The sequence below is a fragment of the Arthrobacter sp. TmT3-37 genome, from assembly GCF_054510835.1.
Genome location: NZ_JBTNDU010000007.1, coordinates 112,584 through 154,586 on the forward strand (window position 1 = coordinate 112,584; position 42,003 = coordinate 154,586).

Sequence of the window (42,003 nt, forward strand, 5' to 3'; positions counted from 1 at the left end):
CACGGCCGCCCGCGGTGGCCGTGCCGCTATTCTGGATGACCATGCGCCGCAAACTGCTTGCCGGAACCGCCGCGGCGTCCGCCGCCGTCGCGTCCCTCCAGACGTACTGGTCCGTCCGGCGGCTGCAGCAGACCCGCACCCCCACCGCCTCCGTCCACGAGCCGACGCCGGTGGCGGCGGGCCCGCAGCGCGTCGCACTCGTGCTGAATCCCTCGAAGCTCCAGGCCGACGCGACGCGTGCCCTCGTGGAGCAGGCGTGCTCGGACGCCGGCTGGGAATCCCCGCTCGTCCTCGAGACCACCATCGAGGATCCGGGCACGGGGCAGGCCGCGCAGGCACTTGCGGCCGGGGCCGACGTCGTCATCGCGGCCGGCGGCGACGGCACGGTGCGTGCCGTGGCGCAGGCACTCGCGCACCAGCCCGCCGCGCTCGGCCTGCTGCCCCTCGGGACCGGGAACCTCCTCGTCCGGAACCTCGGCCTGCCGTACAACGACATCGCGGGCTGCCTCCGGCTCGCCCTGCACGGCTCCGAGCGGCGCATCGACATGGCCCGGATCAGGCTGCGCAACGACCGCAGCGAGGTGGTGTCCGAGCACCCGTTCCTCGTCATGGGCGGCGTGGGCTTCGACGCGAGCGTGGTGGCCGACGCGAAGCAGGACCTGAAGGAGAAATTCGGCTGGCTCGCCTACAGCGAGGCCGGAGTGCGCCACCTGCCCGGCAGGCGCCGGCGCATCTCGATCAGCCTCGACGGACAGCCGCCGCAGAGCAGGAAGGTCCGCAGCCTCCTCGTCGCGAACTGCGGCAAGCTGCCGGCGGGGGTGGATTTCGTGCCAGACGCCGTGATCGACGACGGCTACCTCGACGTCGTGGTGCTGAGCCCCCGCAGCCTGCTCGGCTGGACCTGGATGGCCGCGAAGATCCTCTCGCGGCACCGCGGCGTCATCCCGGTCATCAGCTACTACCGCGCCCGGGAGGTGACCGTCTGGTCAGCCGATCCGATCGCCACCCAGCTCGACGGCGATCCCTCCGGTTCCATCACCTCGCTGACCGCCCGGGTGGACCCGGACGCACTGATGGTCCGGGTGCCGGTGACGGCTCCCGGACCATCAGGGTCCTCGGTGCTGCCGCTGCCCGACTGGCACCGGCGGTGGCCCAGGACGTGGCAGCAGGGCTGGCAGCGGGGCCGGCAGAAGGTCCTGCGCCGCCCCTAGGGCCGGTCGTCCGTCCTAGCGGTCGCGGTCCGTGTACTCGCCCTGGCCCTCGGGCTCGTCGATGAGGGGCTTGTCCTTGTCGGTGTACTCGCCCTCCTCGGCCGGGTCCTGCGACGAGGTGTAGCCACCGGAGGCTCCGGCGGGATCCGAGCTGGTGTAGTGGCCCTCCTGCTCGGAGGCGTCGACGGCCTCCGACGGGTCGCGGTCGGCGCGGCCGGCCTGCTCGTTGATCAGGGCCTGCTCCTCGGCGAAGCGGACGTCGTTCCCCTGGTCGCCCATATCGCCCTGCCAGTTGGGGTCCGACGTCGAGCCGTCGCCCTCGTTGGGGTTCACGATGTGTCCTCCATGAGCGTTCTCGGTCATGATGCTTCCTTTCGTCGAAGGATGCGCTCCTCGTTGGGCGCCCGCTGCCAGCGTACTGACCGGCGGGATGGTTGGAAATGTGCTGTTCAGTCGCGCAGGAGTTCCTGCACGGCCTTCTCCGAGGCGGAGTAGGTGGTGATGGGGATGACCTCGCCGCTCATGAACCGGTCCACGAGCCTCGGGTCGACGTACGAGCTCCTGGCGACGGTCGGCGTGTTGCCGAGGTGGTCGGCCACGGCCTTCATGGTCGCCGTCACGGCCTTCTGGCGGGCCGTGCGGCTCGTCGCCTTCAGGTCCTCCTTGGCCAGCGCCATGGCCGCGACGACGGTGGCCTGCCAGGTCCGGAAGTCCTTCGCCGTGAACGGACCGCCGGTCACCTGCCGGAGGAACTCGTTGAGCAGGGAGCCGTCCACGTGGTGCCACTTGCCGTCCTCCGTCTGGTAGGCGAGCACCGTGTCGGCGTCCTCGCGCTCCATCATGGGCCGCAGGGCACCGGCGAGGTCCTCGTCCTCGAGCCGCGTCTCCCAGTGCTGCCCGCTTTTCCCGGGGAAGTCGAAGGTGATGATGGAGCCCTCGATCGTGCAGTGCTCCACGAGGAGGGTCGTGACGCCGAAGGAACCGTTCGCCTCGGCGTACTGGGCCGACCCGATCCTCAGCGCCCCGGCGTCGACGATCCGCAGCGCCGCAGCGAATGCGCGTTCCCTCGTCACGCCATCACTGCGCAGGTGCTGTGTGATGGCCCGGCGGGCGCTCGGCAGCTTCGCTCCGAAGTCCAGGGCGCGGTCGAACTTCTCGCGGTCCTTCTGCTCGCGCCATGCAGGGTGGTACATGTACTGGCGCCGGCCGGCGTCGTCCGTGCCGATCGCCTGGACGTGCCCGTTCGGATAGGGCGCGATCCATACGTCCTTCCACGCCGGCGGGATCACGAGGTCCCGGATGCGCTCGATCTCGTCGCGGTCCTGCAGCAGCTCGCCGTTCGGGGCGCGGTAGCTGAACCCCTTGCCGTGGCGGCGGCGGGTGATACCGGGCCTGCGCGTGTTGCTGCGGCGCAATCGAGCCATCGTGGAACCAGCCTTTTGTGGGAGGAGGACCTTCGATAGTAAGCCTACTGTGCTTTCGGTCCTCCCGGTGCCCCCCGCTATCGCCCTCCGGTGATCCCGCCCAGCCAGGCATCGGCGGCACCGAAGGCGTCGTCGGACGTGTGGCGTTCGACGGCGGGGGTGCGGCGGTCGGCGCGGGCGTAGGACCCGAGGAAGCGCAGTCCCGGACTGATCCGGTGCAGCCCCTTGAGGGCGTCGGCCACACGGGCGTCCTCGACATGGCCGTCGGCGTCGACGCTGAAGAAGTAGTCCCCGAGGAAGTGGCCCGTGGGCCTGGATTCGATGCGGCTCAGGTTGACGCCGCGCGCCGCGAACTGGTCGAGGATCTGCATCAGCGCACCCGGGTGGTCGTCGGGCAGGGGGATCACGAGGGTGGTCTTGTCGGCCCCTGTGCGTGGCGGCAGGGCGTCCGGCCTGCCCACCAGCACGAAGCGCGTGACGGCGTCGGTGACGTCCCCGATGTCGGCCGCGAGGACCGCGAGTCCGAGGCGCCCGGCGACGAGGGGGGAGCAGATGGCGGCGTCGTAGCCCGCATCCGTGTCGGCCAGCCCGTACGCGGCGGCGGCGGTCGACGAGGCCGGGAAGTATTCCGCTTCGCGTATATGAGCGTCGACCCAGTTGCGGCACTGCGCCCAGGCGTGACCGTGCGTGGCGATGCGGCGGACAGCGTCGAGCGGCGTGCCCGGACGGGCAGCCAGCACGAACGTGATCGGCACGAGCTCCTCGCGCAGGATCCGGAGCGGTTCACCCACGGCGATGGCGTCGAGGGTGGCGCTCACCCCGCCCTCCACGGAGTTCTCGATGGGCACCATCGCCGCATCCACGGTTCCGGAGCGGACGGCGTCGAGCGCCGCGCCGACCGTCGACGCCGGGACACGGCGTGCGTCCTCCGCCCCCGGCACCTGGAGCAGTGCGGCTTCCGTGAAGGTCCCCTCAGGACCCAGGTAGGCGTAGGAATCGGACCGAGTCACAGGACGGTCGGCTCGCTGCCCGTCTCGGACACCATCGGCTTGCCGGCCTCGAGCCAGGCACCCATGCCGCCGCTGACGTTGACCGCCGTATAGCCGTTGCCCTCGAGCCACTGGGCTGCGCGCTGCGAGCGGCCACCGCTGCGGCAGATGACGTGCAGGTCCTCGTCCGGATCCAGTTCGCCCAGCCGGGCGGGAAGCTGGTCGAGCGGGATGTGCAGCGCGCCGTCGACGTGGCCCGCCTCCCACTCGTAGTCCTCGCGCACGTCGAGGATCCTCGCGTCGTCGGGCACGGCCGTCACCGGTACGTTCTGGGGTTCGCTCATGCGCCTACCTTTTCACGGCCCGGTGGGGTGCCGCCATTGCTACGGCCGCACCGGGCGGGGGAACGGCTCCTATAGTTGTCCTTGTCGTTTCTTCACGGGCCCATGGCGCGGCGGGTCCCGGAACCGCCCGCCTCCGATTGGGAACCCATGAGCGAACTCCACGAACTCTCCGCACTCACACTCCGCGACGCGCTGGTGCGCGGCGCGGTCAGCGCCCGCGAGGTCACCGAGCACTTCCTCCGGCGCATCGACACCCTCGACCCCGACCTCGGCTCCTTCGTCACCGTGACCCACGACGACGCCCTGCGGGCCGCCGACCACGCCGACCGGCTGCGTGCGTCCGGAGTGGCCCTCGGCCCGCTCCACGGCGTGCCCCTGGCACACAAGGACCTCACCGACGTCGCCGGCGTGAGGACCACCCTGGGCACGGCGGCCCTCGACCACGCCGTCGCCGAGCAGGACGCCCCGCTGGCCTCGGTGCTGCGCCGGGCCGGCGCCATCAGCCTGGGCAAGACCCAGGTCCCCGAGTTCGGACTGAGCTGCTACAGCGAGAACCGGATCGCCCCACCGGCCCGCAACCCCCTGGACCGTCGCCTCAGCCCGGCCGGATCGTCGGGCGGCAGCGCCGCCGCCGTCGCCGCCGGGATGGTCCCCTTCGCGCCCGGCACCGACGGCGGGGGTTCCATCCGCATCCCGGCGGCGGCGACCGGGCTGGTGGGCCTCAAGCCGAACCGCGGCCGCGTGCCGTCGGGCTCGGGACAGGCGGACCTCGGCCAGTTCGTCGTCGCCGGCCCGCTCGCCCGCTCGGCCGTGGACGCCGGGCTGATGCTCGACGCCCTCGTGCGGGAGCCGAACTACCGGCCCACGAGTGCGGCGTCCCGCTACCCCGGGTCCTTCACCGAGGCCGCGCTGCGGGCCGAGGGCCGCTTCCGCATCGGCGTCAGCACGGCCTCCCCCTTCTCCGGCGCGATGGACATCAGCCTGGACAGCGCCGCCACCGATGCCTTCTCCGCCGGGATCCGCCGGCTGCAGCAGGCCGGCCACGACGTCGTCGACGCGGACCTCACCTACGACCGCCGCTACCACGACGCGTTCCAGCTCGTCTGGACGGCCGGCCTCGCCACCGCGCCGATCCCCGACGAGCGCGAGGACCGGCTGACGGACATCACGCGCGTGCTGCGCCGTCGCGCCCTGGGCCGCAGCGCGGCGGATCTCGCGGCCGCCGTCGAGGTCCTGCGGCAGTTCGAGCAGGACACCATCAGGCAGTACTCCGGCTTCGACATGGTGCTCACCCCCGCCGTCGCCATGACGCCCCGCCCCCTCGGCTGGTACACCGACGCCGACGGCGACACCGACTACCTCCGGCAGTGCCGCTACTCGCCCTTCACGTCGATGGTGAACGTCTGCGGCCTGCCCGCCGTGACCGTCCCCACGCTGCGCCTGCCGGACGGCCTGTCGATGAGCGTGCAGCTCATCGGACGGCCCGGCGAGGAGGCCCAGCTACTCGCCGTGACCGCCCAGATCGAGGCCCTGCGCCAGGAAGATCGCGAATTTACTCCCCTTGCGCCCGGTGGCACCATGGAGTGAATGAGCACAACCCAGCGGACCGCCGCCACCGGCGGGAAAACGTTCCTCGGCCACCCGCGCATGCTGGCGAACCTCTTCAGCGTGGAGCTGTGGGAACGCTTCTCCTTCTACGGCATGCAGGCACTGCTCCTGTACTACATGACCTACTCCCTCGCCGAGGGAGGGCTCGGCTTCGATTCCGCCACGGCCGCGGGCCTCGTCGGGGCCTACGGCGGCGGCGTCTACCTCTCCACCATCCTCGGAGCGTGGCTCGCGGACCGCGTGCTCGGCTCCGAGCGGGTGCTGTTCTACTCGGCCATCATCATCATGTGCGGCCACATCGCCCTCGCCCTGCTGCCCGGCGTCGTCGGACTGGCGATCGGCCTCGTGCTCGTGGGCGTCGGCTCGGGCGGGCTGAAGGCCAACGCCTCGTCGCTCGTCGGCACGCTCTACGCCCCCGGGGACGACCGCCGCGATGCCGGCTTCTCCATCTTCTACATGGGCATCAACATCGGCGCCCTCGTGGGACCACTGCTGACGAACCTCGCATGGGACGCCTACGGGTTCCACGTCGGGTTCGGACTGGCGGCGATCGGCATGGCCGCGGGGCTCCTCCAGTACGCCGCGACCCGGAAGAACCTCCCGGACGCCGCGCACCTCGTGGAGAACCCGCTCCCCCGCACGGCGTACCCGCGCTGGATCGTCATCGCCGCCGCCGTCGTCGTCCTCCTCGGCGTGGTGCTGGCCACCGGGCTCCTCAATGCCGGCAACCTGGCCAACGTCATGGCCTACACCGCCATCGCGGCGACGATCGCCTACTTCGCGGTCATCCTCTCGAGCAGCAAGGTCAGCGGGGTGGAACGGCGCAGGGTCTACTCCTTCATGCCGCTCTTCCTCGCCAGTGCCGCCTTCTGGTCCCTGTTCCAGCAGCAGTTCACCGTGGTGGCGCTGTACTCGGAGAGCCGGCTGGATCGGAACCTGTTCGGCTGGGAGATGCCGCCGGGCATGGTGCAGTCCATCAACCCGGTCTTCATCATCGTGTTCGCCGGGATCTTCGCGGCCCTCTGGACCCGCCTCGGCAGCCGCCAGCCGTCCTCCCCGCTGAAGTTCTCCTTCGGCCTGATCATCATGGGTGTCGCGTTCCTCGCCTTCATCCCCTTCGCGGGCGGCGGCCCCAACAGCACGCCGCTGGTCGGCCTTGCCGGGATCCTGCTGCTCTTCACCTGGGCCGAGCTCTTCATCTCCCCGATCGGGCTGTCGGTGACCACGAAGCTGGCGCCGGAGGCCTTCCGCACCCAGATGCTGGCCCTGTTCTTCCTGTCGATCTCCCTGGGCACCACGGTGTCCGGCCTGCTCGCGGGGTTCTACTCCGAGGCGAACGAGGTGCCCTACTTCGCCTTCAGCGGCATCACGGCGATCATCCTCGGCGGAGCGCTCATCGCCGGCGCCCCCGCGATCCGGAGGGCCATGAGCGGGGTCCGCTAGGTCCGCGGCACTGCCCGGGGCCGGTGCGGCCTCCGGCATGAACAGGACCCGCCCGGCACCTCCGGGCGGGTCCTGTTGCATGCGACGCGCCCATCGCCCAGACTTCTACCGACCGGTAACTCCCGTACCGTCCGTTGCAGCATCGTGCTGGAGATCAAAGGAGATCGCGTGCCGAACCTCGCCAACAACCTCGTGGCCACTGCGACGAGGAGCCCCTCGGCCGTGGCCATCAAGCTCGACGACGTCGAGGTCACCTTCGGGGCGCTCGAGGTACTCAGCCAGAAGGTGGCGACGCTGCTCGCCGAGCACGGCGTGCAGCGCGGGGACCGCGTGGCGCTCATCATGCCCAATATTCCCCAGATGGCATTCGTCTACTACGGGGTCCTGCGGGCGGGCGCCGTGGTCGTGCCCCTCAATCCGCTCCTCAAGGGCCGCGAGGTCGCCTATCACCTGACGAACTCCGGCGCCCGGCTCGTCTTCGCCTGGGAGGGCATCCTCGCCGAGGCGAAGGCCGGCGCCGAGGCGTCCGGCACCGAGACCGGCGATCCCGTGAGCGTGATCCCCGTGGACAGCACCACGTTCATGCAGCAGGTGTCCGCCGCCGAGCCCACCCCCGGCGTCGTCGACCTGGACGGCGAGGAGACCGCCGTGGTCCTCTACACCTCCGGCACCACCGGCCGCCCCAAGGGAGCCACCCTCTCCCACCCCAACCTCTCCCGCAACACCGAGATCTCCCGCGATCTCATGGGCACCGCCGAGGGCGAGGTGCTCTTCGGCGGACTGCCGTTCTTCCACATCTTCGGGCAGACCTGCGCCCTCAACGCCGCCGTCCTCACCGGGGCCACGGTCACGCTCCTGCCGCGCTTCGAGCCCGGGAAGGCGCTCGAGATCATCGCCCGCGACCGGGTGACGATCTTCGAGGGCGTCCCCACCATGTACATCGCGATGCTGCGCCACCCGGGTGTCACGGACACCGACCTCTCCTCGGTCCGCGTGGCCGTCTCCGGCGGATCGGCGCTGCCGGTGGAGGTGCTGCACGAGTTCGAGCGTGTCTTCGGTGCGGACCTCCTGGAGGGCTACGGACTGTCGGAGACCTCCCCGATCGTCAGCTTCAACCGGGTGGGGCACCTGCGCAAACCCGGCTCCATCGGCACGCCCGTGGAGGGCGTCGAGGTGCGGATGCTCGACCCCATGGGCGACGAGGTGGCGCAGGGCGACGTCGGCGAGCTCGCCGTGCGCGGCCACTGCGTCATGAAGGGCTACTGGGAGAACCCGGCCGCCACCGAGGCGGCCATCCCGGACGGCTGGTTCCGCACCGGCGACCTGGCCCGCGTGGACGAGGACGGCCTTCTCTTCATCGTGGACCGCAAGAAGGACGTGATCCTCCGCGGGGGCTACAACATCTACCCGCGCGAGGTGGAGGAGGTGCTGTACGAGCACCCCGCCGTGGCGGAAGCCGCCGTGATCGGCGTGCCGGACGACCTGCACGGCGAGGAGATCGTGGCGGTCGTCGGCATCAAGGCCGAACACGCCCCGGCCGACGACGGCGCCCGCGAGGCGCTCGCGGCCGAGATCGTCGACTTCGCGAAGGACCGGGTCGCCGCCTACAAGTACCCGCGCCGCGTGGTGCTGGTCGACGCCCTGCCGAAGGGACCCACCGGCAAGATCCTCAAGCGCGAGATCAGGGTCTAGCCCCGACCGGCCGCGAAGACGCCGTAGACCTGCGCGGCCGCGTCCTCCATCAGCATCCCGGCATCCCGGATCAGCTCGTCGAGCACCATGGGACCGGTCGCGATGGAGAACGCCCCCGCCAGCCCGGCGTCCTGCACCTGGGCCGCCGTGAGCTGCACGCGCCCCGCGACGGCGACGACGGCGCAGCTCGCCGGGGCGTTCTCCACCACGGCCTGCACCACCTTGCCGCCCAGTGACTGGGAGTCGAAGGACCCCTCACCCGTCAGGACCAGATCGGCGTCCGCGAGCGCGCCGGCCAGACCGACGGCGTCGGCCACCAGGGCGGACCCGGGGACGATCTCCGCGCCCAGCAACGGGACGAGCACCGCGGGCAGGCCGCCGGCCGCTCCCGCACCGGGGACCTCGAGCATGTCGACACCGGACACCGCGCCCACGACGGCGGCCAGGTGCGCCAGGCCATGGTCGAGGACGGCGACGTCGTCCGGCGTCGCGCCCTTCTGCGGACCGAAGACGGCTGCGGCACCGCGGGGTCCGCACAGGGGATTGTCGACGTCGACCGCGATGCGCCAGCGGACCTTGCGGGACCGCGGATGGAGGTGGGCGGTGTCGATGGTCGCCAGGGCCGCGAGCGCTCCTCCGCCCGGCGGCAGGGGATCACCGTCGGCGTCGAGGAAGCGGGCACCGAGGGCGGAGAGCAGACCCGTCCCGCCGTCCGTCGTCGCGGAGCCGCCGATGCAGAGCAGGATCTCCTCCGCGCCGTCGTCGAGCAGTTGCGCCGCGATCTCCCCGACGCCGAAACTGGTGGCGGTGAGCGCATCGAGGGGGAGATCGGCGACGAGGGGCAGGCCGTTGGCCTCCGCAGCCTCCAGGACGCCCCGCACCGGCGCGTCCCCCGGGCCTCCTGCCCCCGAGATGCCGTAGCGTGCCGTGCGCGTCCGGCCGGCCGCGTCGTGGCAGGCGGCGGTCCGCGCCTCGGCGGACCAGGCCGTGAGGAGCGCGTCGAGGGTCCCTTCGCCGCCGTCGGCGAGCGGCGCCAGGACCACGTGGGGTACGGGATGGCCGAGCCGGGACGCCGCCGCCCGGACCCCCGCGGACATGGCGAGGGCAGCCTCCGCTGCGGGAAGGCTGCCCTTGAGGGAATCGGGTGCGAGGACGATCTTGAGCGGGCGCTGCTGCGCTGGCGTGGTCACCCGTCCACCCTAGCGGGCGGTCGAGCCCCGCTCCGGGGCCGACCGACGGGTGTCAGTCGCCGGAGCCGCCGTCGTTGTCCGCCTCGAAGTCCGGAGCGATCTCATCCTCGGTGCCGGGCCCGCCGTAGCCGCCCGCGGTCTGCTCCTCGAGCGTGCCGGCCTCCTCCGCGCCCTGCTCCTCGGGGTCGGCGGCTGGGATGTCACTGGAATTCTCGCTCATGGTGATACCTTCCGGAATGCGTCTGCCCCCTGGCTGGGTGCTGATACTCAGCTTACTGATGATCGGCATGCGGGCAACCCGTGGGCCCCGTCCGCCATTGAACCCGTCACGCACCCGCCGACGGGTGTAATCGGACGAGTTCTTTGGCATGCTGGGGCCATGGCTAACCGAGCGGGCACTGTTGCCCTTCCCAGCGACCTCGTCGACGTGACCAAGCTCCTCGACGCGTACTTCGACGTCGAACCCGACCTCCAGGACCCTGCGCAGCGGGTGGCCTTCGGCACCTCGGGCCACCGCGGTTCGTCCCTGAAGTCGTCCTTCAACGAGGTTCACATCGCGGCGATCACCCAGGCGATCGTCGAGTACCGCGCCGGTCAGGGCATCACCGGGCCCCTCTTCATGGGCAAGGACACGCACGCGCTCTCGGAGCCGGCGCAGAACACCGCCCTCGAGGTCCTCGCGGCCAACGGGGTCACGGTCCTCGTCGATGCCCGCGGCGCCTACACACCCACCCCCGCCGTGTCCCACGCCATCCTTACCTACAACGCGGCCAAGGTCGAGCAGGCGGACGGCATCGTCATCACGCCCTCGCACAACCCCCCGGGCGACGGCGGCTTCAAGTACAACCCGCCGCACGGCGGTCCCGCGGACTCCGATGCCACGACCTGGATCGCGAACCGCGCCAACGACCTGCTCGAGGGTGGACTGCGGGACGTCCGGCGCATGCCGATCGCACAGGCCCGCACCGCCGAGGGCATCGGCAGCTACGACTTCCTGCAGCAGTACATCGACGACCTCCCCTCGGTCCTGAACCTCGATGCCATCCGGTCCGCGAACGTCCACATCGGCGCGGACCCGATGGGCGGCGCGTCCGTCGACTACTGGGGTGCCATCGGCGAGCGGCACAACCTCAACCTCACGGTGGTCAACCCGACCGTCGATCCGCAGTGGGCGTTCATGACCCTGGACTGGGACGAGAAGATCCGCATGGACTGCTCGTCGCCGTCGGCCATGGCGTCGCTCATCGGACGGGCCGCCGAATTCGACATCGCCACGGGCAACGACGCCGACGCGGACCGCCACGGCATCGTCACTCCGGACGCCGGCCTCATGAACCCGAACCACTACCTCGCGGTCGCCATCCAGTACCTCTACGCCAACCGTCCCAACTGGCGCGCCGACGCCGTGATCGGCAAGACCCTCGTGTCGTCGTCGATCATCGACCGCGTCGCCCTCGACCTCGGTCGCGTGCTGCAGGAGGTCCCCGTGGGCTTCAAATGGTTCGTGCCCGGACTGCTGACCGGCGACCTCGCCTTCGGTGGCGAGGAGTCCGCCGGCGCGTCCTTCCTGCGCCACGACGGGACACCCTGGAGCACCGACAAGGACGGCATCCTGCTGGCCCTCCTGGCCTCGGAGATCACCGCCGTCACCGGGAAGACCCCGTCGCAGCACTACACCGGGCTGACCGAGCGGTTCGGCGCGCCCGTCTACGCGCGGATCGACGCCGCAGCGACCCGCGAGCAGAAGGCGGCCCTGGGCAGGCTCTCGCCCTCGGACGTCACCGCCACGACCCTCGCCGGTGAGGAGATCACCGCCCGCCTGACGGAGGCACCGGGCAACGGCGCCCCCGTGGGCGGCCTGAAGGTCACCACCGAGAACGCGTGGTTCGCCGCGCGCCCGTCGGGCACCGAGGACGTCTACAAGATCTACGCGGAGTCCTTCCGGGGCGAGGAGCACCTGAAGCAGGTGCAGGCCGAGGCGAAGGCCCTGGTGGACGGCGTCATCAGCTGACGGAGATCAGAGGAGCCTGCGCAGCAGCCTCCTCTTGACCGGCCCGAAGGGTGGATACGCGAGGCGCAGCGTGTCCATGCGGGTGGGCTTGGAGAACACCGGCTGCACATGGCTGAAGGTCAGGAACGACTGACGTCCGTGGTAGCTGCCGGTGCCGCTCGCGCCCACTCCCCCGAACGGCAGGCCCGGCACCGCGAGCTGGATGGTGCAGGCGTTGTGGGCCAGGCCGCCCGCCTGCACCCGGTCCGTGAACTCGCGCAGGTGTTCCTCGCGGTCGCTGAACAGGTAGGCGGCCAGGGGGTGGGGGCGTGCGCCGATGAACCGGATCGCCTCGTCCAGGTCCCCGACTTCGAGGATCGGCAGCAGCGGACCGAAGATCTCCTCCTGCATGAGCGCGGAGCCCGGATCGACATCGCGCAGGACGGTCGGCTCGATGTACCGCTCCGCGCGCTCGTGGCGACCGCCGGAGACCACGGTGCCCCCGTCCAGCAGGCCCACGAGACGGTCGAAGTGGTGCTCGTTGATGATCCGGCCGTAGTCGCCCGAGGTGCTCGGATCGCTGCCGTAGAAGTCCCGGACGGCTGTCGCGAGCGCATCGGCGAGGATCGGCGCGGCGGCCGGTGTGGTCAGGACGTAGTCGGGCGCCACACACGTCTGGGCGGCGTTGAGGAACTTCCCGTGGGCGATGCGGCGGGCGGCGGTGCGCAGGTCCCCGCCCACGACGACGGCCGGCGACTTGCCGCCCAGCTCGAGCGTCACCGGCGTGAGGTGCTCGGCCGCGGCCTTCATCACGATCTTCCCCACGCGCTCTCCGCCCGTGTAGAACACGTGGTCGAACGGCTGGGCGAGCAGGTCGGTGCTCACCTCGGCTCCCCCCTGGACGACGGCGACGGCCTCCCGGTCCAGGTACTCCGGCACGAGGCGCGCGAGCACCCGGGAGGTCGCGGGCGAGAGCTCGCTGGGTTTGAGCACCGCCGTGTTGCCGGCCGCGAGCGCCCCGACGAGCGGCGCCAGCACGAGATTCAGCGGATAGTTCCAGGGCCCGATGATCAGGACGACGCCGAGCGGGCGGGCCTGCGACCAGGCGCGGCCCGGCTGCAGCCCGCCCGGGACGGCGATCCGCTCCGGCGCCATCCAGCGGTCCAGGTGCCGGAGGGCGTAGCGCGCTTCCGCCCGGACCACGACGACCTCTGAGAGGAAGCCTTCCGTCCGGCTCTTGCCGAGATCCTCCTCCAGGGCGCCCGTCAGCTCGTCCTCGCGTTCGGCCAGCAGCCGGAGGAGCGCGCGCAACTGCTCGCGCCGCCACCCGGCGGCACGGGTCACCCCCGTCCCGAAGTACCGGCGCTGGTCGGCGAGGAGCCCTGCGGCGTTCATGCGTCGCCTTCCTTCTGGTCGGCGGGAGCACCGGGGCGTCCCGTGAAGTGCTCCATCGAGCTGTACACCCGGAAGACGCGCCCCGCGACGACGTCCCACACCGGCTGCGGCAGGACGTTGCGAAGGGCGCCGGCGAGCTGCACGGTCCACGGCAGCTGGACGCGCGCCCTGCCGGCGAGCATCCCCCGCCAGGCCCTGTCCACCACGTGGTCCGGTTCCATCAGCGGAGTCATCAGGGGGCCGCGGGCTCCCTCGAACATGCCGGTCCTGATGTAGCTGGGGATGAGCGTGGTGACGGTGATCGGGGAACCGGTCGATGCCAGTTCGAGGCGCAGGGAATCGCTCCAGCCGATCACGGCCCATTTCGACGCCGCATACACGCTCATGCGGGGCACGGCGAGGGTCCCGGAGGCCGAGGCCACGTTGAGGATCCTCGCGGGCGTGCCGCGCTGCATCATCGCCGGGAGGAACGCGCGCGTGACATGCATGGGCCCCGCGGTGTTCACCCGCAGCGTGAGGTCGATGTCCGCGGCGTGGTCGTGTTCCCAGAAGTACTTCCCGCGGACGATCCCGGCGTTGTTCACGAGGACGTCCGGCACGCCGACGTCGCCGAGGACGGCATCGGCCGCCGAACGGATCGACTCCACCGACGCGACGTCGACCACGTAGCTGTGCACGGTCGCCGTGGTCGATGCCAGGCCGGCGACCACCTCCTCGAGTGCTCGCCCGTCGACGTCCCAGAGGACGACGGCGGCCGCTCCCTCCCTGGCCGCCCGTTCGGCGTAGAGCCTGCCCATGCCCCTGCCTGCGCCCGTGACCAGTACGGTGCGTCCCCGGATCGGCGATACCATCGCTCTGCCCTTCCCTCGATTCCAAGCAACGTAACATCCCGGTCACGTGCTGCGGATAGGATTTCCCGGAACCCCTCGACCATCCCCGGAAGGCATACCCATGAGCGCACGAGGAATCGGCTGGACCCTCCACGGGGACGGCAGGAACGTGACCGCGGGCGGGTTCGTCGCGCCCGAGGAACGCCTCAGCTGGCCCAGGACCATCGGCATCGGGGCGCAGCACGTCGTGGCGATGTTCGGCGCGACCTTCCTCGTCCCGCTCATCACCGGATTCCCGCCGTCGACCACACTGCTGTTCTCGGGGATCGGGACGATCCTGTTCCTGATCATCACGGCCGGGAAGGTGCCGAGCTACCTCGGGTCGAGCTTCGCCTTCATCGCACCGATCGCCGCCGCGCAGACGCAGCACGGCGCGGCGGGCGCCCTCGGCGGCATCATCATGGCCGGTGCGGCCCTGGCGATCATCGGGTTCATCGTCCACACCGCCGGCGCACGCTGGATCCAGGTGGCCATGCCCCCGATCGTGACGGGTGCCATCGTGGCCCTGATCGGCCTCAACCTCGCGCCGACGGCCAAGTCGAGCTTCGAGCAGGCTCCGATCACCGCCCTCGTGACGGTGATCGCGATCCTGCTGGTCACGGTGCTCTTCAGGGGCATCCTCGGCCGGCTCTCCATCCTCGTCGGCGTCCTCGCCGGCTACGTCGTCGCCATGATCCGGGGCGAGGTCGACTTCGCGGCGATCCGGGGCGCGGCCTGGGTCGGCCTGCCGGACTTCGCGGCCCCGGAGTTCCACCTGTCCGTCGTCGGCCTCTTCGTGCCCGTGGTGCTCGTGCTCGTGGCCGAGAACATCGGCCATGTGAAATCCGTGGCCGCGATGACGGACCGGGACTTGGATCCCCTGACCGGGCGGGCCCTGATGGCGGACGGCCTGGCCACCATGATCGCCGGTGCCGGCGGCGGTTCGGGCACCACCACGTACGCCGAGAACATCGGCGTCATGGCAGCGTCGCGTGTCTATTCGACGGCCGCCTACTGGGTGGCCGGCATCGTCGCGATCCTCCTGAGCCTGTTCCCGAAGTTCGGCGCCCTGATCGCCACGGTCCCCGCCGGCGTGCTCGGCGGTGCGGGCGTGGTGCTCTACGGCATGATCGGCATCCTCGGCGTCCGGATCTGGGTGCAGAACCAGGTCAACTTCTCCAACCCGATCAACCTGTCCACGGCAGGGGTCGCCCTGGTCATCGGCATCGCGGACTTCACCTGGACGATCGGTGATCTCACCTTCGCCGGGATCGCCCTCGGGACCGCCGCGGCGCTCCTCATCTTCCACGGCATGACGGCGATCGCCCGCGCCCGCGGCAGCGAGCACGTCGCGGGTCCGGACGACCTCGAATCCAGCGACCACGGCAGCAGGCCCTCCAAGCTCGGCTGACTCCCGGGCGATGCGAGAATGAGGTCCATGCTCCGCTCCTCCATCATCCGCAGCGTCCGATGACGTCTCCCCGCGAGGTCTGGGCCTCCCCCGAGTGGCGGCAGCAGGCCGAACAGTGGATCGACCTCGTGCTCGAGAACTTCGGTGTCACGCGGCTGGGACCGACGGAGCAGCCGCGCATCCGCTTCTGGTCGACCCAGCTGACCGTACCCACGGACCACGGGACACTGTGGTTCAAGGAGAACAACCTCGGGCAGCTCGCAGAGGCGTCCGTCCTGTCGCTGCTGGGTGAGCTCGCCCCGGACCACGTCGCGGCGCCCCTGGCCATCGAACCGTCCAGGGGCTGGATGCTCACCGCCGACCACGGCGCGACCCTGGACACCCTGGGCTCCGAGGAACCTTCCGTCTGGGCCCGCATCACGGGTGACTTCGCCGACCTGCAACAGCTCCTCGCGCCGCACGGCGAGCGGCTCTCGCAGGCCGGCCTGGTCCTCATGAACCCGGAAGTCGCCGCCAACTTCGTCGAGAACCAGCTCCTGCTCCACACGGGCCTGCCGGCCGGACATCCGCTGTACCTGTCCGCGGAGGAGGCGGACGACGTCGTCGGGCGCCTGCCGGCCATCCACCAGGCGGTCGAGGTCCTGCGCAGCGTCGCCGTCCCCCTGTCCCTCGACCACAACGACCTGCATCCGCGGAACTGCTTCCTGCCCGGGACCAGCACCGAGCCGCTGCGGTTCTTCGACTTCGCGGACTCCTACTGGGCGCATCCCTTCAGCGCGTTGCTCGTGCCGCTCACCCGGATGCGCGAACAATGGCGCACGACGCCGGACGATCCTCGTCTCCAGGCAGTGGTCACCGCCTACCTCGAGCGATGGACCGGCTACGCTCCCCTGCCGGAGCTGCGGGCCGCCGTCGAGCCCGCCCTGGCCCTGGCCGGAGTGCACCGGTACGGTTCATGGCTGCGCCTGCTGGTGTACGCCGACGACGACTCGATGCGCACCTACGCACCCGCCGCCCTGCACTACCTGCGGACCCTGACCGATCCTGTGCTGGCCGCCGGTACGGCATCCTAGGGCTCGCCTCCTTGACGGCCACCGCGGAGCCGTGGGAGTGTTCTACAACGATGTAAAAAGCGTTTTCAACGGGCAGCGGCTAGCTGCCCGCACCCACCAGACTCGGTGGACCGGCAGGGGGCGCGATACCCCGGCCGGCGCGCCGATACCGAAGGAGCCCGGTTGCGGGTGTGGCCGCGACCGGGCTCCTGCACGTCAGGCCGGACGGCCCTGGGGCCAGGCGGACCGAGCGGCCATGCACGCGGCGAGGACATCGGCGGCGTCGGACACGAGGCCGTCGGCGCCGAGATCCAGCAGCCGGTCCATCTCCCTGCGCTCGTTGACGGTCCACACGTGGACCTGCAGCCCGCCCGCCCGGCAGGCGCGGAGGAAGCGGCCCGTCACGACGCGCACGCCGCGGTACGTCTCGGGGACCTGCAGCGCCTGCACCCGCGCGATGCGCGCGACCGCACCGGCCAGCCCGAGCGGCGCGAGCAGCTTCACCAGGGTGTTGACCGCCATGCCGGCGGAGGACGCCGTCGGCCTCCCGAGCAGGCGCAGCACCGCGAGCCGCCGACGGTCGGAGAAGGACGCCACCAGCACGCGGTCATGGACCCCCAGACGGTTGACGAGCTCGGCGAAGGGTCGCACGCAGTCGTCGCTCTTCACGTCGATGTTCAGGCGCAGCCGGGGCCACCGGACCAGGACGGCCTCGAGGGTCGGGATGCCGCCGTGTCCCCCGATGGACAACGCCCCCAGGTCCAGCGCCGTGCGCGCCGCGATCGGTCCGCCGACGCCGGCCACCCGGTCGAGGTCCCCGTCGTGGAAGACCATCACCACGCCGTCGCTCGAGGCGCGGACGTCGATCTCGAGATAGCCGAAGCCGAGGTCCACGGCGCGTTCGAAGGCGGCCATCGTGTTCTCCCCGCCGTCGGGCGCGAAACCGCGGTGGGACAGCGCGAGCGGGAGGCCGCCCGGTCGCAGGCCGGACCGGTTGTCGAGATAGGGGAAGCGGCCCGCGTCAGGCCGTACGGAGCGCCGCAAGCCGTTCCTCCAGCACCTGTGCCACGCCGTCCTCGTCGAACGGAGGCGCCACGAGGTTCGCGGCGGCGAGGGCGTCGGGGTGCCCGGAGGCCATGGCGTACCCCTGCCCCGCCCAGCCGAGCATCTGGACGTCGTTGGGCATGTCGCCGAACGCCACGACGTCGGCGGCATCGATGCCCCGCGCCGCGGCGTAGCCGGCGAGCGTCACGGACTTGTCGATGTGCGGCACCGCCATCTCGAGCAGCGCGATGGTGGGAGCGGAGTGCGTCGTCGAGACGAGGTGGGCGACGGCGGGGCGGACGGCCGCCAGGAAGTCGTCGGGTGAGACGTCCCGCTCCCGGGAGAGGAACTTGACGACGTCCTCGCCCGGCAGGGACTCCTCGAACGGCTGGGCGGTGATCCCGCCGAGCAGCTCGGAGGTGGCGGCGTCGCCGAAACCCGGCTCGAGGTGGAAGCCGGACACCGTCTCGGCCGCGAAGGTCGCCGCCGGGAAGAGCCCCCGGATGATGTCGCGTGCGGCGAAGACGTCCTCGGGCTTCAGGAGCTTCGCGTCGAGGACGCGCTCCGCCTCGAGGTCGTACGTCAGGGCGCCGTTCGAGCAGATGACCGTCCCGGTGTGGCCGAGCTGGTCCCGGAGCGGCTGCAGCCAGCGCGGCGGGCGGCCCGTGACGAACACGACGTCGACCCCGGCCTCGACGCACGCGCGGAACGCACGGACCGTCCGTTCGCTCATCCTGCCGTCGTGACCGATGATGGTCCCGTCCATGTCGCTCGCCACGAGGCGCATCGCTGACTCCTTCGTTTCCTGGACTCCCACCCTACCGGCGGCGCGGGGGCCACCTGCCGGATGGCCACGGCTACTGCTCGAACGTGCCGATCAGCCGGGCGCGGCCGAGAGTGTGCGAGAACAGGGCGAACCCGAGCGAGGCGGGCGTGGCGTCCGCGGGGACGCCCAGCGACTCGGCGTCCACGGCGTGCACCACGACGTGGTAGTGGTGCGGGCCATGGCCCTCGGGCGGGGCGGCGCCGATGAAGCCGGCGAATCCGGCGTCGTTCCGGAGCTGCACCGCACCGTCCGGGAGCAGTCCGGAGCCCTCCGTGCCGGCCCCGGCGGGCAGCGACGTGGTGGTGACCGGCAGGTCGGCGACAGCCCAGTGCCAGAATCCGCTGGCCGTCGGCGCATCCGGGTCGTAGACCGTCACCGCGAAGCTCCTGGTGCCGTCCGGGAAGCCGCTCCAGCCCAGCTGCGGGGATTCGTCCCTGCCGCCGGCCCCCATGACCCCGGATGCCTGCGCGGCGCCGAGCGGCTCCTGGTGCGTGATGTCCTCGCTGGTCAGCTCGAACTCGGGTACCTGCGGAAGGTCTGCGTAGGGGTCGCGGGTCATCGGTGTGCTCCTGGAGGTCGTCATGGCTCGTTCGGGTCAGGCCCGGCGCGCCATCTCGTCCCGGGTGGGTGGATTGGCGCCCGCACGGGAGACGGTGATGGCCGCGGCCCGGGCCGCGTACTGCAGCAGGTCCGTCAGCTGCCCGAGGTTGATTCGGCGCAGCTCGTCCCGGCGATGGGCACCGTCCAGTTCGAGATCCACGAGATATCCCACGAGGGCCGCCATGAAGGAGTCCCCGGCACCCACCGTGTCCACGACGCTCGTCGGGGGTGCGGGCACGGACACCTGGCCCGCGCGGCACAGCGCCCACGGACCCTTCGATCCGCGGGTCACGACGACGACGGCGGCCCCGGCCTCCAGCCAGGCCCGCGCCGACTCCTCGGGGGTCCGATCGGGATAGAGCCACTGGAGGTCCTCGTCGGAGGCCTTGACGACGTCCGCGAGCCCCACGAACCTCTCGGCCTGGTCCCGGGCGAAAGCCGCGTCCCGGATGATGGTCGGCCGGCAGTTCGGGTCGTAGGTGACGGTGGCGAGCGGGTGCGCGGCCGTCACCAGCGCCAGGACGTCGTCGGCCCCCGGGGCGAGCATGGTCGCGATGGAACCGGTGTGCAGGAGGGTGGTCCCGTCGAGGAGCCTGTCCTTCTGCCCGGCGAGGCCGGGCAGGTCCCAGACCAGCTGGAAGTCGTACGCCGCGCCGCCTGCGGGGTCGAGGCGCGCGGTGGCGACGCTGGTGGGCGAGCCGTCGGCTTCGACCGGGAAGGGCACCGAGTTGTCGCGGAGGTGCTGCTGGATCATGCGGCCGTACTCGTCGTCGCCGTACCTGCCGACGAACTGCGCCGGGTGGCCGAGCCGCGCGAGCCCGACGGCCACGTTCATGGGGCTTCCGCCCACGTGGGCGCGCATGGACGCGGTGTCGCTGACGACTTCGTCGATGAGGGTTTCCCCGATTACGGTGAGCACACCTTCAACGTACCAGCCCCGGTGCGTCACCCGGCCGGAGGCTCTTCCCTGTCGGGGACGCCCCGGACGTGGGCCCTACTCGGCGTCCGTCCCGACGGGTGAACGCCTCGCCGGCACCGGCCGCCCCCGGAAACGCCGCACGCTGTAGGCGATGAGGGCGAGGGCTATCAGGGACGAGGCGATGAGGCTGACCCCTGTACCGGACCCGCCGAAGAGCCACCACCTGTCCTCGAGGAACCACCAGGACGGAACGCCGGGTTGCAGGATCCACACGACCCCGAGACCCATGATCACGAAGGCACTGAGGCAGCTCGCCGCGATGCGTGGGATCGTCTTCACCCCCAGGGCGGCGGCGTGGTAGGCGCTCTCCTTGAGGGGCTTCAGATACCGGCGCGCCCAGTGGTACTGCTGCGAGAGGACGGCGAGGCCCGCGGCCAGCATCAGCAGCCCCGGTCCGGGCAGCACGAGGGCGGCGATTCCGAGCACCACGAGGGTCCACCCGAGCACCTCGATGCCGGTACGGCGGACCCAGCCCCGGACCCGCTCTCTCGCTGCCATGCACACAGGATGACACAGGACGCCGGACACACACGACGCTCAGCAGGCTGCCTACCGCGTACGGGGCCGGGCCGTGCGGGAGGGAACAAATACCGATATACATGCGTTTGCATGGACATACCGGCGCACGTGGACCGGTCGCTACCAAGGAGGACACTGTGACTGCACGAACCGAAGGCCTTCATCACGTCACCGCGATCGCCGGTGATCCCCAGAGGAACATCGACTTCTACATCAGGGGACTGGGGCTGCGCCTCGTCAAGAAGACCGTGAACTTCGACGATCCGGGCACGTACCACCTGTACTACGGCGACGAGGCCGGCCGTCCCGGTTCCCTCCTGACCTTCTTCCCCTGGCAGGGCATCCGCAGCGGACGCGTCGGCAGCGGCCAGTCCACCACCACAGCGTTCTCCGTGCCGCAGGGCACCCTCGGCTGGTGGCAGGAGCACTTCAAGGCCCTCGGCGTGGAGTCGACCGTCTCCCGCGCATCCTCCGAGGAGGAGCGCCTCTCGCTCCGCGACCCCGACGGCCTGCAGATCGACCTCGTCGCCTCCTCCGTCTCGGACCCCCGCAATCCCTGGGACTCCGCGTCCGTCCCCGCCGAGTACGCCGTCCGCGGCCAGCACTCCTCCGTCCTGACCGTGCAGGACCCCACCCGCACCCTCGAGACGCTGACGCGCGATCTCGGCATGAACGTCCTCGCCGAGAAGGACGGCCGCTACCGCCTGAGCACGCACGACGGTGAACCCGGCACCGTGGTCGACGTCGTCACCGATGCGCGCGGCGAACGCGGGCTCGTCGCCGGCGGCACGGTGCACCACATCGCCTTCCGTGTCCCCGACCAGCAGACGCAGGAACTCTGGCGCCAGGAGCTCGCCGAGCGCGGCTACGGCGTCACGGCCATCCTCGACCGCCAGTACTTCACCTCGATCTACTTCCGCGAACCCGGTGGAACCCTCCTCGAGATCGCGACCGACACACCGGGCTTCGACATCGACGAGCCGCTGCTGGAACTGGGCCGCTCCCTGAAGCTGCCGCCGTGGCTCGAGCCGAACCGCGAGGCGATCTCCGCCGCCGTGGCGAAGATCGAACTGCCCGGGGAGAACAACCCGGCCATCCAGGCCTTCGTGAAGTAGGTACGGACATGACCACCACGCATCCGTGGCCGCACCTGTTCGGTGCAGGAGCAGCAGGCACGCCGGTGCTCCTGCTCCTGCACGGCACGGGCGGCACCGAGCACGACCTCCTTCCGCTCGTCGACCGCCTCGCGCCCGGCGCCGGCTACCTCGCACCGCGCGGACCGGTGCAGGAACATGGCATGAACCGCTGGTTCCGGCGCTTCGGCGAGGGCGTGTTCGACGTCGACGACGTCGTCCGCCGCGCCGGCGAGCTCGCCGGATTCATCGACTGGGCGCGGGAGCACTACGGCATCACCGACCGCCCGCTCGTCGCGGTGGGCTTCTCGAACGGTGCGAACATCGCGCTCGCCGCCGCGCTGCTCCACCCGGCCGTGGTCGCGGACGTCGTCGCGTTCTCCGGCATGTACCCGCTGGAAGGACGCACCATCGAGGCCGATCTCTCGGGCACGGCGGTCGCCCTGTTCAACGGGACCGCGGATGCCATGGCCCCCACCGACAGCGTGATCCGCGTCGGTTCGATCCTCGAGAGCCGCGGCGCCGAAGTAGACCGGAACGTCCGCGAGGGCGGTCACGGGATCCACCCGACCGAGATGGACGGCGCAGCCGCCTGGATCAGCTCCCACACGCAGAAGGTAAGGCAATGACCGAAACACGCACCGATACCGCCGCGAAGGCCACCACGCTCGCCCGCCTGCACTCCGCCCCGGAGATCCTCCAGGTCGTCAACGTCTGGGACGTCATCAGCGCGAGGACGATCGCCGGTATCCCGGGCACGAAGGCGCTCGCCACGGCGAGCCACTCCATCGCCGCGTCGCTCGGCTACGAGGACGGCGAGAACATCCCGCTCGACGAGATGATCACCGTCGTCGGGCGGATCGCCGCCGCGACAGACCTTCCGGTCTCCGCCGACCTCGAGGCCGGCTACGGAGACCCCGGGGACACGGTCCGCAGGGCGATCGGCGTCGGGATCGTCGGCGCGAACATCGAGGACCAGATGCGACCGCTGGCGGACGCGATCACGCAGATGGAGGCGGTCCTGGCGGCCGGCACGTCGGAGGGTGTCGACTTCGTGCTGAATGCGCGGACGGATGCCTTCGTGAAGGGGGGAGACCGTGATCCCGCGGACGTCCTGGCCGACGCCGTCGAACGGGGCAGGGCGTACCTCGACCTCGGCGCCACCACGGTGTTCGTGCCCGGCCTGCTCGACGAGCAGGCCGTCACCACCCTCGTGGAGGCCTTCGGCCCGCAGCGCCTCAGCGTCATCAACGTACCCGGCAGCCTCGCACCGTCCCGCCTGCAGGAACTCGGCGTCGCCAGGATCTCCTACGGACCCTGGACCCAGCGCGTCGCCCTGACCGCGCTGGCGGATTCCGCACGCGAGCTGCTCGCCGGCGGCACCCTGCCCGAGGGCACGCTTCCCCTCAACTAGGGAGCGCCGCGACCCGGACCCCGGTCAGCCGGGTGCGGGCAGTCCGGAGGCGGCCGCGTCGTCGAGCAGTTCGACGACGCGGTCCCAGTCCTTCGATCCCGGGGTGATGACGGCGAAATGGTCGCCGGGCACGAGGGACAGTCCCGCCGTCGCGCCCGCTGCCGTCGCCGCCCGCACATAGCTCTCCGCCTGGCTGAGCGGCACCGTGGTGTCCTTCTCCCCGTGCACCGCGTAGACGGGGACGTCGAGCGGGACGGCGGTCATGGGGTCCGCGAGCCGGTAGCGCTCGGGGTCGTCGGGTGCACCCAGCAGGTTCTCGACGGCGCCGTCGCCCAGCCCCAGTTCGCGGGCCTCGCGGAGGTCGAGCACACCGGCCTGGCTGACGACGGCGGTCAGCGGCACCCCGGGCGTCCCGGCCCCGGGAGCCCCGGCCGGCAGTGCGGCCCTCCCCGCCGCCCACACCGCGAGGTGCCCGCCCGCGGAGTGTCCCAGCGCCGTCGTCGAGCCGAGGTCCAGCCCGTGCTCGTCCGCCGCGCAGGCCAGGTGGTCGATACCGGCGGCCACGTCCTCGAAGGTGGCGGGCCAGCCCCCGCCGTCGCCCGCCCGTCGGTACTCGAGGTTCCAGCAGGCGTAACCGCGTCCCACCAGGTCCTGCGCGAGGGGCTCGCCGAGCTCCGCGCCGTAGGTGGAGCGCCAGTAGCCACCGTGGATGATGACGACGACGCCGCGCACTGCCATCCCGGCGGCAGGCAGATGGAGGTCAGCGAACTGGCTCGGATGCCCGCCGTAGTGATAGCGCTGCGGCACCGCGGCGCGGGCCCTGGTTGCCGCCCTGATGCCGCAGGCGGCCAGGACGCCCGTACCGGCGGCCGTCAGCAGCGCGAGCACGGAGCGCCGACCCACGGGGTGTCCTCGATCCACAGGGGAAGCCTAACCGTCGTCCCGGTTGGCTACGATGAAGACTCTTCGTGGAAAGGCACGGTTCATGGGCGCGTGGGATGATCTCGATGAGCGGTTGCGGCCTGCCGTCGAAGCGCACACGCGTGAGTACGAGCGCGTGCGGCCGGCCCTCGACCGCGTCACGGTCGCCATGCGCGACAGCATCGCCGCGATCTTCGACGGGACGGACCTGAACCCGCTCTTCGTCACGGCGCGCACCAAGACCGTCGAGTCCTTCCGTGACAAGGCCTCCCGCACCCTGCCCTCCCCCGAGGCCGGTGCACCGCCCGTCCTCGTGTTCCCCGATCCGCTGCGCAACCTCACCGATCTGGTGGGCGTACGCATCATCACCACCCTTCCGCACGAGGTGGACCTCGCCGCGAACCTGCTCAAGCGGCAGCGCCACGAGTTCGACTGCCGGGGCGACCGCGAGAAGGACATCGGATCCATCGAATCCGGCACGTACGGCTACTCCAGCCGTCACCTCATCATGCGGACCATCCACAGCGAGGTCGTCCGGTCCTTCCAGCAGGCCGTCGACCCCGACACCAGGGCCGCCGGGAGCTACCTGTTCGAAGTACAGGTACGCACCGTGCTGGCACACGCCTGGTCGGAGATCGAGCACGACATCCGGTTCAAGGCGTCCAACCCGAAGGCATGGAGCCCCTACTTCGACCGGCAGTTCACCGGAACGGCGGCCATGCTCGAGACCGTGGAGTCGGCGTTCGCCGAACTCCACGAGCGCTACGAGACCGTGACCGGGTTCTGGGACGAGGAGGGCGAGGGCAGCGCCCCCCTGACGCCCAACCGCATCCGCGACATCTGGCAGACGCTCCTGCCGCACGTGGACCGGAAGTCTGACGACAACTGGGGCTGGGCGGCCGAACTCCTCGCGGCCCACGGCCTGAAGACGACCCTGGAACTGGTGTCCCTCCTGCAGGCGGGCACCATCACCACGGTGCGCAAGGCGCTGGACCACCGGTACTCCCCCGGGCCCGACCGGCTCCTCGACGACATGCTGCTCTGGCACTACGGCGAGCGGCACATCGACCTCACGGCAGAGGCGCGGGACGCGGAGAGCACGCCCCGACGTGACAGCCTCCAGCGCCGGTACCGCCAGATGGAGATCTACCGCAGCCAGCACCCCGGCGCGTAGCCGGCCGCCTAGCCCTCCGCCCCGGCTCCCGCCCGGTATTTCCCGGCACGCCGCACCAGACGGTCGCCCGCGGGGAGCTCCTTCACCCGGGCCAGCTCGTACTCGATGGCGACCGCCATCCGCTCGCAGAAGGCCCTGCCCTCCTCGGCGGCGTCGGGCCGCTCGTCGACCACGTGGTCGACGACGCCCCGGTCGACGAGGGCGGCGACCTTGACGCCCTGCGCCTCGGCCATCTCGGGGGCGCGGTCGACCGTGCGGTGCACGATGGCGCTCGCACCCTCCGGCGGCAGCGGCGACAACCAGGCGTGCTCGGCGGCGATGGTGCTGTCGGCCGGCAGCAGTGCGAGCGCGCCACCCCCGGCGCCCTGACCGAGGAGCACGGAGACCGACGGCGACGCCAGCCCGATGAGATCGTGCAGCGAGCGGGCGATCTCGCCCGCCAGCCCGCCCTCCTCCGCCTCCTTCGACAGATCCGCGCCCGCGGTGTCGATCACCGTGAGCAGGGGCAGGCCGAGTTCCTCGGCGAGCTTCATGCCGCGTCGCGCCTCGCGCAGCGACGCCGGCCCCAGTCCGGACTCCCCCACGAGGCGCGGCCGCTGGTGCCCGAGCACGATGCAGGGCTGCCCGCCGAAGCGTGCCAGTGCCAGGAGGAGCCCGGGATCCTTCTCCCCCTGGCCCGTGCCGTTCAGCGGCAGGACGTCCCGCGCCCCGTAGGCGAGCAGCCGGCGCAGATCGGGGCGCCGGCGGTTCCGCGAGACGAGGATGGAGGTCCAGGCGTCGCCGCCGCCGGGCCGGGACGACACCGTGGACGGCGCGTCAGGCGCCGTCGGGCTGCCCGCGAGCAGCACGCTCAACGCCTTGTCGACGATCCCCGCGAGGTGTTCGGGCGGCACCACCGCGTCGATCAGACCCTTGTCGAACAGGTTCTCCGCGGTCTGCACCCCGCTCGGGAACGGCCGGTCGTACAGCGCCTCGTAGACACGGGGGCCGAGGAAGCCGAGCAGCGCCCCCGGCTCCGCGACGGTCACGTGCCCCAGGGAACCCCAGGACGCCATGACGCCGCCGGTGGTGGGGTGCCTGAGGTAGACGAGGTACGGCAGCCCGGCCTGCCGGTGCGCCCGCACCGCGCCGGTGATGTCCACCATCGACAGGAACGCGGGCGTCCCCTCCTGCATGCGGGTCCCGCCCGACGCCGGTCCGGCCAGGAGGGGCAGCCGCTCCCGGGTGGCCCTGAGGACCGCCGAGGTGATCCGGTGTGCTGCGGCGGCGCCGATCGATCCGGCGAGGAACGTGAACTCCGAGACGATGACGGCCACGCGCCGGCCGTGGATGAGCCCCTCGCCCGTCAGCACGGATTCGTCCGCCCCGCTCTTCTCCCTGGCCCGGTGCAACTCCTCCCGATAGGACGCCGCGATCCCCGGGTAGGCCGCCGGGACCGGCGTGTCCCAGGACGCGAACGATCCGGTGTCCAGCACGGCCTCGATGAGCTCCCGTGCCGTGAGGTGCCGGACCGGCGCCGACGCCGTCACGCTCCGGTACCTCCCGGGACGGACCCGGAGAGCCAGGCGCGGATGGCGTCCCCGTCGCCGTCGAGCAGGGGCGGCGCCGTGTGGCCGGTGAGGGTGGTCTCGGCGTCGCCGTCGAAGAACCGCAGGGGCGGCCCGGGCAGGGCGATGTCGCCGAGGACGGGGTGCTGGACGGTCAGGAGCAGCCCCTGCGAGTGCACCTGTTCCCAGGCGTAGACCTCGTCGAGGGTGCGGACCTTGCCCGCCGGGATGCCGGCGCCGTTGAGCTTCGCCAGCAGGGGTTCCGCCTCGTAGGCCGAGAACGCGTCCTCGACGACGCCGATCAGCTCGTCGCGGTTGCGCACGCGGTCCGCGTTGGTCGCGAACTCGGCGCGGCCCGCGTCGAGTCCGAAGGCGGCGGTGAAGGTGGCCCACAGCTTCTCGCTGCCCACGCTGATCTGGACCTTCCCCCCGCGGCAGTTGAACAGGCCGTACGGGGCGATCGACGGGTGGTGATTGCCCTGGGCGCGCGGCACCTCGCCGGCCACCGTGGTGCGTGTGCCCTGGAAGGCATGGACGCCGATGATCGCGGCGAGCAGCGACGTGCGCACCACCTGCCCCCGGCCCGTCCGCTCCCGTTCGAGCAGGGCCGCGACGGCACCGTACGCCCCGTACATGCCGGACAGCAGGTCGGCGATGGGGACCCCGACGCGCTGGGGGTTGTCGGGATCGGGCCCGGTGACGGACATGAGGCCGGCCTCGCCCTGGACGATCTGGTCGTAGCCGCTGCGCCTGGCCTCGGGGCCGTCGTGCCCGAACCCGGTGATGGAGAGGATGACCAGGCCGGGGTTCAGCTCGTGCATGGCATCCGTGGAGAACCCGAGCCGGTCGAGGACCCCGGGCCGGAAGTTCTCGACCACGACGTCGGCTCGGCGCAGCAGTTCCGTGAGCACCGCCCTGCCGTCGTCGCTCTTGAGGTCCAGCGCGATCGATTCCTTGTTCCGGTTGCAGGACAGGAAGTAGGTGGCCTGGCGGTCGTCCTCCGGGCCGACGAAGGGCGGGCCCCAGCCACGGGTGTCGTCCCCGGTACCCGGTGTCTCGACCTTGATCACGCGGGCGCCGAGGTCACCGAGCATCATGCCGGCGTGCGGCCCGGCAAGCGCCCGGCTGAGGTCGACGACGAGGCGCCCGGACAGTGGACCGCCGCGCTCCCCGCGCTCGCTCCCGCTTCGTTCCTGTGGTGCGTCGCTCATGTTTCCTCAGGGTGGTTCGTGCGGTCTGGTCGGACGGGTGGACGACTCAGAGCCAGCCGGGCACCACGAGGACGAGCCAGGCGATGATCGGACCGGCGACGACCACGAGGGCCCCGTACCCGAGGATCTGCTTGTAGAAGCGGTCCTTGTCCGTGCCCTCGGGGGCGTTGGCGAGCACGAGTGCGCCGTTGGTGGAGAACGGCGAGACGTCCACGATCGTCGAGGACACGGCGAGGGCGCAGACGACGCCGACCGCACTCACGGCGCCCGTCTCGAGGAACGGGATGGCCAGCGGGATCAGGGCTGCGAGGATGGCCGTCGACGAGGCGAAGGCGGAGACGACGGCGCCGATGTAGCAGATGAGCAGGGCGGCGAGCAGCGGAGCGCCGAGTCCGGCGACGCCGTCGGACACGTACTCGATGGTCCCCGCCTCGGTGAGCACACCCACGAACGTGAGCATCCCGCAGATGAGCAGCACGGTGGACCAGGCGATCTTGTTGACCGCACCGCTCTGGGCCTTGGGCGAGATCAGCGCGAGGAGGACGGCGACCGTGATGGCGACGAATCCGACGTCGACCTGGAATCCGAGGGCGATCACGGCGAGCGCGATGAGGCCGACGATGGTGGCGGCCTGCGAGATGCGGTCCTCGCGGGCCTTCACGGCGACGGCGCCGTCGCCGGCGGGGTCACGCGGTCCGTAGGTGCCGCTGCCGGTGCCCTTGTAGGCGACGTCGGCCCTGCGGGCTCCCGGGCTGGCGTTCAGGCGGGCCTCGGCGGCCTCCTCGACGAAGTGGGAGATGCGCGAGGACAGGAGCGTGCGGCCGCCGAGGACGATGAAGAGGACGACGGCGATCAGCAGGTTGAAGATGAAGCTCGACAGGAACACGGCGAGCGGGCTCGACTCGAAGCCGGACTCACCGACGATGTCGTTCACGATCACCCCGTACACCGCGATGGGCGAGAAGCCGCCGGCCTGTGCGCCGTGGACCACCATCATGCCCATGAGCAGCGGTGAGATCTTGTGGCGTGCCGCGAAGCCGAGTGCGACGGGCGCCATGATCGCGACGGCCGCGGGACCGAGCGCGCCGACGGCGGTGATGACGGCCGTGATGAGGAACATGACCCACGGGATGAGTGCCACGCGGTTGCGGACGAGCTTCACGGCCCCCTGCACGAGCAGGTCGATGGTGCCGTTGTTCTGGGCGATGGCGAACAGGTAGGTGACCCCGACGAGGGTGAGGAACAGCCCGCCGGGGAACTCGGCGATGATGTCGTCGGTCTCCATCCCCAGGACGACGGCGCCGAGCAGGAAGGCCCCCACGAAGGCGAGGGCTCCCATGTTGATGGGCAGCAGGGTGGCTATCAGGAACATCGCCGCAAGGATGATGATCGATAGGAGTGGAGCGGACATCATTATCCTCCAGCGGGCGACGGACGGTTTGACGAGCCTGTGATCTGAGTTACAGGACTACTGGCCTAGCCTGTAGGAGAGTGGGTGTCCCTGTCAATCGTTCACGGGTAGCATGGGCCCACCACTATCCGGGGAGAACAGGGATGACCGACGCCGTTGATCCGCAACCCTTGGGGCGCCTTGCGCGTCCTCGACTGTACGAACAGCTGGTCGAGCAGCTGCTGGGCTACATCGAGTCTGCGAGGCTCCGCCCGGGAGACCTCCTCCCCGCGGAGCGGGATCTCGCCGAGCGCCTCGGGGTCTCGCGGGCGACGCTCGCCCAGGCGCTCGTGGCCCTCGAGGTCCTCGGTGTCATCGACGTCCAGCACGGCACCGGTGCGGTTCTCCGGCACCGCGCGAGTGTCGCGAGCGTCATCAAGGGGCTGCGCGAGCACCGGAGCCGCCTGCCCGACATCGTGGAGGCCCGCAGCACCCTGGAGGTGAGGCTCGCGGCCCTGGCAGCCGAGCGGCGCACGGACGCCGATCTCGCGGCCATCGACGACGCGCTCCGGACGATGCAGGCGGAGATCGACGACGGCGACCGCGGCGCCCACGGCGACGAGCTGTTCCACCAGGCCGTGACCGGGGCCGCCCACTCCCCCGTGATGGCGCAGCTCATGGCGTTCATCGGCGAGATGGTCCTCGAGACCCGCCTCGAATCGCTCGCCCAGCCGGGCAGGCCGGAGCAGTCGCTCGTATCGCACAGGGGTATCGCCGAGGCCATCCGGGCGCGGGACGCCGCCGCGGCCGCCGATGCCATGCAGCGCCACATCGAACTCGTCTCGGACGTCGCCCTGCTGCAGTAGCAGGCACCGGCCCGGCCGGCAACGACGACGGCCGGCCCCTCCCTGGGAGCCGGCCGTCATCGTCCGGGTGCCTGCGGCGGGAGGTCAGGCCTCCGAGACCTGCGCCGCGAGGTTCGCGAGCGTGGAATCCAGTGCCTCCCGCGGCACGGCCGGGAAGCCGATGGTCTTCAGGAGCTCCTTGTCGGTCACGGCGGACCAGTCGTAGCTCACCGACACCTCGGTGGAACCGGGGCCGGAGGGCTGCAGCTCCCAGATCCACTCCCAGCCCGGCGGGACCTCACCGGCGGGCGCGGTCTTCCAGGCGAGGAGCTTGTTCGGGTCGTAGCCGACCACGTGGTTGTCCGTCTGGTAGTCACCGCCCATCTTGTCCCAGGTCTGGTTCATGGTGAACGTCTGGCCCACGGCGGTGATGCGGTCGGACTTGCTGTCCGACTGCACCATGCCCGAGCCGTCGAGCGCTGCATGGTGGGCGGGATCGGACAGGAAGTGGAAGATCGCATCGGCTGGTGCGTCGATCGTCCGGGTCGCTGAGATACGGGACTCCGTCATGCGTCGTTCTCCTTCTGGTCGTGGGCGCGCGGCTCTACTGGGCGTCGTCCGGCGAGGATTCGTCGAGGGTCCAGCCGGTGATGGACTCGAGGTCCTTCCCGGCATCGCGCGTGTACTGCCACGCACGCTGACGCTGGTCCTGCAGGTCCTGCCGGAGACGGGCCTGCGTCGCTCCGAGAGTCGGCACGCGATCGATGACGTCCATGGCCAGCTGGAACCTGTCGATCTGGTTCAGCATCGCCATGTCGAACGGCGTCGTCGTCGTGCCTTCCTCCTTGTAACCCCTAACATGCAGGTTCTCGTGGTTGTTCCGACGGTAGGCCAGGCGATGGATGAGCCACGGGTACCCGTGATAGGCGAAGACCACGGGTTTCGACGTCGTGAACAACGTGTCGAAGTCCCGGGCCGACAGCCCGTGCGGATGCTCCGTGCTGTCCTGCAGGCGCATGAGGTCCACGACGTTCACCACGCGGATCTTCAGACCGGGGACGGCTGCCCTGAGCAGTCCCGCCGCGGCGACCGCCTCGAGCGTGGGGACGTCGCCCGCGCAGCCGAGGACCACGTCCGGCTCCACCCCCGGTTCCTCGGAGCCCGCGAAGTCGAGGATCCCGATGCCGCGCCTCACGTGCAGGTGCGCCTCCTCGGGCCCGAACCAGGTGGGGGTGGGCTGCTTGCCCGTCACGATCACGTTGACGGTGTCGCGCGTCTGCATGCAGTGCTCGGTCACGGCGAGCATCGTGTTGGCGTCCGGCGGGAGGTAGACCCGGATGATGTCCGCCTTCTTGTTGACCACGTGGTCGATGAACCCGGGATCCTGGTGCGAGAAGCCGTTGTGGTCCTGCTGCCACACGTGGCTCGACAGCATGTAGTTGAACGACGCGATGGGCATGCGCCAGGACAGCGTGCGGTGCACCTTGAGCCATTTCGCGAACTGGTTGAACATCGAGTCGACGATGTGCACGAAGGCTTCGTAGCAGTTGAACACCCCGTGGCGGCCGGTCAGCAGGTAGCCCTCGAGCCAGCCCTGGCAGAGGTGCTCGCTGAGGACCTCCATGACGCGTCCCGAGCGGGCCAGGTGCTCGTCCACGTCCTCGATGCGCGGTTCCCACACCTTGTCCGTCACCTCGTAGACCGCGGAGAGGCGGTTGGACGCCGTCTCGTCCGGACCGAACAGGCGGAAGTTGTGCGGATTGCGCTCGATGACGTCCCGCAGGTAGCCGCCCACGGTCGTCATGGGACTCACCTTCTCCGCACCGGGACGCGTCACGGGTACGGCGTGGTCCGCGTACGAGGGCAGCACGAGGTCGCGGAGGAGCCGGCCGCCGTTCGCATAGGGGGTGGCGCTCATGCGCAGGTCGCCCTCGGGCGCGAGCGCCGCGATCTCGGGCCGCAGTGACCCCTCCTCGGTGAACAGGGATGACGGATCGTAGGACCGCATCCACTCCTCGAGCTGGTGCAGGTGCTGTTCGTTGTCGTGGATCTCCGAGAGCGGTACCTGATGGGACCGCCAGGTCCCCTCCACCGGCTTGCCGTCCACCTCGGCGGGGCCCGTCCAGCCCTTCGGCGAGCGCAGCACGATCATGGGCCAGCGGGCCGCGGCGGCGTCCGCGCCTGCCGGCGAGGTACGGGCCCGGTCCTGGATGGCGTGGATGTCGTCGATGCAGGCGTCGAGGACGGCGGCGAAGTCGCGGTGGGCGTCCTCGGTCGCACCGGGATCGGACACCGTGACGAAGTGCGCCTCGTAGCCGTAGCCGTACATCAGCTGCCGGAGCTGCTCCTCGGGCATCCTGGCCAGCACCGTGGGGTTGGCGATCTTGTACCCGTTGAGGTGCAGGATCGGCAGTACCGCGCCGTCCACCGCGGGATCCACGAAGCTGCTCGAGTGCCAGCTCGTGGCCAGCGGTCCCGTCTCGGCTTCGCCGTCGCCCACCACGGCGGCGGCGATGAGGGAGGGGTTGTCGAAGACGGCGCCGTAGGCGTGGGCGAGCGTGTAGCCGAGTTCCCCGCCCTCGTGGATGGATCCCGGGGATTCCGGGGCGGCGTGGGACGGGATGCCGCCGGGGTAGCTGAACTGCTTGAACAGGGCGTTCAGCCCCGCCCCGTCCTTGCCGATGGAGGAATATATCTCGGAGTAGGTCCCCTCCAGCCAGGCGTTGGCCACGTTGGCGGGCCCGCCGTGGCCCGGCCCGGTGACGAACAGCATCTCCTGCCTCCGCTCGGAGATGACCCGGTTGAGATGGGTGTAGACGAAGTTCAGCCCCGGTGTGGTGCCCCAGTGGCCCAGCAGTCGCGCCTTCACGTCCTCGCCCGCGAGCGGACGCGTGAGCAGGGCGTTGTCCCGCAGGTAGATCTGGCCGACCGAGACGTAGTTGGCGGCGCGCCACCACGCGTCCAGTGCCGGGATATCAAGACTTGCCATGTGTGCCTCCTGGATGGTGCAACGGGACGGTGCGGATCTCAGAGTTCGACGACGACGTCGGACGGCGTCTTGTCGGGTCGCCAGCCCCGCCACACGGGGTGCCGCAGGCGGCCGGTCCCGGTGTGCTCGCTGTACTGGACTTCGCCGACGAGGGCGGGCCGCACCCAGTGCGCATCGGATGCGTCGGCGCCGGGCACGTCGTCGAGCGGGGCGGTCTTCCGTGCCAGCTTCCTGAGCCTGGACCCCACCTCGGCGAGGTCGCGCTCGGTGAGCCCGGACCCCACGCGGCCCACGTAGCGGAGGTCGACGCCGTCGGGGACGGCGACCAGCAGGGAACCGATCTTCGCGGCCCGGTTGCCCTTCCCGGGCCGCCAGCCCACCACCACGACCTCCTGCGTGTGGAGGTGCTTGATCTTCACCCACGACGCCGACCGCGTCCCGGGCTGGTAGTCGCTCGTGAGGCGCTTGGCCATGATGCCCTCGAGGCCCAGTTGGCGGCTCGCCTCGACGGCTTCCGCGAGCGTCGCGTCGAGGGCCGGCGGAACCTGGACGTGGCCGTCCTCCGCCTCCTCGACCGCCTTCTCGAGCAGCTCCCGCCGCTGGCAGTAGTCCAGCCCGGTGAGGTCGTTGCCCTCGAGCTCCAGGAGGTCGAAGAGCATGAAGCGCACGGGGGTCTTCCGGCGCGCGTCGTCGATCTCCGCCCGGTGGGTCAGCTTCATGCGGGTCTGCAGGAGGCCGAAGTCGGGGCGGCCCTTCGCGTTCAGGGCCACGATCTCGCCGTCGAGCACGGCGCTGTCCGCACCCAGGTACTCACCGAGGTCCCCGAGTTCCGGGTAGGTCGCGGTGGTGTCGATCCCGTTCCGGCTGGCCAGGGTGACGGAGCCGTCCTTCACCCGCGCGATGCAGCGGACGCCGTCCCACTTCATCTCGTAGGCCCAGTCGTCGGGGTCGGGGATGGCCTGCTCCGAGCCGAGGGTGGCGAGCATGGGACGGACGGGACCCGGAGCCCGGACAGGAGCGGGAGGGTCGATGCCCTGCACCTCGACGGGCGGGGGGTCGCCGCCGTCCGCCGGGACCGGTGGCGACGCGCCGGGGTCGTGCGGGGAGTCCTGCCGGGCCTCGGCCGGCTGGTCCTTCATGAGGTGGATCAGCCAGTTGCTCCTGCCGTTCGGCCCGCCGCCGGTGTTGATGAGCGCGTAGCGGCGGATCGCGGTCCCGCCGCGGGCCAGTCCGCCGTCGGGCCTGCCGTGGAGTGTGCAGATGACCTCCTTGCCCTCACGCCACTTCTCGAGCTCGTAGGTGCCCGCATCCCAGATGGAGACCTCCCCCGCGCCGTATTCCCCCTTCGGAATAGTTCCGTGGAAGGAGCCGTAGTCGAGGGGATGGTCCTCGGTCTGCACGGCCAGGTGGTTCCTGCTGGGCGTCAGGGGCGGTCCTTTCGGGAGAGCCCAGGAGACGAGCACGCCCTCATGCTCCAGCCGGAAGTCGTAGTGCAGGCGGCGGGCGTGGTGCTCCTGGATCACGAAGCTGTTGCCACCCGCCGGGCCCACGGCCTCGGGTACGGGCTCCGGTGTCTTCGATGCGTCGCGCATCGCCCGGTAGGTGGAAAGCCGGTCCGTCGGTGCGCTTCCCCTCTCTCCTGCGCCGGTCGCGGGTGGGGTCGCGGCGGCGAGGATGTCGCCGAGGGATCCGATCCGCTGCAGGACGGCGCGGTAGTCGAGGTGCCCGAGGTCGACGTCGTCGAGTTCCTCCCAGGTGCGCGGCGCGGCGACGGTCGGCTCGAAGCGGCCGCGCAGCGAGTACGGGCTGACCGTCGTCTTGTTGGCGTGGTTCTGGCTCCAGTCCACGAGCACCCTGCCCGTCCGCAGCGCCTTCTTCATGTCGCTGACCGCGAGGTCGGGATGGTCGGCCTCGAGGGCCCGGGCGAGTTCGTGGGCGACGGCGGACACCTGCTCGGAGGTCAGCCGGCCGTCGAGGGCGCAGTACAGGTGGATGCCCTTCGATCCGCTCGTGACGGGGAACGGTTCCAGCCCCATGCCCTGCAGGATCGGCCGGGCCAGCCGGGCGATCTCGGCGCACTCCGCGAGACCCACGCCGTCGCCCGGGTCGAGGTCCAGCACGAGGCGGTCGGGATTCCCCCTGGCGCCGTCGGCGTCGAAGCGCCACTGCGGCACGTGGAGCTCCAGGGCGGCGATCTGCCCCAGCCAGGTGAGCGTCGCGAGGTCGTCGACCAGGGGGTAGACGTTCGTGTGGTCCTTGTGCTGGATCGCGTTGCGCGGCACCCAGGCCGGAGCGTTGTCGTCGATGTTCTTCTGGAAGAACACCTCGCCGGGCTCCTCCGGCGTCCCCACGCCGTGCACCCACCGCTTCCGCGTCAGCGGCCGGTGGCTCGCATGGCGGATCAGGTGGGGTGCCACGGCTGCGTAGTAGGCCAGGACGTCGGCCTTGGTGGTCCCCGTCGCGGGGTAGAGCACCTTGTCCAGGCTGGACAGCCGGAGCGTGCGACCCTCCACCGTGACGGTCTGCTGCCGTGCTGAGCGAGGGGGGCCATCCCCCCAGTCTTGACCGGATGCCGGTGGTGGTCCAGTACCGATTCGGTCGGAACACCCGGCTGGAGGCGGCAGGGATTGTGTCCTAGTCGGCGAACTGCTCGCGGTAACGCTCGACGTAGACATCCCACAGCGCCGGGTCCTGCCCGAGGTTGCGCTTGTTCAGGAAGTCGTCGAGTCCGGCGATGGTGAGGTGCCACCCTGCCGCCATGGTCGCGGAGTGCCGCGGGCTCCCCGGTGTCAGGAACAGCACGAGCCGGGTCCCGTTGTCGCCCGTCCGGGTCAGTTCCCAGCGCAGACTGTCCTTCTCCCAGGTGTAGGCGAGCACCGACGGCCGCGCCGCCTCGAGCACCTCTCCGCGCAGAGGCTTCTGGTCGGCGTAGCGGAAGAGGATCTCCGCATCCGGGTGCGGCTCGAACTCCATCTCGCAGGGGAACCAGTACTTCAGCTTGTCGGCCTCCGTCAGGTGCTTCCACAGCACGGTCGGTGGGAACGCGAACTGGAACTCCAGGCGCAGCACCGTACCGCCGTCGTCGCTGGTCGTCTTGCTGACAATGGGCTCTACGGTCTCGGAAGTCACCTCCCAAGTCTAGGGCCGGCCCGCCCGCCTCCTCTGGCCCACTAAGCCTGCTTGGTGTTCACTTGACCCATGAGAGCCATCTGGAAGGGCGCGGTCGCGTTCGGGCTGGTCAACGTGCCGGTGAAGGTCTACAGCGCCACCGAGGACCACGACATCTCCCTGCACCAGGTGCACGACGAGGACGGCGGCCGCATCCGCTACCAGCGGCGCTGCGAGATCTGCGGCGAGGTCGTGGATTTCAAGCACATCGACAAGGCGTACGACGACGGCGAGCACACCGTGGTCCTCACGGACGAGGACCTCTCGTCACTGCCGGTGGAGCGGAGCCGGGAGATCGACGTGGTGGAGTTCGTGCCGAGCGACCAGATCGATCCGATCATGTTCGACCGCGCCTACTACCTCGAACCCGACAGCACCTCGACCAAGGCCTACGTCCTGCTGCGGCGCACGCTCGAGGAGACGGACCGGACCGCGATCGTGCAGTTCTCCCTTCGCCAGAAGAGCCGCCTCGCCGCGCTGCGCGTCCGGGGTGACGTCCTCATGCTGCAGACGCTCCTGTGGGACGACGAGGTCCGGGAGGCCTCCTTCCCCGCACTCGAGGAGAAGGTCCGCATCTCCGCCAAGGAGAAGCAGATGTCCGCGGCCCTCGTGGACTCCTTCTCCACCGACTTCGACCCCGAGAACTTCACCGACGAGTACCAGGTCCAGCTGCGCACCCTGATCGACGCGAAGATCGAGAAGGGTGACACCATCAGCACCGAGGAGACGTTCGGGGCCGACGGTGGCGAGGACGACGGCGACAACGTGCTGGACCTCATGGAGGCACTGCGCCGCAGCGTCGAGAAGAACCGCGAGAAGAAGGCCGGAGCCAAGAAGGCGGCCGGCACCTCCAAGCAGAAGGGCGCGTGATGGGTTTCTTCACCGACAGCCTGGGCCGGCAGACCATCGCCCAGAAGCCGAACGCTCCGATCCTGGGCTGGGCACTGCTCGGCGCCGCCTCCTTCGCGGCGCTCGAGGAGAAGAACCGCGGGCGCCTGCGCCTGGCGAGCACCCTCTGCCTGGCGGTCTGGGCGGTCCTCGAGGTCGTCTCCGGGCGGAGCGGCTTCCGGCGGAGCGCGGGCGCGCTGACCCTCTCCTGGCTCTCACGGAAGGCCTGACGCCTCCGGGTCCTGCCGCTGCCCGGCCCCGGAGCCCCCGCATTCGGAGGAAGCATGGAACACGCACTGGAGCTGAGCGATCTGACCAAGGCGTACGGGTCGCGGCGGGCACTGGACGCCGTATCGCTCCTGGTGCCACCGGCGAGCGTGGTGGGCGTGATCGGCCCGAACGGCGCCGGGAAGACCACCACCATGCGCCTGATCCTCGGCCTGATCAAGCCGACCGCAGGGTCGGTGACCACCCTCGGTGCGGACCCCTGGCGGGCGGGCCCGCGCCTCCGGGAGCGCATCGGGTACCTGCCCGGGGAACTCAGGCTCGACGGCAGGACCACCGGCACGGAGATGCTCGACCACCTCGGACGCATCTCCGGTCCCGTGGACCACGCGTACAGGTCCGAGCTCGTCGAACGCCTCGGCCTCGATCCGTCGCGCCGCATCGGGACGCTGTCGAAGGGCAACAAGCAGAAACTCGGCCTGGTCCAGGCCCTCATGCACCGGCCGGACCTGCTCGTCCTCGACGAGCCCACCTCCGGACTGGATCCCCTCGTGCAGCGGGAGTTCCTCGCCCTCGTCCGGGAGGCGAAGTCGACGGGCCAGGCCGTCTTCCTGTCCTCCCACGTCATCTCCGAGGTGCAGCAGTGCGCCGACCACGTCGCCGTGATCCGGGAGGGGCGCCTCGTCCGTTCGTCACGCGTGGCGGACCTGCGTGACGAGGCGCCCCGTACCGTGCGGCTCGAACTGGAGAGACCGCTGACGCCGGGGCAGGCGGCCGCGCTCCTCGCGGCCGGCCTCGAGGTGGCCGATCCCGGAGTCGACCGGGCGTCCGCCGGGGTCCCTGGAAATGTCGTGGAAGGGCGGTTGTCCGGGTCGCCCGTCGCGCTGATCGACGTCCTCCCGGCCCTCGGGCTCATCGACGTCGTGATCGAGGAACCGGACCTCGAGCAGGCGGTCCTCGGCCTGTACGGCCGGACCTCGACCGCCCCGGCAGGAGCGGCCGGAGCCCGTCATGTCCGCTAGCACCCTGCCCCTCGTCCGGCACACCCTCCGACGCTCCCGCCTCGGGATGGCCGGCTGGTCGGCCGGCCTCGTCGCGGCGAGCCTGCTCTACCTGCCGATCTATCCGTCGATGGGCGCCTCCGGCCAACTCGACTCCGTCGTCTCGTCCCTGCCCCCGGAACTCGTGTCCACCCTGGGCTTCGACTCGATCTCCACGGGCGCGGGATACACGCAGGCGACGCTGCTGGGCCTGATCGGCTTCGTCCTCCTGACGATCGCCGCTGTCGGCTGGGGTGCAGCGGCGATCGGTGGCGAGGAGGAGAGCGGAGCCCTCGAACTCACCCTGGCGCACGGGGTCACACGCCTGCAGGTGGCGCTCGAGGCCGCCCTCTCCCTCGCGCTGCGGATCGCCGTCGTGTGCGCGGTGCTGCTCGCGGCCGTGCTCGCCCTGAACGCCCCGTCCGAGCTCGGCCTCGCCGTCGGCAAGGCCGTCGCGGGTGTCCTCGCCCTGTACCTGCTGAGCCTGCTCAGCGGATCGGCGGCCATCACGGCGGGCGCGGTGACCGGCTCCCGGACCGCCTCGGTGGCCGCCGGGGCTGCGGTGGCGCTCCTGGGTTACGCCTTCAACGCCCTCGGGAACCAGGCGGAAGCCCTGCAGTGGCTGAAGGGCCTCTCCCCCTACGACTGGGTGTTCGGTCCCGCACCGCTGCTCCACGGTTTCTCGACCGGCGCCGGAGCGGGCATGGCGGCCGTGCTCGCCCTGTGCGGCATCCTCGTGCTGGTCGCCGTCGTCGGACTGTCACGCCGGGACGTCGGCCGGTAGCGGGGGCGGCCGTCACTCCAGCGGGAAGTTCTCCCGGCGCAGCAGCCTCGCCAGATGCTCGGCGTTGCGGACGACGCCCGCGGTCGTCGTCGCCACCATGTCGGGGACCTCGGCGAGGTCCTTGAAGTCGACGGCCTGCATCGCCTCGCCCACCCAGTAGGTGGAGCCCTGGGACGGCAGGGAGAAACCGATGTCGTTCAGGCCCTGCATCATGTCGGCGATCGTCTTGTGCGCGCCGTCCTCATTGCCCACGACGGCCACCACCGCGACCTTGCCCGCCATCACGGGCCGGCCCTCCTCGTCCGTCTCCGCGATGTCGGCGTCCAGCCGCTCCATCACGCGCTGCGCGAGGCTCGACGGGTGGCCCACCCAGATGGGGGTGGACAGCACGAGGATGTCGGCGGCGAGGATCTTCTCGCGGAGGATCGGCCACTCGTCGCCGTCGCCCATGTCCTTCTGCACGCCGGGTGCCACGTGGTGGTCGACCACGCGGGCGCTGGACGTCGCGATTCCCCGCTCCGCGAAGCGGTCGAGGATGTGCCGGGCCATCAGGTCGGAACTGGAAGGCTCCGGCGATGGGGTGAGGCTGCACACGAGCGCGAAGGCTGTCAGGTCGGTCACGGGTACTCCTTGATGTCGGAACTGCCGGATGATGCGGAGGTCTGAGGGAGTTCGGGGCGGGGCGTCCCGCCGGGGGTGTCCAGGGTCGACGCCGGTCAGGCCCGCAGGACCCCGGGCAGTTCTCCGACGGACGCGACCTCGTGGTCGGGCGGCGTCATGATGGTCGGATACGGGCCGCCGTCACGGTTCAGCCAGGCCGTCTTCAGGCCGGCGCGCGCGGCGCCGTCGATGTCCCAGGGATGCACGGCGACCAGCACGACGTCGCCCGCCACCTGTCCGAGGGTCTCGAGGGCGTGCGCGTAGGACTCCCGCGCGGGCTTCCACCGGGCGGCGTCCGCCACGGAGAGGACGGCGGCGATCTGCTCCCCGACTCCGGCCCGCTCCAGCAGGCCCGCCGCCGTTGCCGCTGCCCCGTTGGTGAGCACGGCGACACCGAAGCCCTCGAGTGCGAGCGCGCGGATGCCGTCCGCCACGTCGGGATGGACCGGCAGCTCCTGCAGCGCCGTCATCACATGCGTCACCGCATCGTCGAGGTCCCGGTTCAGCACCTGGTCCGCGAGAACCACCCGCAGGGCGCCCTCGGCGACGTCGCCGAAGGCCGGGTTACGCCCGACGGCGGTCAGTGCGAAGCCGTCCCGGAGCACCGAGGCGAACCACAGGGCGGCCAGTTGCGGGGGTGCACCGACCTCCTCGAAGTGCTGGGACATGCGGCCCATGTCCGAGAGCGTCCCGTTGACGTCGAACAGCACCAGCGGCAACGCCATTACTGGCGGTACCCCTCCACCTGGCTGATCGGCCGGGCATCGGCGTCGGCCGGGTCCTCACCGGCGTCCGCCTTCGCCCGGCGCTGGCGGAGCAGGTCCCAGCACTGGTCGAGGTCCTCCTCGACCCGCTTCAGCCGGGCCGCGTGGTCCTGGTGCTCGGCCCCGGCTCCGGCGTCCTGGGGCTGTTCGCGGAGGTCGTGCTCTTCCTGCACGAGTGCCTGGATACGCTGGAGGATGTCCTGGTTGTCCATGGTTCGGTCCCTTTCGTCGTCGCCGTGCCGGCTCCGGTGGATGATCAGCAGGCTTTCCTTCAGGCTACTGAGGCGACGGACCGATGACCAGCGCCGGCCTCCGCCCCGGCCCGGTGCGGCAGGGGAATTTGGCGCACCGCCCGGATGGCCTAAGCTGTTGGAGAACCAATTGCCTGTGTAGCTCAGTCTGGTAGAGCATCCGCTTCACACGCGGAAGGCCCGGGGATCGAGGCCCCGCGCAGGCACGAGGATCGGCTGGAGACAGCACCCGGGAAGGCCCGTACCGATACGTCGGTACGGGCCTTTCCTGCGTCCATGGGAGTTCGTCCTGGGCGAACAGATTTTGTTAGCACTCCCTTGGGTCGAGTGCTAATATTTTTCCTAGTTGAGCGGAGGGCGCTCAACCTTGGAGAACCGACCACCTGCCGGTGGCATCTGTGAAGGAGTTGTTTCCAGTGGCCATGAAGTTCGATCCATTCCGCGAGCTGGACCGCGTTGCCGGCGCCCTGCTGGAGAGCCGTCCCGGACTCCGTCTCATGCCGATGGACCTCTACCGCGAGAAGGACCACTACATCCTCTCCGCGGACCTTCCGGGCATCGACCCCGGATCGGTCGACATCGACGTCGACGGCCAGCTCCTGACCATCCGCGCGGAGCGTACGCTACGTGGCGCGGAAGGCGTCAAGTGGCTGACCCGCGAGCGCGAGAGCGGCTCGTTCCTGCGCCAGCTCAATCTCGGTCAGGGCATCGACACGGAGGGCATCTCCGCCCGGTACGAGAACGGCGTGCTCAACGTGATGATCCCGGTCAGCGCACGCGCGAAGCCACGCAAGATCGAGGTCGTCAGCGGAGAGTCCTCCGCGCCGGTCGAGTCCACGGCGGTCGAATCCCCGGCGGTCGAATCCACGGAGCCCGGTGCAGGGCACCAGGAAGCCGTCGAGGCGTAGCACCCCGGTATCGGCGAAACCCCCGGATTTAGTCCCAGGGGGCGTGGCCTCCCCTCCCCCGGTCCCCCCCCCCCTTCTCCCCCACATCTTCCTTTCCCAACAGGG

Annotated in this window: 41 protein-coding genes and 1 tRNA gene; 18 read left to right on the top strand and 24 right to left on the bottom strand. The window is 70.7% G+C overall.

Annotation, left to right across the window (positions count from 1 at the left end):
* Positions 1–41: 41 nt before the first annotated feature.
* Positions 42–1,211: a diacylglycerol/lipid kinase family protein gene (locus ACX80U_RS11055; RefSeq protein ID WP_459268426.1), complete on the top strand. Its 1,170-nt coding sequence runs from the start codon at positions 42–44 to the stop codon at positions 1,209–1,211.
* Between the two features lie 15 nt (positions 1,212–1,226).
* On the opposite strand, the gene ACX80U_RS11060 is transcribed toward ACX80U_RS11055, so the two are convergent.
* The 4 genes from ACX80U_RS11060 to ACX80U_RS11075 form a co-directional block, all read right to left on the bottom strand.
* Positions 1,227–1,574: a hypothetical protein gene (locus ACX80U_RS11060; protein WP_133080076.1), complete on the bottom strand. Its 348-nt coding sequence runs from the start codon at positions 1,572–1,574 to the stop codon at positions 1,227–1,229.
* Positions 1,575–1,660: 86 nt separating this feature from the next.
* Positions 1,661–2,635: a DNA topoisomerase IB gene (locus ACX80U_RS11065; RefSeq protein WP_133080075.1), complete on the bottom strand. Its 975-nt coding sequence runs from the start codon at positions 2,633–2,635 to the stop codon at positions 1,661–1,663.
* A gap of 77 nt (positions 2,636–2,712) precedes the next feature.
* On the bottom strand, positions 2,713–3,645 hold the full coding sequence (gene pheA, locus ACX80U_RS11070) for a prephenate dehydratase (protein ID WP_133080074.1): 933 nt from the start codon (positions 3,643–3,645) through the stop codon (positions 2,713–2,715).
* Complete coding sequence (locus ACX80U_RS11075) at positions 3,642–3,968, bottom strand: rhodanese-like domain-containing protein (protein WP_133080073.1); 327 nt, start codon at positions 3,966–3,968, stop codon at positions 3,642–3,644. The genes pheA and ACX80U_RS11075 overlap by 4 nt, the downstream gene beginning before the upstream one ends.
* Before the next feature lie 147 nt (positions 3,969–4,115).
* Between ACX80U_RS11075 and ACX80U_RS11080 the strand changes: the two genes are divergently transcribed.
* From ACX80U_RS11080 to ACX80U_RS11090, 3 genes are all read left to right on the top strand, one after another.
* Positions 4,116–5,555 (top strand): amidase, encoded by a 1,440-nt coding sequence (locus tag ACX80U_RS11080; protein ID WP_459268427.1) that lies wholly within the window; start codon positions 4,116–4,118, stop codon positions 5,553–5,555.
* Positions 5,556–7,019: a peptide MFS transporter gene (locus ACX80U_RS11085; RefSeq protein WP_133080071.1), complete on the top strand. Its 1,464-nt coding sequence runs from the start codon at positions 5,556–5,558 to the stop codon at positions 7,017–7,019. It begins immediately after the preceding gene.
* Between the two features lie 168 nt (positions 7,020–7,187).
* Positions 7,188–8,711 (top strand): long-chain-fatty-acid--CoA ligase, encoded by a 1,524-nt coding sequence (locus tag ACX80U_RS11090; protein ID WP_459268428.1) that lies wholly within the window; start codon positions 7,188–7,190, stop codon positions 8,709–8,711.
* Here the strand turns inward: ACX80U_RS11090 and ACX80U_RS11095 are convergent.
* Together ACX80U_RS11095 and ACX80U_RS11100 are read right to left on the bottom strand one after the other, a co-directional pair.
* Positions 8,708–9,901 (bottom strand): glycerate kinase, encoded by a 1,194-nt coding sequence (locus ACX80U_RS11095; protein WP_459268429.1) that lies wholly within the window; start codon positions 9,899–9,901, stop codon positions 8,708–8,710. The two genes, ACX80U_RS11090 and ACX80U_RS11095, sit on opposite strands and share 4 nt — an antisense overlap.
* Positions 9,902–9,953: 52 nt before the next feature.
* A complete protein-coding gene (locus tag ACX80U_RS11100; RefSeq protein ID WP_459268430.1) occupies positions 9,954–10,121 on the bottom strand; it encodes a hypothetical protein in 168 nt (55 codons plus the stop codon).
* A 159-nt stretch (positions 10,122–10,280) separates the two neighbouring features.
* On the opposite strand from ACX80U_RS11100, the gene pgm reads away from it, so the two are divergent.
* Positions 10,281–11,912, top strand: coding sequence for a phosphoglucomutase (alpha-D-glucose-1,6-bisphosphate-dependent) (gene pgm, locus ACX80U_RS11105; protein ID WP_459268431.1), 1,632 nt, complete (start codon positions 10,281–10,283; stop codon positions 11,910–11,912).
* A 6-nt stretch (positions 11,913–11,918) separates the two neighbouring features.
* On the opposite strand, the gene ACX80U_RS11110 is transcribed toward pgm, so the two are convergent.
* Positions 11,919–13,286: an aldehyde dehydrogenase family protein gene (locus tag ACX80U_RS11110; RefSeq protein ID WP_459268432.1), complete on the bottom strand. Its 1,368-nt coding sequence runs from the start codon at positions 13,284–13,286 to the stop codon at positions 11,919–11,921.
* On the bottom strand, positions 13,283–14,137 hold the full coding sequence (locus ACX80U_RS11115) for an SDR family NAD(P)-dependent oxidoreductase (RefSeq protein ID WP_459268433.1): 855 nt from the start codon (positions 14,135–14,137) through the stop codon (positions 13,283–13,285). Before ACX80U_RS11115 ends, ACX80U_RS11110 begins: the two co-directional genes overlap by 4 nt.
* 100 nt (positions 14,138–14,237) lie before the next feature.
* Between ACX80U_RS11115 and ACX80U_RS11120 the strand changes: the two genes are divergently transcribed.
* Positions 14,238–15,566, top strand: a complete 1,329-nt coding sequence (locus tag ACX80U_RS11120) for a uracil-xanthine permease family protein (protein WP_459268434.1) — start codon at positions 14,238–14,240, stop codon at positions 15,564–15,566.
* Between the two features lie 59 nt (positions 15,567–15,625).
* Positions 15,626–16,639, top strand: a complete 1,014-nt coding sequence (locus ACX80U_RS11125; RefSeq protein WP_459268435.1) for a phosphotransferase family protein — start codon at positions 15,626–15,628, stop codon at positions 16,637–16,639.
* A 195-nt stretch (positions 16,640–16,834) separates the two neighbouring features.
* Here the strand turns inward: ACX80U_RS11125 and ACX80U_RS11130 are convergent, their stop codons facing one another.
* The 5 genes from ACX80U_RS11130 to ACX80U_RS11150 all read right to left on the bottom strand — a co-directional run bounded on the left by ACX80U_RS11130 (position 16,835) and on the right by ACX80U_RS11150 (position 20,565).
* Positions 16,835–17,662: a glycerophosphodiester phosphodiesterase family protein gene (locus ACX80U_RS11130; protein WP_459268436.1), complete on the bottom strand. Its 828-nt coding sequence runs from the start codon at positions 17,660–17,662 to the stop codon at positions 16,835–16,837.
* Entirely contained in the window at positions 17,640–18,449 is an 810-nt protein-coding gene (locus ACX80U_RS11135; protein ID WP_133080063.1) for an HAD-IIB family hydrolase, read from the bottom strand. Before ACX80U_RS11135 ends, ACX80U_RS11130 begins: the two co-directional genes overlap by 23 nt.
* Before the next feature lie 70 nt (positions 18,450–18,519).
* Positions 18,520–19,047, bottom strand: a complete 528-nt coding sequence (locus tag ACX80U_RS11140; protein WP_133080062.1) for a YbhB/YbcL family Raf kinase inhibitor-like protein — start codon at positions 19,045–19,047, stop codon at positions 18,520–18,522.
* A gap of 36 nt (positions 19,048–19,083) precedes the next feature.
* Positions 19,084–20,007: a carbohydrate kinase family protein gene (locus ACX80U_RS11145; RefSeq protein ID WP_208740337.1), complete on the bottom strand. Its 924-nt coding sequence runs from the start codon at positions 20,005–20,007 to the stop codon at positions 19,084–19,086.
* A 75-nt stretch (positions 20,008–20,082) separates the two neighbouring features.
* Positions 20,083–20,565: a PGPGW domain-containing protein gene (locus ACX80U_RS11150; RefSeq protein ID WP_133080060.1), complete on the bottom strand. Its 483-nt coding sequence runs from the start codon at positions 20,563–20,565 to the stop codon at positions 20,083–20,085.
* Between the two features lie 158 nt (positions 20,566–20,723).
* Here ACX80U_RS11150 and ACX80U_RS11155 point away from each other — a divergent pair, with 158 nt between their 5' ends.
* From ACX80U_RS11155 to ACX80U_RS11165, 3 genes are read left to right on the top strand one after another with little or no spacing between them, the layout of a single operon-like run.
* The gene (locus tag ACX80U_RS11155; protein ID WP_459268437.1) at positions 20,724–21,701 is read left to right on the top strand and encodes a ring-cleaving dioxygenase; all 978 of its coding nucleotides are present in this window, start codon (positions 20,724–20,726) and stop codon (positions 21,699–21,701) included.
* An 8-nt stretch (positions 21,702–21,709) separates the two neighbouring features.
* Positions 21,710–22,348: an alpha/beta hydrolase gene (locus ACX80U_RS11160; protein ID WP_459268438.1), complete on the top strand. Its 639-nt coding sequence runs from the start codon at positions 21,710–21,712 to the stop codon at positions 22,346–22,348.
* On the top strand, positions 22,345–23,133 hold the full coding sequence (locus ACX80U_RS11165; RefSeq protein WP_459268439.1) for an isocitrate lyase/PEP mutase family protein: 789 nt from the start codon (positions 22,345–22,347) through the stop codon (positions 23,131–23,133). The genes ACX80U_RS11160 and ACX80U_RS11165 overlap by 4 nt, the downstream gene beginning before the upstream one ends.
* Positions 23,134–23,157: 24 nt before the next feature.
* Here the strand turns inward: ACX80U_RS11165 and ACX80U_RS11170 are convergent, their stop codons facing one another.
* Positions 23,158–23,970 carry a prolyl oligopeptidase family serine peptidase gene (locus ACX80U_RS11170; RefSeq protein WP_459268457.1) on the bottom strand — a complete coding sequence of 271 codons (813 nt, stop codon included), beginning with the start codon at positions 23,968–23,970 and terminating at the stop codon, positions 23,158–23,160.
* A gap of 148 nt (positions 23,971–24,118) precedes the next feature.
* On the opposite strand from ACX80U_RS11170, the gene ACX80U_RS11175 reads away from it, so the two are divergent.
* On the top strand, positions 24,119–25,228 hold the full coding sequence (locus ACX80U_RS11175) for a GTP pyrophosphokinase (protein ID WP_133080056.1): 1,110 nt from the start codon (positions 24,119–24,121) through the stop codon (positions 25,226–25,228).
* An 8-nt stretch (positions 25,229–25,236) separates the two neighbouring features.
* Here the strand turns inward: ACX80U_RS11175 and ACX80U_RS11180 are convergent, their stop codons facing one another.
* From ACX80U_RS11180 to ACX80U_RS11190, 3 genes are read right to left on the bottom strand one after another with little or no spacing between them, the layout of a single operon-like run.
* A complete protein-coding gene (locus ACX80U_RS11180; protein ID WP_208740333.1) occupies positions 25,237–26,757 on the bottom strand; it encodes a carboxyl transferase domain-containing protein in 1,521 nt (506 codons plus the stop codon).
* Positions 26,754–27,986, bottom strand: coding sequence for a CaiB/BaiF CoA transferase family protein (locus ACX80U_RS11185; RefSeq protein WP_459268440.1), 1,233 nt, complete (start codon positions 27,984–27,986; stop codon positions 26,754–26,756). Before ACX80U_RS11185 ends, ACX80U_RS11180 begins: the two co-directional genes overlap by 4 nt.
* 46 nt (positions 27,987–28,032) lie before the next feature.
* Positions 28,033–29,397 (bottom strand): SLC13 family permease, encoded by a 1,365-nt coding sequence (locus ACX80U_RS11190; protein WP_459268441.1) that lies wholly within the window; start codon positions 29,395–29,397, stop codon positions 28,033–28,035.
* A 143-nt stretch (positions 29,398–29,540) separates the two neighbouring features.
* Here ACX80U_RS11190 and ACX80U_RS11195 point away from each other — a divergent pair, with 143 nt between their 5' ends.
* On the top strand, positions 29,541–30,242 hold the full coding sequence (locus ACX80U_RS11195; protein ID WP_133080052.1) for a FadR/GntR family transcriptional regulator: 702 nt from the start codon (positions 29,541–29,543) through the stop codon (positions 30,240–30,242).
* Between the two features lie 84 nt (positions 30,243–30,326).
* Here the strand turns inward: ACX80U_RS11195 and ACX80U_RS11200 are convergent, their stop codons facing one another.
* The 4 genes from ACX80U_RS11200 to ACX80U_RS11215 all read right to left on the bottom strand — a co-directional run bounded on the left by ACX80U_RS11200 (position 30,327) and on the right by ACX80U_RS11215 (position 36,339).
* Complete coding sequence (locus ACX80U_RS11200; RefSeq protein ID WP_459268442.1) at positions 30,327–30,791, bottom strand: SRPBCC family protein; 465 nt, start codon at positions 30,789–30,791, stop codon at positions 30,327–30,329.
* 34 nt (positions 30,792–30,825) lie between these two features.
* Positions 30,826–33,210 (bottom strand): phosphoketolase family protein, encoded by a 2,385-nt coding sequence (locus tag ACX80U_RS11205; RefSeq protein WP_459268443.1) that lies wholly within the window; start codon positions 33,208–33,210, stop codon positions 30,826–30,828.
* Positions 33,211–33,248: 38 nt separating this feature from the next.
* Complete coding sequence (locus ACX80U_RS11210; RefSeq protein WP_459268444.1) at positions 33,249–35,723, bottom strand: ATP-dependent DNA ligase; 2,475 nt, start codon at positions 35,721–35,723, stop codon at positions 33,249–33,251.
* A 121-nt stretch (positions 35,724–35,844) separates the two neighbouring features.
* Positions 35,845–36,339 carry an SRPBCC domain-containing protein gene (locus ACX80U_RS11215; protein ID WP_459268445.1) on the bottom strand — a complete coding sequence of 165 codons (495 nt, stop codon included), beginning with the start codon at positions 36,337–36,339 and terminating at the stop codon, positions 35,845–35,847.
* A 69-nt stretch (positions 36,340–36,408) separates the two neighbouring features.
* On the opposite strand from ACX80U_RS11215, the gene ku reads away from it, so the two are divergent.
* The 4 genes from ku to ACX80U_RS11235 are packed head-to-tail and all read left to right on the top strand — an operon-like array spanning position 36,409 to position 39,315.
* Positions 36,409–37,248 carry a non-homologous end joining protein Ku gene (gene ku / locus ACX80U_RS11220; protein ID WP_459268446.1) on the top strand — a complete coding sequence of 280 codons (840 nt, stop codon included), beginning with the start codon at positions 36,409–36,411 and terminating at the stop codon, positions 37,246–37,248.
* Positions 37,248–37,496: a hypothetical protein gene (locus tag ACX80U_RS11225; RefSeq protein ID WP_133080046.1), complete on the top strand. Its 249-nt coding sequence runs from the start codon at positions 37,248–37,250 to the stop codon at positions 37,494–37,496. The genes ku and ACX80U_RS11225 overlap by 1 nt, the downstream gene beginning before the upstream one ends.
* 54 nt (positions 37,497–37,550) lie before the next feature.
* Entirely contained in the window at positions 37,551–38,513 is a 963-nt protein-coding gene (locus ACX80U_RS11230; RefSeq protein WP_459268447.1) for an ABC transporter ATP-binding protein, read from the top strand.
* Entirely contained in the window at positions 38,503–39,315 is an 813-nt protein-coding gene (locus ACX80U_RS11235) for an ABC transporter permease subunit (RefSeq protein WP_459268448.1), read from the top strand. The genes ACX80U_RS11230 and ACX80U_RS11235 overlap by 11 nt, the downstream gene beginning before the upstream one ends.
* A gap of 12 nt (positions 39,316–39,327) precedes the next feature.
* Here the strand turns inward: ACX80U_RS11235 and ACX80U_RS11240 are convergent, their stop codons facing one another.
* The 3 genes from ACX80U_RS11240 to ACX80U_RS11250 all read right to left on the bottom strand — a co-directional run bounded on the left by ACX80U_RS11240 (position 39,328) and on the right by ACX80U_RS11250 (position 40,951).
* Complete coding sequence (locus tag ACX80U_RS11240; RefSeq protein WP_459268449.1) at positions 39,328–39,936, bottom strand: flavodoxin family protein; 609 nt, start codon at positions 39,934–39,936, stop codon at positions 39,328–39,330.
* Positions 39,937–40,031: 95 nt separating this feature from the next.
* Positions 40,032–40,700, bottom strand: coding sequence for a haloacid dehalogenase type II (locus ACX80U_RS11245; RefSeq protein WP_459268450.1), 669 nt, complete (start codon positions 40,698–40,700; stop codon positions 40,032–40,034).
* Positions 40,700–40,951: a DUF2630 family protein gene (locus ACX80U_RS11250; RefSeq protein ID WP_133080041.1), complete on the bottom strand. Its 252-nt coding sequence runs from the start codon at positions 40,949–40,951 to the stop codon at positions 40,700–40,702. Before ACX80U_RS11250 ends, ACX80U_RS11245 begins: the two co-directional genes overlap by 1 nt.
* A gap of 171 nt (positions 40,952–41,122) precedes the next feature.
* Between ACX80U_RS11250 and ACX80U_RS11255 the strand changes: the two genes are divergently transcribed.
* Together ACX80U_RS11255 and ACX80U_RS11260 are read left to right on the top strand one after the other, a co-directional pair.
* A tRNA-Val gene (locus ACX80U_RS11255) sits at positions 41,123–41,196 on the top strand.
* A 216-nt stretch (positions 41,197–41,412) separates the two neighbouring features.
* Positions 41,413–41,898: an Hsp20/alpha crystallin family protein gene (locus tag ACX80U_RS11260; protein ID WP_459268451.1), complete on the top strand. Its 486-nt coding sequence runs from the start codon at positions 41,413–41,415 to the stop codon at positions 41,896–41,898.
* Positions 41,899–42,003: the final 105 nt, after the last annotated feature.

Coding starts and splice junctions, on each gene's coding strand:
- ACX80U_RS11055 (WP_459268426.1), top strand. CDS start 42: ATGCGCCGCAAACTGCTTGCCGGAACCGCCGCGGCGTCCGCCGCCGTC.
- ACX80U_RS11060 (WP_133080076.1), bottom strand. CDS start 1,574: ATGACCGAGAACGCTCATGGAGGACACATCGTGAACCCCAACGAGGGC.
- ACX80U_RS11065 (WP_133080075.1), bottom strand. CDS start 2,635: ATGGCTCGATTGCGCCGCAGCAACACGCGCAGGCCCGGTATCACCCGC.
- ACX80U_RS11075 (WP_133080073.1), bottom strand. CDS start 3,968: ATGAGCGAACCCCAGAACGTACCGGTGACGGCCGTGCCCGACGACGCG.
- ACX80U_RS11080 (WP_459268427.1), top strand. CDS start 4,116: ATGAGCGAACTCCACGAACTCTCCGCACTCACACTCCGCGACGCGCTG.
- ACX80U_RS11085 (WP_133080071.1), top strand. CDS start 5,556: ATGAGCACAACCCAGCGGACCGCCGCCACCGGCGGGAAAACGTTCCTC.
- ACX80U_RS11100 (WP_459268430.1), bottom strand. CDS start 10,121: ATGAGCGAGAATTCCAGTGACATCCCAGCCGCCGACCCCGAGGAGCAG.
- pgm (WP_459268431.1), top strand. CDS start 10,281: ATGGCTAACCGAGCGGGCACTGTTGCCCTTCCCAGCGACCTCGTCGAC.
- ACX80U_RS11110 (WP_459268432.1), bottom strand. CDS start 13,286: ATGAACGCCGCAGGGCTCCTCGCCGACCAGCGCCGGTACTTCGGGACG.
- ACX80U_RS11115 (WP_459268433.1), bottom strand. CDS start 14,137: ATGGTATCGCCGATCCGGGGACGCACCGTACTGGTCACGGGCGCAGGC.
- ACX80U_RS11120 (WP_459268434.1), top strand. CDS start 14,238: ATGAGCGCACGAGGAATCGGCTGGACCCTCCACGGGGACGGCAGGAAC.
- ACX80U_RS11125 (WP_459268435.1), top strand. CDS start 15,626: ATGACGTCTCCCCGCGAGGTCTGGGCCTCCCCCGAGTGGCGGCAGCAG.
- ACX80U_RS11135 (WP_133080063.1), bottom strand. CDS start 18,449: ATGCGCCTCGTGGCGAGCGACATGGACGGGACCATCATCGGTCACGAC.
- ACX80U_RS11140 (WP_133080062.1), bottom strand. CDS start 19,047: ATGACCCGCGACCCCTACGCAGACCTTCCGCAGGTACCCGAGTTCGAG.
- ACX80U_RS11150 (WP_133080060.1), bottom strand. CDS start 20,565: ATGGCAGCGAGAGAGCGGGTCCGGGGCTGGGTCCGCCGTACCGGCATC.
- ACX80U_RS11160 (WP_459268438.1), top strand. CDS start 21,710: ATGACCACCACGCATCCGTGGCCGCACCTGTTCGGTGCAGGAGCAGCA.
- ACX80U_RS11165 (WP_459268439.1), top strand. CDS start 22,345: ATGACCGAAACACGCACCGATACCGCCGCGAAGGCCACCACGCTCGCC.
- ACX80U_RS11175 (WP_133080056.1), top strand. CDS start 24,119: ATGGGCGCGTGGGATGATCTCGATGAGCGGTTGCGGCCTGCCGTCGAA.
- ACX80U_RS11185 (WP_459268440.1), bottom strand. CDS start 27,986: ATGAGCGACGCACCACAGGAACGAAGCGGGAGCGAGCGCGGGGAGCGC.
- ACX80U_RS11190 (WP_459268441.1), bottom strand. CDS start 29,397: ATGTCCGCTCCACTCCTATCGATCATCATCCTTGCGGCGATGTTCCTG.
- ACX80U_RS11195 (WP_133080052.1), top strand. CDS start 29,541: ATGACCGACGCCGTTGATCCGCAACCCTTGGGGCGCCTTGCGCGTCCT.
- ACX80U_RS11200 (WP_459268442.1), bottom strand. CDS start 30,791: ATGACGGAGTCCCGTATCTCAGCGACCCGGACGATCGACGCACCAGCC.
- ACX80U_RS11205 (WP_459268443.1), bottom strand. CDS start 33,210: ATGGCAAGTCTTGATATCCCGGCACTGGACGCGTGGTGGCGCGCCGCC.
- ku (WP_459268446.1), top strand. CDS start 36,409: ATGAGAGCCATCTGGAAGGGCGCGGTCGCGTTCGGGCTGGTCAACGTG.
- ACX80U_RS11225 (WP_133080046.1), top strand. CDS start 37,248: ATGGGTTTCTTCACCGACAGCCTGGGCCGGCAGACCATCGCCCAGAAG.
- ACX80U_RS11230 (WP_459268447.1), top strand. CDS start 37,551: ATGGAACACGCACTGGAGCTGAGCGATCTGACCAAGGCGTACGGGTCG.
- ACX80U_RS11235 (WP_459268448.1), top strand. CDS start 38,503: ATGTCCGCTAGCACCCTGCCCCTCGTCCGGCACACCCTCCGACGCTCC.
- ACX80U_RS11245 (WP_459268450.1), bottom strand. CDS start 40,700: ATGGCGTTGCCGCTGGTGCTGTTCGACGTCAACGGGACGCTCTCGGAC.
- ACX80U_RS11250 (WP_133080041.1), bottom strand. CDS start 40,951: ATGGACAACCAGGACATCCTCCAGCGTATCCAGGCACTCGTGCAGGAA.
- ACX80U_RS11260 (WP_459268451.1), top strand. CDS start 41,413: ATGAAGTTCGATCCATTCCGCGAGCTGGACCGCGTTGCCGGCGCCCTG.